Origin of the sequence: Streptomyces odontomachi (assembly GCF_024435355.1) — a bacterium.
Lineage (GTDB): Bacteria > Actinomycetota > Actinomycetes > Streptomycetales > Streptomycetaceae > Streptomyces > Streptomyces odontomachi.
In genome coordinates, this window is record NZ_JAMJWG010000001.1 from 980,416 (window position 1) to 1,036,552 (window position 56,137).

Annotated in this window: 54 protein-coding genes and 1 pseudogene (2 of these 55 running past the window's edge); 28 read left to right on the forward strand and 27 right to left on the reverse strand. The window is 70.2% G+C overall.

What is annotated here, in order from left to right; translation table 11 throughout:
- Positions 1 to 480 carry the 3' portion of an ABC transporter family substrate-binding protein gene (locus tag NQO67_RS04140; RefSeq protein ID WP_255946385.1) on the forward strand. It extends 1,212 nt beyond the left edge of the window, so only the last 480 of its 1,692 coding nucleotides appear in the window; its start codon lies beyond the left edge, outside the window; the stop codon is at positions 478 to 480.
- A gap of 72 nt (positions 481 to 552) precedes the next feature.
- On the opposite strand, the gene NQO67_RS04145 is transcribed toward NQO67_RS04140, so the two are convergent.
- Positions 553 to 1,113, reverse strand: a complete 561-nt coding sequence (locus NQO67_RS04145) for a CchlQ (protein ID WP_255946387.1) — start codon at positions 1,111 to 1,113, stop codon at positions 553 to 555.
- 164 nt (positions 1,114 to 1,277) lie between these two features.
- The gene (locus tag NQO67_RS04150) at positions 1,278 to 2,432 is read right to left on the reverse strand and encodes a glycoside hydrolase family 88 protein (protein ID WP_255946389.1); all 1,155 of its coding nucleotides are present in this window, start codon (positions 2,430 to 2,432) and stop codon (positions 1,278 to 1,280) included.
- Between the two features lie 390 nt (positions 2,433 to 2,822).
- On the opposite strand from NQO67_RS04150, the gene NQO67_RS04155 reads away from it, so the two are divergent.
- From NQO67_RS04155 to NQO67_RS04170, 4 genes are all read left to right on the forward strand, one after another.
- Positions 2,823 to 4,241, forward strand: a complete 1,419-nt coding sequence (locus tag NQO67_RS04155) for an ABC transporter substrate-binding protein (protein ID WP_255946401.1) — start codon at positions 2,823 to 2,825, stop codon at positions 4,239 to 4,241.
- Positions 4,238 to 5,176, forward strand: a complete 939-nt coding sequence (locus tag NQO67_RS04160; RefSeq protein ID WP_255946403.1) for a carbohydrate ABC transporter permease — start codon at positions 4,238 to 4,240, stop codon at positions 5,174 to 5,176. The genes NQO67_RS04155 and NQO67_RS04160 overlap by 4 nt, the downstream gene beginning before the upstream one ends.
- Positions 5,173 to 5,994, forward strand: a complete 822-nt coding sequence (locus NQO67_RS04165; protein WP_255946405.1) for a carbohydrate ABC transporter permease — start codon at positions 5,173 to 5,175, stop codon at positions 5,992 to 5,994. Before NQO67_RS04160 ends, NQO67_RS04165 begins: the two co-directional genes overlap by 4 nt.
- 225 nt (positions 5,995 to 6,219) lie before the next feature.
- Positions 6,220 to 7,638, forward strand: coding sequence for an RICIN domain-containing protein (locus tag NQO67_RS04170; RefSeq protein ID WP_374118897.1), 1,419 nt, complete (start codon positions 6,220 to 6,222; stop codon positions 7,636 to 7,638).
- Positions 7,639 to 7,723: 85 nt separating this feature from the next.
- On the opposite strand, the gene NQO67_RS04175 is transcribed toward NQO67_RS04170, so the two are convergent.
- The gene (locus NQO67_RS04175) at positions 7,724 to 9,202 is read right to left on the reverse strand and encodes a glycoside hydrolase (RefSeq protein WP_255946424.1); all 1,479 of its coding nucleotides are present in this window, start codon (positions 9,200 to 9,202) and stop codon (positions 7,724 to 7,726) included.
- A gap of 244 nt (positions 9,203 to 9,446) precedes the next feature.
- Between NQO67_RS04175 and NQO67_RS04180 the strand changes: the two genes are divergently transcribed.
- Both NQO67_RS04180 and NQO67_RS04185 read left to right on the forward strand, forming a co-directional pair.
- Positions 9,447 to 9,872, forward strand: coding sequence for a PPOX class F420-dependent oxidoreductase (locus NQO67_RS04180; RefSeq protein ID WP_255946426.1), 426 nt, complete (start codon positions 9,447 to 9,449; stop codon positions 9,870 to 9,872).
- 151 nt (positions 9,873 to 10,023) lie between these two features.
- Positions 10,024 to 10,896: a hypothetical protein gene (locus tag NQO67_RS04185; protein ID WP_255946428.1), complete on the forward strand. Its 873-nt coding sequence runs from the start codon at positions 10,024 to 10,026 to the stop codon at positions 10,894 to 10,896.
- 26 nt (positions 10,897 to 10,922) lie between these two features.
- Here NQO67_RS04185 and NQO67_RS04190 read toward each other — a convergent pair whose 3' ends face one another.
- Entirely contained in the window at positions 10,923 to 11,660 is a 738-nt protein-coding gene (locus NQO67_RS04190) for an NPP1 family protein (protein WP_255946430.1), read from the reverse strand.
- 622 nt (positions 11,661 to 12,282) lie between these two features.
- Positions 12,283 to 13,257, reverse strand: coding sequence for an aldo/keto reductase (locus tag NQO67_RS04195; protein WP_255946432.1), 975 nt, complete (start codon positions 13,255 to 13,257; stop codon positions 12,283 to 12,285).
- A gap of 225 nt (positions 13,258 to 13,482) precedes the next feature.
- Between NQO67_RS04195 and NQO67_RS04200 the strand changes: the two genes are divergently transcribed.
- The gene (locus tag NQO67_RS04200; protein WP_255946450.1) at positions 13,483 to 14,235 is read left to right on the forward strand and encodes a DUF72 domain-containing protein; all 753 of its coding nucleotides are present in this window, start codon (positions 13,483 to 13,485) and stop codon (positions 14,233 to 14,235) included.
- A 43-nt stretch (positions 14,236 to 14,278) separates the two neighbouring features.
- Here the strand turns inward: NQO67_RS04200 and NQO67_RS04205 are convergent, their stop codons facing one another.
- On the reverse strand, positions 14,279 to 14,632 hold the full coding sequence (locus NQO67_RS04205) for a YciI family protein (protein ID WP_255946452.1): 354 nt from the start codon (positions 14,630 to 14,632) through the stop codon (positions 14,279 to 14,281).
- Between the two features lie 427 nt (positions 14,633 to 15,059).
- On the opposite strand from NQO67_RS04205, the pseudogene NQO67_RS04210 reads away from it, so the two are divergent.
- The 3 genes and pseudogenes from NQO67_RS04210 to NQO67_RS04220 all read left to right on the forward strand — a co-directional run.
- Positions 15,060 to 15,227, forward strand: a pseudogene (locus NQO67_RS04210) (IS5-like element IS4811 family transposase); the annotation flags it as partial.
- 450 nt (positions 15,228 to 15,677) lie between these two features.
- The gene (locus NQO67_RS04215; RefSeq protein WP_255946454.1) at positions 15,678 to 16,463 is read left to right on the forward strand and encodes a pentapeptide repeat-containing protein; all 786 of its coding nucleotides are present in this window, start codon (positions 15,678 to 15,680) and stop codon (positions 16,461 to 16,463) included.
- A 418-nt stretch (positions 16,464 to 16,881) separates the two neighbouring features.
- A complete protein-coding gene (locus NQO67_RS04220) occupies positions 16,882 to 17,451 on the forward strand; it encodes a GNAT family N-acetyltransferase (RefSeq protein ID WP_255946456.1) in 570 nt (189 codons plus the stop codon).
- 268 nt (positions 17,452 to 17,719) lie between these two features.
- Here the strand turns inward: NQO67_RS04220 and NQO67_RS04225 are convergent, their stop codons facing one another.
- From NQO67_RS04225 to NQO67_RS04245, 5 genes are all read right to left on the reverse strand, one after another.
- Positions 17,720 to 18,421 (reverse strand): hypothetical protein, encoded by a 702-nt coding sequence (locus tag NQO67_RS04225; RefSeq protein WP_255946458.1) that lies wholly within the window; start codon positions 18,419 to 18,421, stop codon positions 17,720 to 17,722.
- Complete coding sequence (locus NQO67_RS04230; RefSeq protein ID WP_255946460.1) at positions 18,418 to 18,765, reverse strand: PadR family transcriptional regulator; 348 nt, start codon at positions 18,763 to 18,765, stop codon at positions 18,418 to 18,420. The genes NQO67_RS04225 and NQO67_RS04230 overlap by 4 nt, the downstream gene beginning before the upstream one ends.
- A 125-nt stretch (positions 18,766 to 18,890) precedes the next feature.
- Entirely contained in the window at positions 18,891 to 20,003 is a 1,113-nt protein-coding gene (locus NQO67_RS04235; protein WP_255946462.1) for a LacI family DNA-binding transcriptional regulator, read from the reverse strand.
- 10 nt (positions 20,004 to 20,013) lie between these two features.
- Positions 20,014 to 20,346: a hypothetical protein gene (locus tag NQO67_RS04240; RefSeq protein WP_255946464.1), complete on the reverse strand. Its 333-nt coding sequence runs from the start codon at positions 20,344 to 20,346 to the stop codon at positions 20,014 to 20,016.
- Positions 20,347 to 20,354: 8 nt separating this feature from the next.
- Entirely contained in the window at positions 20,355 to 21,284 is a 930-nt protein-coding gene (locus NQO67_RS04245) for a DUF6772 family protein (protein WP_255946466.1), read from the reverse strand.
- 182 nt (positions 21,285 to 21,466) lie between these two features.
- Here NQO67_RS04245 and NQO67_RS04250 point away from each other — a divergent pair, with 182 nt between their 5' ends.
- Complete coding sequence (locus NQO67_RS04250) at positions 21,467 to 22,783, forward strand: MFS transporter (RefSeq protein ID WP_255946468.1); 1,317 nt, start codon at positions 21,467 to 21,469, stop codon at positions 22,781 to 22,783.
- A gap of 49 nt (positions 22,784 to 22,832) precedes the next feature.
- Here the strand turns inward: NQO67_RS04250 and NQO67_RS04255 are convergent, their stop codons facing one another.
- Positions 22,833 to 23,366, reverse strand: a complete 534-nt coding sequence (locus tag NQO67_RS04255) for a hypothetical protein (RefSeq protein WP_255946470.1) — start codon at positions 23,364 to 23,366, stop codon at positions 22,833 to 22,835.
- Positions 23,367 to 23,625: 259 nt separating this feature from the next.
- Between NQO67_RS04255 and NQO67_RS04260 the strand changes: the two genes are divergently transcribed.
- The 4 genes from NQO67_RS04260 to NQO67_RS04275 all read left to right on the forward strand — a co-directional run bounded on the left by NQO67_RS04260 (position 23,626) and on the right by NQO67_RS04275 (position 28,426).
- Positions 23,626 to 24,267 carry a (2Fe-2S)-binding protein gene (locus NQO67_RS04260; protein ID WP_255946472.1) on the forward strand — a complete coding sequence of 214 codons (642 nt, stop codon included), beginning with the start codon at positions 23,626 to 23,628 and terminating at the stop codon, positions 24,265 to 24,267.
- On the forward strand, positions 24,267 to 25,244 hold the full coding sequence (locus NQO67_RS04265) for an FAD binding domain-containing protein (RefSeq protein WP_255946474.1): 978 nt from the start codon (positions 24,267 to 24,269) through the stop codon (positions 25,242 to 25,244). The genes NQO67_RS04260 and NQO67_RS04265 overlap by 1 nt, the downstream gene beginning before the upstream one ends.
- Positions 25,241 to 27,466, forward strand: a complete 2,226-nt coding sequence (locus tag NQO67_RS04270) for a xanthine dehydrogenase family protein molybdopterin-binding subunit (protein ID WP_255946476.1) — start codon at positions 25,241 to 25,243, stop codon at positions 27,464 to 27,466. The genes NQO67_RS04265 and NQO67_RS04270 overlap by 4 nt, the downstream gene beginning before the upstream one ends.
- Positions 27,467 to 27,550: 84 nt before the next feature.
- On the forward strand, positions 27,551 to 28,426 hold the full coding sequence (locus tag NQO67_RS04275) for an MOSC domain-containing protein (RefSeq protein WP_255946478.1): 876 nt from the start codon (positions 27,551 to 27,553) through the stop codon (positions 28,424 to 28,426).
- Between the two features lie 13 nt (positions 28,427 to 28,439).
- Here the strand turns inward: NQO67_RS04275 and NQO67_RS04280 are convergent, their stop codons facing one another.
- The 4 genes from NQO67_RS04280 to NQO67_RS04295 form a co-directional block, all read right to left on the reverse strand.
- Entirely contained in the window at positions 28,440 to 29,495 is a 1,056-nt protein-coding gene (locus NQO67_RS04280; protein ID WP_255946480.1) for an ABC transporter permease, read from the reverse strand.
- Positions 29,492 to 30,979 carry a sugar ABC transporter ATP-binding protein gene (locus NQO67_RS04285; RefSeq protein ID WP_255946482.1) on the reverse strand — a complete coding sequence of 496 codons (1,488 nt, stop codon included), beginning with the start codon at positions 30,977 to 30,979 and terminating at the stop codon, positions 29,492 to 29,494. Before NQO67_RS04285 ends, NQO67_RS04280 begins: the two co-directional genes overlap by 4 nt.
- Entirely contained in the window at positions 30,976 to 32,097 is a 1,122-nt protein-coding gene (locus NQO67_RS04290) for a sugar ABC transporter substrate-binding protein (RefSeq protein WP_255946483.1), read from the reverse strand. Before NQO67_RS04290 ends, NQO67_RS04285 begins: the two co-directional genes overlap by 4 nt.
- Positions 32,098 to 32,443: 346 nt before the next feature.
- Complete coding sequence (locus tag NQO67_RS04295) at positions 32,444 to 32,860, reverse strand: group I truncated hemoglobin (RefSeq protein ID WP_255946485.1); 417 nt, start codon at positions 32,858 to 32,860, stop codon at positions 32,444 to 32,446.
- Positions 32,861 to 33,495: 635 nt separating this feature from the next.
- Here NQO67_RS04295 and ilvC point away from each other — a divergent pair.
- Both ilvC and NQO67_RS04305 read left to right on the forward strand, forming a co-directional pair.
- On the forward strand, positions 33,496 to 34,494 hold the full coding sequence (gene ilvC, locus NQO67_RS04300; protein WP_255946487.1) for a ketol-acid reductoisomerase: 999 nt from the start codon (positions 33,496 to 33,498) through the stop codon (positions 34,492 to 34,494).
- Between the two features lie 180 nt (positions 34,495 to 34,674).
- Positions 34,675 to 35,589, forward strand: a complete 915-nt coding sequence (locus tag NQO67_RS04305; protein WP_255946489.1) for a sigma-70 family RNA polymerase sigma factor — start codon at positions 34,675 to 34,677, stop codon at positions 35,587 to 35,589.
- Between the two features lie 29 nt (positions 35,590 to 35,618).
- Here NQO67_RS04305 and NQO67_RS44765 read toward each other — a convergent pair whose 3' ends face one another.
- Together NQO67_RS44765 and NQO67_RS04315 are read right to left on the reverse strand one after the other, a co-directional pair.
- Complete coding sequence (locus tag NQO67_RS44765; RefSeq protein ID WP_445195095.1) at positions 35,619 to 35,864, reverse strand: hypothetical protein; 246 nt, start codon at positions 35,862 to 35,864, stop codon at positions 35,619 to 35,621.
- Positions 35,865 to 36,055: 191 nt separating this feature from the next.
- Complete coding sequence (locus NQO67_RS04315) at positions 36,056 to 37,318, reverse strand: MFS transporter (RefSeq protein WP_255946491.1); 1,263 nt, start codon at positions 37,316 to 37,318, stop codon at positions 36,056 to 36,058.
- 655 nt (positions 37,319 to 37,973) lie between these two features.
- Here NQO67_RS04315 and NQO67_RS04320 point away from each other — a divergent pair.
- The 5 genes from NQO67_RS04320 to NQO67_RS04340 all read left to right on the forward strand — a co-directional run bounded on the left by NQO67_RS04320 (position 37,974) and on the right by NQO67_RS04340 (position 43,664).
- The gene (locus tag NQO67_RS04320; RefSeq protein ID WP_255946493.1) at positions 37,974 to 39,404 is read left to right on the forward strand and encodes an ABC transporter substrate-binding protein; all 1,431 of its coding nucleotides are present in this window, start codon (positions 37,974 to 37,976) and stop codon (positions 39,402 to 39,404) included.
- 81 nt (positions 39,405 to 39,485) lie between these two features.
- On the forward strand, positions 39,486 to 40,445 hold the full coding sequence (locus tag NQO67_RS04325) for a carbohydrate ABC transporter permease (RefSeq protein WP_255946495.1): 960 nt from the start codon (positions 39,486 to 39,488) through the stop codon (positions 40,443 to 40,445).
- Positions 40,445 to 41,338, forward strand: a complete 894-nt coding sequence (locus NQO67_RS04330) for a carbohydrate ABC transporter permease (RefSeq protein WP_255946497.1) — start codon at positions 40,445 to 40,447, stop codon at positions 41,336 to 41,338. Before NQO67_RS04325 ends, NQO67_RS04330 begins: the two co-directional genes overlap by 1 nt.
- Positions 41,338 to 42,516 (forward strand): ABC transporter ATP-binding protein, encoded by a 1,179-nt coding sequence (locus tag NQO67_RS04335; protein ID WP_255946499.1) that lies wholly within the window; start codon positions 41,338 to 41,340, stop codon positions 42,514 to 42,516. Before NQO67_RS04330 ends, NQO67_RS04335 begins: the two co-directional genes overlap by 1 nt.
- The gene (locus tag NQO67_RS04340) at positions 42,513 to 43,664 is read left to right on the forward strand and encodes an ABC transporter ATP-binding protein (RefSeq protein WP_255946501.1); all 1,152 of its coding nucleotides are present in this window, start codon (positions 42,513 to 42,515) and stop codon (positions 43,662 to 43,664) included. Before NQO67_RS04335 ends, NQO67_RS04340 begins: the two co-directional genes overlap by 4 nt.
- Before the next feature lie 118 nt (positions 43,665 to 43,782).
- Here the strand turns inward: NQO67_RS04340 and NQO67_RS04345 are convergent, their stop codons facing one another.
- The 3 genes from NQO67_RS04345 to NQO67_RS04355 all read right to left on the reverse strand — a co-directional run bounded on the left by NQO67_RS04345 (position 43,783) and on the right by NQO67_RS04355 (position 45,204).
- Positions 43,783 to 44,535, reverse strand: a complete 753-nt coding sequence (locus NQO67_RS04345; protein WP_255946503.1) for an SDR family oxidoreductase — start codon at positions 44,533 to 44,535, stop codon at positions 43,783 to 43,785.
- A gap of 118 nt (positions 44,536 to 44,653) precedes the next feature.
- Positions 44,654 to 44,926, reverse strand: coding sequence for a hypothetical protein (locus NQO67_RS04350; protein ID WP_255946505.1), 273 nt, complete (start codon positions 44,924 to 44,926; stop codon positions 44,654 to 44,656).
- The gene (locus NQO67_RS04355; protein ID WP_255946508.1) at positions 44,923 to 45,204 is read right to left on the reverse strand and encodes a hypothetical protein; all 282 of its coding nucleotides are present in this window, start codon (positions 45,202 to 45,204) and stop codon (positions 44,923 to 44,925) included. The genes NQO67_RS04350 and NQO67_RS04355 overlap by 4 nt, the downstream gene beginning before the upstream one ends.
- A gap of 578 nt (positions 45,205 to 45,782) precedes the next feature.
- Here NQO67_RS04355 and NQO67_RS04360 point away from each other — a divergent pair.
- Positions 45,783 to 47,456 (forward strand): APC family permease, encoded by a 1,674-nt coding sequence (locus NQO67_RS04360; RefSeq protein WP_255946511.1) that lies wholly within the window; start codon positions 45,783 to 45,785, stop codon positions 47,454 to 47,456.
- A gap of 108 nt (positions 47,457 to 47,564) precedes the next feature.
- Here the strand turns inward: NQO67_RS04360 and NQO67_RS04365 are convergent, their stop codons facing one another.
- Both NQO67_RS04365 and NQO67_RS04370 read right to left on the reverse strand, forming a co-directional pair.
- Positions 47,565 to 48,143 (reverse strand): GNAT family N-acetyltransferase, encoded by a 579-nt coding sequence (locus tag NQO67_RS04365; RefSeq protein WP_255946513.1) that lies wholly within the window; start codon positions 48,141 to 48,143, stop codon positions 47,565 to 47,567.
- 160 nt (positions 48,144 to 48,303) lie between these two features.
- Positions 48,304 to 49,200, reverse strand: a complete 897-nt coding sequence (locus NQO67_RS04370) for an SAM-dependent methyltransferase (RefSeq protein ID WP_255946515.1) — start codon at positions 49,198 to 49,200, stop codon at positions 48,304 to 48,306.
- Between the two features lie 284 nt (positions 49,201 to 49,484).
- Between NQO67_RS04370 and asnB the strand changes: the two genes are divergently transcribed.
- Complete coding sequence (asnB, locus tag NQO67_RS04375; RefSeq protein WP_255946776.1) at positions 49,485 to 51,320, forward strand: asparagine synthase (glutamine-hydrolyzing); 1,836 nt, start codon at positions 49,485 to 49,487, stop codon at positions 51,318 to 51,320.
- Positions 51,321 to 51,382: 62 nt separating this feature from the next.
- On the opposite strand, the gene NQO67_RS04380 is transcribed toward asnB, so the two are convergent.
- The gene (locus tag NQO67_RS04380; protein ID WP_255946517.1) at positions 51,383 to 51,640 is read right to left on the reverse strand and encodes an HU family DNA-binding protein; all 258 of its coding nucleotides are present in this window, start codon (positions 51,638 to 51,640) and stop codon (positions 51,383 to 51,385) included.
- A gap of 184 nt (positions 51,641 to 51,824) precedes the next feature.
- Positions 51,825 to 52,619 (reverse strand): SGNH/GDSL hydrolase family protein, encoded by a 795-nt coding sequence (locus NQO67_RS04385; protein ID WP_255946519.1) that lies wholly within the window; start codon positions 52,617 to 52,619, stop codon positions 51,825 to 51,827.
- 161 nt (positions 52,620 to 52,780) lie between these two features.
- On the opposite strand from NQO67_RS04385, the gene NQO67_RS04390 reads away from it, so the two are divergent.
- The 3 genes from NQO67_RS04390 to NQO67_RS04400 all read left to right on the forward strand — a co-directional run bounded on the left by NQO67_RS04390 (position 52,781) and on the right by NQO67_RS04400 (position 54,811).
- Positions 52,781 to 53,248: a MerR family transcriptional regulator gene (locus NQO67_RS04390; RefSeq protein ID WP_255946521.1), complete on the forward strand. Its 468-nt coding sequence runs from the start codon at positions 52,781 to 52,783 to the stop codon at positions 53,246 to 53,248.
- 8 nt (positions 53,249 to 53,256) lie between these two features.
- Entirely contained in the window at positions 53,257 to 54,282 is a 1,026-nt protein-coding gene (locus tag NQO67_RS04395) for an aldo/keto reductase (protein WP_255946529.1), read from the forward strand.
- Between the two features lie 193 nt (positions 54,283 to 54,475).
- Positions 54,476 to 54,811, forward strand: coding sequence for a methyltransferase domain-containing protein (locus tag NQO67_RS04400; RefSeq protein ID WP_255946531.1), 336 nt, complete (start codon positions 54,476 to 54,478; stop codon positions 54,809 to 54,811).
- 50 nt (positions 54,812 to 54,861) lie between these two features.
- Here NQO67_RS04400 and NQO67_RS04405 read toward each other — a convergent pair whose 3' ends face one another.
- On the reverse strand, positions 54,862 to 55,782 hold the full coding sequence (locus NQO67_RS04405; protein ID WP_255946533.1) for a carboxymuconolactone decarboxylase family protein: 921 nt from the start codon (positions 55,780 to 55,782) through the stop codon (positions 54,862 to 54,864).
- Positions 55,779 to 56,137 carry the end of an RNA polymerase sigma factor gene (locus tag NQO67_RS04410; RefSeq protein WP_255946535.1) on the reverse strand. Its footprint extends 883 nt past the window's final position, so 359 of the gene's 1,242 nt are visible here — the last part of the coding sequence; its start codon lies beyond the right edge, outside the window; the stop codon is at positions 55,779 to 55,781. Before NQO67_RS04410 ends, NQO67_RS04405 begins: the two co-directional genes overlap by 4 nt.

Sequence of the window (56,137 nt, forward strand, 5' to 3'; positions counted from 1 at the left end):
GACTACGTGCTCACCGCGGGCTCGTCATCGTCGGCCCTGGACCAGGCGCAGATCGTGCAGCAGCAGCTCGGCCAGGCCGGTTTCAAGGTCACCATCCAGAAGGTCCCGGACGCTGACTTCAGCGACAAGTACCTCGACCGCGGCGAATTCGACCTGACCAGCTTCCGCAACGTCGACTACGTCTTCCCCTCGCAGCTGTACTCGACCTTCCGCCAGCCCAGCGCCAAGCAGACCTACCTGAACTTCGGCGCCATCGGCTCGCCCGAGATCGACGACCTGCTGACCCGGGCGGCCGAGTCCACCGACCCGGCCGAGTCCCAGGACCTGTACAACCAGGCCGACGTCAGGATCTGGGCCGAGGTGCACTCCATCGAGCTCTACCAGCGCCCGCAGATCTACGCGGTCCGCTCCGGTCTTGCGAACTTCGGGGCGTCCGGGCTCGGCGACTGGAACTTCCTCACCATGGGCTGGGAGAAGTAGCGCAGCATCGCCTCGGGCGGCGGCTCATGCCTCCGCGAGACCGGCCCCGCACCACCGGGCGGGGCCGGCCGGTCACCCATCCCCTGCGCCGGCCCCGTCCGGTTCGGCCCGGCACAGGGGGCAGCGATCGCTGCCGTCCCAGGCACCCCACCCGAACACCGCGGGCACCAGGTGCCGGCCCTCCAACTCCCGGCGCACGGCGACCCGGAAGTCCCACACGGCACCGATGTACGGGTGGTAGGCGGCGTGGAAGGCGGGCGAGCCCTCCGACGCACCCGTGGCGACGGTGCGCCGCAGCGCACGCAGCCGCTCGAACATCGCCTGCCCGGCACCGGCCACCTCCGTCGTGGCGTCGATGAAGAACCGCTCCCTGACCTCGTAGATCGCAGCATCGGTCAACGCGGCCCGGGTCGCGGCGTCCAGGTCGGGCACCGCGTCCGAACCCTGCGCGAGTTGCCGCAGCCGGGCGTGGCAGAGCCCGGCGGCGCTGATGAACTCGATGTAGACCGCCCGGCGCCGGGCCGTGCCGCTGCGGTCCTCCTCGTGCCGATGGCGCAGTTGGTCGGCGAGCACGGTGCCGGACATGGCGATGAACCCGCCGCTCACGGTCGCGACCAGCGTTCCCCAGTCCACGTCTGCCTCCCCAACGCCACCCGTGCCTCCCCAGGGCGGGCACCGAAGGCGAAAGATAGTGGGCCGGGCGGGGGACCGCATGCCGGGGCCCGGGCACCGGGGCAGCCGGCGCCCGGGCCCCATGGCGTCGGGCGAACCCGGAGACCGCCTCGGGTGACGTGGCGTCAGGACGTCAGCGACGCCAGCTCGGTGCCGGCCAGCAGGAAGCCGCCCACGCCGAAGTCGGCGGTGCTGTCATAGGTGACCGGTTGGCTGGAGTCGGGCCGGTCGCCGACCCCCTGCACGTAGCCGAGGAAGCCGTTCGGGTGGACGGCGGTGGCGACCAGGCCGTTCCAGGCCCGTGCGGCCACCGGCAGATACGTGTCCCGGTCCACCAGCCCGGCCCCGACCGCGTAGGCCGTGCCGTAGGTGAAGAAGGAGGTGCCGCTGGTCTCCGGGCCGGGGAAGTGGGCGGGGTCGGCCAGGTTGACGTTCCAGAAGCCGTCGGAGCGCTGGAGCGGGGCGAGGGCGGTCACCAGGTGCGTCAGCGTCTCGCGGTACTCGGGCACGTGCGCGGCGTCGGCCGGTAGCGCCTTGAGGGTCTTCACGTGTCCAGCGGCGACCCACCCGTTGCCGCGCGACCACACCACCGGCTTGCCGCTCGGCGAGACGATGCCGCCGGGCAGGAACTTGGCGTCCCGATACCACAGGTCCGTGTCCGGGTCGTACAGACCCGGGCCACCCTCGGCGTTCTTCGTGTGGTCGTACAGCGCGTACAGCTTGTTCCAGTAGGCGGTGTCCGTGCGGAGCCGCCCGAAGCGGGCGAACGGCGGCATGCCCATGTGCAGCGCGTCGTCCCACCACCAGTCGTCGTTCTTGTCCGGCTGGTCGGTGATCATGTGACGCAGCGTCGCCTCGGCCGCCGCCAGCTTCTGCTCGTCCGGCTCCACCTCGTAGAGGTCGAGATAGGCCTGCATGGCGGTGAAGTTGTCGGCGTGCCGGGTGGTGGGGCCGCTGATGACGGCGTAGTCGTGCTGCTCGGCCCAGGAGCGTGCGTAGTCGAGGTACCGGTCGTCCTCGGAGAGCCGGAAGAGGGCCATCAGACCGCTGAAGAAGGTGGCCCGGGCCCAGGCGTTGTCACCGGGGTCGTCATGGGACCCGATCCACTGGTCGGCCACCCGCCGCAGCACGTCGACGATCTCCGCGCGGGACGGGAGCCGGTCCGACGGGGGCTCCGCGGCACGGGCGGTGGGGGCGCCGGCGAGGCCGCCGAGCGCGGGCACCGCCACGGCCAGCGCCGCCCCTCGGAGCAACAGCTGCCGTCTGTCCAGTCTCTTCATGGGAGCGACCTTCCTACGTGGGGGAGCATCATCATGAAGGTCTGGACCATTCTGGGTCCATGGTGGGGAAGCGATTTATTGCGCGGTGCTGCATTCACGCAGGTGGGTCAAGTTCACATATGAAGATTTTCTCGCGTGCTTGGGACCCCTCCCGCCGTGACCGTCGTCCTGACCCGCGTCTTGACCTGTGTCCCGCGGGCGGCCAGGCTCGCTCCGTCGTGATCCGGCCACCCCGCGTCGGGGACGGTCGAGCGGGTGGCGGAGGGGGGGCGGGCGCAGCCGGCGTCGCAGGCTGCGGCAGGATCACGTGCATCGCGGGCGTCCCACCGAAGGCCGTCGCCGAACGCCCGCGGCTGAAGCAAGGCACCGCACGACAGAAGGGCATGGGCGATGAAACGCGACAGCTTCCCGGGCGGCGGACCACGCCGGCGCACCGGCCTGGCCGCGTCGGCCCTCGCCGCCGCCCTGCTCGCCGCGGGCTGCGTGCCCGGCACCGACGGATCGGGCGCGGGCCCGGGGGGCGGCGCCGGCGCGGGCGAGGCGATACCGGACCCGACCAGGGCGGGCAAGGTCACCCTGACGGTCTGGGACCAGGAGATACGCGGCGGCCAGAACACCGAGATCGAGCGGCTCAACGCCCAGTTCCAGAAGAAGTACCCGAACGTCCGCATCAAGCGGGTCTCGCGCAGCTTCACCGACCTGAAGACCACCCTCAAGCTGGCCCTCTCCGGCAACAACCCGCCGGACGTCATCCAGGCCAACCAGGGCTACCCCGACATGGTGTCCTTCGTGAAGGCCGGCCTGCTCACCCCGCTCGACACCTACGCGGGCATCTACGCCTGGAACACCCGCTACCCGAACACCCTGCTCAACCTCAACCGGGTCTCCGCGGACGGCACGCACTTCGGCACCGGTCGCCTGTACGGGATATCCCAGACGGGCGAGTACATCGGGATCTACTACAACAAGGACGTCCTCGCCAAGGCGAAGGTGGCGCCGCCGAAGACCTGGCAGGACTTCCAGGAGGCACTGCCCCGGCTGAAGCAGCACGGCGTGCTGCCCGTCCAGTTCGGCAACCTCGACAAGTACCCGGCGATCCACCTGTTCGGGGTGCTCCAGAACGAGTCGGGCGGGGCCGCCGCAGCCCGCGACACCATCCTCGGCCGCGGCTCCGGCTTCGACGACGCCCCCACCCGTACCGCGGCCACCACCCTCGCCGACTGGACGAAACGCGGCTACCTGCCGCACGGCGCCAACGGCACCGGCTACGACGACGCGGCCAAGCAGTTCGCCGCCGGCAAGGGCGCCTTCCTCATCACCGGCACCTGGGAACTGGCCACCCTCGAGAAGCCCATGGGCGACGCCCTCGGCATCATGCCCCCGCCGCCCACCACCTCAGGGGGCTCCCCGGTGACCACCGGCGGCCAGGGTCTGGCCTGGTCCATCACCTCCCGCTCCCACCACCAGCAGGTCGCCGCCGCCTACCTGGACTTCCTCACCGACGAGCACGCCGCCGACGTGATGGCCCAGGAGGGCGTGCTGCCCGCGCTGCCCGGCAAGGTCGCCGACCGGCTCCCCAAGGACAGCGCCGACGGCCAGATGGTCGCCGGCTGGAAGGCGCTGAACGCCCACGACGGGTTGGTGCCCTACCTCGACTACACCACCCCCACCTTCTACGACTTCCTCTCCGCCCGGCTCCAGGAGGTCATCGGCGGCAGGACACCGCCCGGCGAGCTGCCCGGCGCCATGCAGCACGAGTACGCCACCTTCATGGCCCAGCAGGCCGGCGGAGAGAAGACGGCACCATGACGCGGCCCGGACACCTCATACGCCGGGTCGCCGGCCGCTACCGCCGGGCTCCGGGGTCGCCCCGCGCGATCGGGTACCTGTACGTGGTGCCGGCCCTCGCCCTCTACGCGGTCTTCCTGCTGTTCCCGTTCGGCCAGACCGTCTGGCTGTCGCTGCTGCACTGGGACGGCCTGAACGTCGCCACGTGGGCGGGCGCCGGGAACTACCGCGCCCTGCTCACCGACCCCACCCTGCGGGCGCCGTTCGGCCATGCGTTGGTGCTGCTGCTGTTCTACGCGGCGCTGCCCGTGGCCATCGGCCTGCTGCTGGCGTCCGCGCTCACCCGCTTCCGGGTGCGCGGCATGACCTTCTTCCGCACCGTGCTGTTCCTGCCGCAGGTGCTCGCCATGGTGGTGGTCGGGGTGGCCTGGCGCGCCATCCTCACCCCCGACGGGCTGCTCAACGACACGCTGCGGCTGGTGGGCCTGGACGGCCTGGCCCGCCCCTGGCTGGGGGACAGCACCTTCGCGTTGCCCGCGGTGGGCGTGGTCGGCACCTGGGTCGAGACCGGGCTGTGCCTGGTGCTCTTCCTCGCCGGGGCGCAGCGCATCCCCCGCGAGCTGTACGAGGCGGCCCGGCTCGACGGCGCGGGGGCGCTCAATGAGTTCCGCGCGGTCACCCTGCCGGGACTGCGCCCGCAGATCGCCGTCGCGCTGACCCTCACGATCGTCGCCGGCCTGCGCAACTTCGACCTGATCTACATCACCACCAGCGGCGGCCCCGGGAACGCCACCTCCGTACCCGCCTACGAGGTGTACCACCGGGCCTTCGAGACCGGTGACGTCGGCTCCGCCGCGGCGCTGGGCGTGGGGCTCACGGCGTTGATCTTCGTGCTGTCCGTCGCGGTGGCGCGTCTCGTCGAAGGGCGAGCGGGGCGAGAGGAGCAGGGTTCGTGACCGGCCGACTGGAACGCGGTGCGACCTACGGCATCCTCGCCGTCTTCACCGTCCTCAGCCTGACCCCCATGGTCGGGATCCTCTCCTCCGCGCTCGCCCCGCGCGGATCCCTGGACACCGGGTTCGCGCTGCCCTCCGGCCTGCACTGGGGCAACTTCGCCGACGCCTGGACGCGCGGTCACTTCGGCTCGTACCTGGGCAACTCGGTGCTGGTGGCGGTCGCGGTGGTGGCGATCAGCGGGGTGCTGTCGGTGCTCGCCGCCTACGCGTTCGGGGTGATGCGCTTCCCCGGCGCCAGCCTGCTGTTCTACCTCTTCGTGCTCGGACTGACCCTGCCCGAAGAGGCCCTGGTGGTGCCGCTCTACTTCGATCTGCGCGCCTGGCACCTGACCGACAGCTACGCGGGCCTCATCCTGCCGCAGGCCGCCCAGTCCCTCGCCTTCGGCGTCTTCTGGATGCGTACCTACTTCCGGCAGGCACCCCGTTCGGTGATCGAGGCCGCCCGCATCGACGGGGCGTCCAGCTGGACCACGCTGTGGCGCGTGCTCGTCCCGATGGGACGGCCTGCGGTGTCCACGATGCTGGTGATGGTCTTCATGTGGACCTGGAACGAGTTCCTCATCGCCCTGGTGATGGTCAGCGACGAGCGGTACCGCACCGTGCCGCTCGGCCTCGCCTTCTTCCAGGGCCAGCACGGCTCGGACACCGCGCTCCTCGCGGCTGCCTCGGTCCTCGTGGCCCTTCCGGTGGTCGTGGTGTACGTGGCGCTGCAACGCAAATTCATCGCGGGGATGCTGGGCGGGGCCGTGAAGGAGTGAGGGCGGGCCCCCGCGCCCCGCGCAGGGTGTCCGTCCACCTCCTCGAACAGCGGGCGGCCGGGCGCCGTTGGGGCCGTTTCGTCCCGTTGACCTCCCCAGGGGCCCCCTCTACCGTGGCCTCGTTCATCATCTCATCCGCTGTTCGACATGCTGAACAGGCGTGCTGGACAGCCCGTTGCGCACGGCACGTTCACCGCCTGTGAAGGAGAGTGTGTGATGACGCGTCTGCGGACCCTGTTAGCCGCGCTGGCGGCCCTGTGTCTCGCCGCGGCCGCACTGGTCGCGGCGACCGTGCCCGCCACCGCGACCCAGGCCGCCGTCACGGTCGTCAACGGCGGCCAGTTCACCGGGACCGACGGGCAGCCGGTGCACGCGCACGGTGGCGGCATGCTGAAGGTGGGGTCCTACTACTACTGGTACGGCGAGCACCGCAACGACGACAACACCTTCCGGTACGTCGACGCCTACCGCTCACAGGACCTGAAGACCTGGGAGTTCCGCGGCCATGTACTGACCCAGTCGTCCGCCGCCGAGCTGGCGAGCGCCAACATCGAGCGCCCGAAGGTCATGTACAACGCCTCCACCGGCAAGTACGTCATGTGGATGCACAAGGAGGGCGCCACCGACTACAGCGAGGCCCGCGCCGCGGTGGCCGTCTCCGACACCCCTGACGGCGCCTACACGTACAAGGGCAGCTTCCGCCCGCTCGACCAGCACATGTCGCGCGACCTCACGGTCTTCGTCGACACCGACGGCACCGGCTACATGGTCTCCGCCGCACGCGAGAACTACGACCTTCAGATCTACCGGCTCAACCCCGACTACACCGGCATCCAGAGCCTGGTCGCCAATCCGTGGCCCGGCGGCCATCGCGAGGCACCCGCCCTCTTCAAGCGCGGCAGCACCTACTTCATGCTGACCTCGGCGGCCACCGGCTGGGACCCCAACCAGCAGCAGTACGCCACCGCCTCCTCGCTCGCGGGGCCGTGGACCGCGATGAAGAACGTCGGCGACTCCACCGCCTACAACTCCCAGACCGCGTTCGTGCTCCCCGTCCAGGGCAGCTCCGGCACCTCCTACCTCTACCTCGGCGACCGCTGGGGCAACTCCTTCGGGCAGAACGTGAACGCCTCGCGGTACGTCTGGCTGCCGCTGGCCTTCCCCAGCTCCACCAGCATGACGATGGACTGGTACCCGCAGCTCGCCATCGACACCGCGGCCGGCACCGTGGCCGGGCAGGGCGGCCCGTTCGAGACGCTGACCGCCCGGCACAGCGGCAAGTGCGCCGACGTCACCTCGCAGTCCATGCTGGAGGGTGCCGTGCTCAAGCAGTACGGCTGCAACGGCGGAGGGAACCAGAAGTTCTGGTTCCGGGACACCGGTGACGGCTACGTCCAGCTGATGGCCCGGCACAGCTCCCTGTGCCTGGCCGAGATGGCCACCGACGTCGAGCAGCGGGCCTGCACCGACGACGCCACAGAGCGGTGGAAGGTCACCCAGACCGGCGACGGATACGTGACGATCAGCGCCCGCGCCACCGGCGAATGCCTGGACGTGTCCGACGCCTCCACCGCCGACTCCGCGGTGATCATCACGTATGCCTGCAACGGCGGGTCCAACCAGCAGTGGAAGCGCAGCGGCTGACACCGCGACGTACCGGCAAACCGAGGGTGCGCCAGCAAGCGCTTACCGCACCCTCGGTGCTTTCACCTGACCGGCAGCCGACCCGTCAGGGCGTCACGTTGTCGATCTCCAACGTCTGGATCTGCCCGGCCGCGAACGGCACGCTCAGCTTCTTCCCGGACACGGAGACGTCCGTGCGGGCGGCGTACTGGTCGCCGCCCTGGGTGTGCGTGGACCACCGGCGCACCAGCCCCGACGAGCCGCCCGAAGCCTGCGCGAAGGCGGACAGGTCGAACGTCAGCGTCTGGGCCTGGTCGGGGCTGATGGCGACGATCACCAGACGGCGCGCCGCGGCGTCGTAGGCGGCGATGGTGTTGCCCGCGTTCGTCGTGACGATCTGCATGCCCGGTCGGATGTGCCGGGTGAACTGCGCGTACGCGTAGTACTTCGTCGTCACGGCGCCCGGCTGGAGGGTGCTCGGGTCATAGGCGATCATCGCCCAGTCCGGACTCGGGTCCATCACCTGCCAGTAGACGTACGCCGTCGGACACAGCCAGCGGAAGTCCAGGAAGAGGTTGGTGGCCATGGTCAGGCCGGTGGCGTCCTTCTGCCCGGTCTCCGAGTTCCACAGCTTCTTGCCCGCTGCGGCGACATCGTCGCGCAGCAGGTCCCGGCGCCCGCCCGAGCCCTGGTAACCGTGCACGTTGACCCGGGCAACGGTGGCCCGGGCCGCGCTGCCGAACGAGGCCCAGGTGCTGCGCGCCAGGTCGTAGCTGGTCTCGTCGGACGCGGCGACGGCGGTACCGGACAGTCCGAGCCGATCCAGCTCCGAACGGACCTCGCCGAGCACGGTGGCCTGCACGGACGCGTCGAAGTGGCACCCTTCCTGGGTGCCGGTGGCGGTCCACCACGAGGACGACGGCTCGTTGAACGGCTCCACCGAGGCGAACGGCACGCCCCAGGAGTCCTGGGCGCGGCGGGCCACGGTCGCCAGATAGGTGGCGAAGGTCCGGTAGTACGCCGACGCGAGGTTGTTGCCGCCGTCCGACGCGCCGGACGGGTTGTGGTTCTGGAGCATCCACCACATCGGCGAGTTGGAGAACAACTCCGCCTGCGCGCCGCGCTGGTGCGCCCGCAGCAGGGCGCCGCGCTGCTTGGCGTCCACGCTCCAGTCCCAGGCGGCGGAGCCGGGATCGGCATTGCCGCCGTCCAGCCAGAAGCCCTCGATCTGCTTGTACCGGGGGATGTTCGGCGAGGCCGCCATCGAGGCGCCGCCGACCGTGTTCCAGCTGCATCCGCCCAGGTTGTAGCGGGCGATGGAGAGGCCGAGGCCGGGCAGCGTACGGCCGTCGTAGCCGACGTCCTCAAGGGTGAAGAACGCGTCGGCGAAGTCGTCGCGGTCCCCGAACACGTTCGCCCACCAGGCCAGCGAGGTGCCCCAGCCCTCCCACGGGCCGTAGGTCGTACCGGGATCGACCTGCACGGCCACGTCGGTCGCACCGGAGCCGGCCGCCTGCGCCACGCCCGTGCCCGTGGCGCCGAGCAACGCCCCACCGGCCGCCGTGAGCAGTGTCCTGCGTCTCACGCGGATCTCCTCTCGTCTCGATCCGCCCCGCAGCAGCGTCGGGCCAACGGAGACGGTTGTCGAGAGGTGTGACAGCGCTTTCTATCTGTGTGCGGGTTCCGGACCGATCTCGCCCGGAGCGACACGCCCGGACGCCTGGTTGCGGCGTGCCCCGGCGCGAGGCAGCGTGTCTCCCACGGCGGCCCGACGGTCGCGTTCGCGGGGTCGAAAGCGGCCCTCGCCAGTCGTGCAGAGAGGCGGACACGTGCCCACCGAGGCTTTCGAGGAACTGCTTGCCGGCAGTACACGGGGCGTCCTGACGACCATCAAGTCCAACGGCCGACCCCAGCTGTCCAACGTCCTCTACACCTACGACAGGCAGACGCGGCTCGTCCGGGTGTCCACCACGGCAGGCCGCGCCAAGACAGCCAACCTCCGCCGGGACCCCCGCGCGGGTCTCTACGTCACGTCCACCGACTTCTGGACGTATGTCGTCGCCGAGGGCACCGCGGAGCTGACCCCGGTCGCGGCCGACCCGCACGACGCCACCGTGGCGGAGCTGGTCGAGGTCTACCGGGCGCTGTCCGGCGAGCACTCCGACTGGGACGACTACCGGCGGGCCATGGTCCGCGACCGCCGCCTGGTCATCCGGCTCCGGGTCGACCGCCTCATCGGAGCCGGCGGAAGCTGACCGGGGCGCCACGGAGCGAGCCCCACACCGGCCCGGCGCATGCCCCGGTGCTCCGACGCCCCTCCGATTCCACCTTCGAACAGTTTTTCCTGCCCCGGGACATTAGGCTCATGTCGCATCCCGGTAGGTGACCTGACGAGGTGACAGCGACATGAGCCCGTTCCGTCCCGGCATCCGCACCCGTCGTACGGCCACGGCGCTGCTCGGCGCGGTGGCGCTGACCGTGCTGGGCGCCACCGCGGCCCTCGCCGACCCGCAGGGATGGGTGCCGGCCGGCACGTCCCGGGTCGACTCGCTGAGCGGCGGCGAGGGCCTGGCCTCGTTCGACGACGGCTCCCTGGTCTACCGCGGCCTCGGCACGATCCCGCTGACGTTGCGCCTTGCGGGCTGGAACCACGTCGGAGACCCGGACACCGCGCGCGGCGACGTCTTCGACGCCTACCAGGGCGGCGACGACGCGACGTCGAAGATGTTCGCGGTCACCACCCCGGACGGACGGCGCTACCAGTACGCACACCCGCTCGATGCGGGCGAGAAGCTGAACAACTCCTTCGCCGCCGTCTCGCCGGACGCCCAGTGGCTGGTCTCCGGCGAGTGGGGCGACCAGAGCCGCCTCCAGGTCTTCCCGGCACCCCTGCTCAACCCCAGCACCCCGGCCACCGGCGGCACCCTGCCCCAGGCTGGCCAGATCACCCTGGACCACCCGGTGCGGGACATCCAGGGCTGCGACTTCGTCACCGCCCGGCAACTGGTGTGCGCGTCCGACGACGCCGCCACGGACCTGTGGCCCGACGCGCGTCCCCTGCTCCGCGTCGACCTGCCGCACGCGCTGGACGGCTCGCAGGTCACCGGGCATGTGACCGACCTCGGGCCGCTGCCGCAGCAGAGCGTGTGCACGGGCACGTTCGAGACCGAAGGGGTGGACTACGACCCGCAGGCGGGGATCCTGCGGGCCCAGGTGATCTCGCCCGGTGCCTGCAAGATCAACACCACGGTCTACGCCTACCGGCAGTCAGGAAGCTGACCACGGCCCGACGATGCCCAACCGCGTCAGGCGTTGGGGTCGAACGGAATGCCGGCGGGCATGGAGTTGGCGAGGGCGGAGGCGAACCGGCCGTCCGTGATCTTGATGGTGGCGTCGCCGAAGTCGGCGTTCATCAGGGTGTCGCGCAGCCCGGCCGGATAGCCCGCCCATCCGACGAGGCGGGGGTAGAACCAGCCGCCGGTGGCGTTCTCCGGCGGTTCGTCGTTGCTGGTCGCGAAGCGGAAGCAGTGGGTGGAGACACCGTCCTTGTGGTACACGACCTTGGGGTGGGTCCCGTCGAACCGCACGGACGAACTCGCCGCCACCTGGTAGCCGGAGTGCTGCGACACCGAGACGTACTTGACCTCGTTGCCGGAGATCCACACCACGACGTGTTCCCAGTCGTGGGTGTGGCCGATGGGCAGCCCGGAAACGGCCTGATCCTTCTCGAAATAGCTGGCGTAGACGATGGCGCACCAGCCGTTGTTGCACTTCTCCCGCGAGTAGGTGTTGGCGCTCGCCAGCTGGGCGGGGTCGTGGCAGTGCCCGTTCACGTCGCCGCCGAGCGGCAGACCCGGGTTGAGGGTGCCGTCCGGGGCGATGGCGGCGGTCGTGTAGCACCCGTCGCCGTCGTAGTCGTAGGCGGGGGAGAAGGACTGCTCCAGACCGTCGGCGTTCTGGGGGAGGGCCTGGAGGACGTCGGCGTCCGCATCCGTCGCGAGCGCCACGACCAGGGCCACGGCGCCGAGGGTGGACGTCAGCACGGACCGGCGGAAGCGCCCCGCACGTCTCGGACGGGACGCCGTACTCCCGGAATTCTTCGTCGACGATTTCGAATCGCGCACACCGGCTCCTCAGCGACACCTGCGGCGCACGGGCCCTGCGGCGGGCCGTGACGCCGGACCAATGATTCTCCGCGCACGAAGACACATGCCGCGCCGGGGCGTTGAGAGGGGTGGGCAGAGACACGGGTCCGGCGCCGCAACGGATTTCGGATGGTGATGCGGCATCAAATTAGCCCGCGGTCGTGGCGGCCGGCAAGACGGCGGGCGACGCTTCGGTACTGCGTTTTTCCGGGGGGCGACCCCCGGGCCCCCAGCCGGGAAAGCGGGCCGGCTGGGTGACCGGCGCGGACATCGCGCGGCGAACCCGAGTAATACCTGGAAAACAATTCCGGAAATTCCGGAATCGGCCGCGACGGAAAGTCGGGCGGTCACCGGCGAAAGCCGTGTCGCGCCCGCCGAGAAGTGCGATGCGGGCCAAGGATTGCAGAATTACGGAACGTTATTGAGAAAACCGGCAGGGGCGACCCGTGATGCGCGCCGTGCACCGCGGAGCACGCGGTGCACGGCCGGACAGGGGCCGCCCCGGGACCAGGCGGTCAGGTCACTGGAAGCCGACGGGGGCGTGCGGCACGTAGGGCGCCTCCAGGTAGGCGGCCTCGTCGTCATCGAGCTCGAGGTCCACCGCGGCCACCGCGTCGTCCAACTGCCCCGCCTTGGAGACGCCCACGATGGGCGCGGTGACCACGGGGTTGCGCAGCAGCCAGGCCAACGCCACCTGCGCCGGGGCGACACCGCGCCGCCCGGCGAGCTCGAGCACCCGCTCGGCCACGACCTGGTCCTGCTCCCCGTACAGCGTCCTGCCGAACTCGTCCGTCTCGGCGCGTGCGGTGGACGCGTCCCAGGGCCGGGTCAGCCGGCCGCGCGCCAGCGGGCTCCACGGGATGACGCCGATGCCCTGGTCCGCGCAGAGCGGCAGCATCTCGCGCTCCTCCTCGCGGTGCAGGAGGTTGTAGTGGTTCTGCATCGACACGAAACGCGTCCAACCGTGCAGGTCGGCCGTGTAGAGCGCCTTGGAGAACTGCCAGGCGTACATCGAGGACGCGCCGATGTAGCGCACCTTGCCCGCCTTCACCAGGTCGTGGAGTGCCTCCAGGGTCTCCTCGATCGGCGTCTCGTAGTCCCACCGGTGGGTCTGGTACAGGTCGACGTGGTCGACCTGGAGCCGCCGCAGGCTGTTGTCGATCTCGGTGAAGATCGCCTTGCGGGACAGCCCGGCGCCGTTCGGGCCCGGTCGCATGCGGCTGTACACCTTGGTGGCCAGCACCACCTCGTCCCGGGGGACGCCGAGGTCCCGCAGCACCCGGCCGACGAGCTCTTCGCTGGAGCCGTCCGAGTAGGTGTTGGCGGTGTCGAAGAAGTTCGCTCCGGCGTCCAGCGCCTTGGTGATGACGGTCCGGGTGTCGTCGTAGTCCAGGGTCCACTCGTGCTTGCCCCGTCCCGGCTCGCCGAAGCTCATGCAGCCGATACTCAGGACGGAGACCTGCAGGCCGGTCGAGCCCAGTCGGGTGTAGCGCATACGGATGCTCCTCGGGTCGACGGGGGACGGTGCCGGGCCGACGGGGCGGGGCCGCGTCCGGCGGGACGTGGCACGCACCCGTGCCGCCCGGGACCCACGGCGCACCGGTTGATGCGCCGCCACGATGGTAGCGAAGATCCAAAACGGTGATCATGTCCACGCCGCGGCGGGCTCGCCGCGGCGCCGACGCCTCCCCGCCCCACGGGGTGTGCTTGGCTGGCGGGCGTGACCCTGCACGTCGGCACCTCGGGATGGCAGTACAAGGACTGGCGAGGCGTGCTGTACCCGGACGGCACGCCCCAGCGGCTCTGGCTGGAGGAGTACGCCGCGGCCTTCGCCACCGTCGAACTCAACAACGCCTTCTACCGGCTGCCCGACCGTGACACGTTCACCGCCTGGCGGGACCGCACGCCCCAGGGCTTCGTCATGGCCGTCAAGGCCAGCCGGTACCTGACCCACATCAAGCGGCTGCGTGACCCCGAGGAGCCGGTGCACCGGTTGATGAGCCACGCCGAGGGACTGGGGGAGCGGCTCGGGCCCGTCCTGCTCCAGCTCCCGCCGAACCTGCCTGCGGACACCGCCCTGCTCGACGCCTGCCTGCGGTGTTTTCCGTCCGCCGTACGAGTGGCCGTCGAGCCCCGGCACCCGTCCTGGGACGACCCCCGCGTCCGTGGTGTCCTGGAGGACCGTGGTGCCGCGCTGTGCTGGGCGGATGCCGGATCGCGGCCCGCCACACCGCTGTGGCGCACCACGGACTGGGGCTATCTGCGGTTGCACGCCGGACGCGCCCGGCCCTGGCCGCGCTACGGCCGCCAGGCGCTCACCACCTGGGCCCGGCGCCTCGCCGAGACCTGGCCCGACCGGTGCGACGTGTACGTCTACTTCAACAACGACCCGGGCGGCGCCGCCGTCCAGGACGCGGTCGTCTTCGCCCGTGCCGCCCGGGCCCGCGGGCGCACGGTGACCCGGGTCCCCTGACGGACCCGGTACGACCGTGCGAGCCGCGGAGCGGACCGTGCGTTCAACCGTCCGCCTTCAGCACGTCGGCGAGGCCGGGATGTACCCGTCCAGGGGTGATCGTCGTGATGGTGTACGCCGCGACGCCATGGATGACGAACGGATCCTGAGCGGTGATCTGCTCGATGGTGGGGCGATCGACCCCGTGCGCGACGATGGCACCGCCGATCGAGGTGGGCACGGTCTGGCCGGAGACCAGGAACGTCCCGCCCCGGTGGTGCTCTTCCAGGTAGCCGACGTGGTCCTTGATGAACGGCTCTGCGTCCTGCTCCGAGGCCGTGTAGCGGAGCGACAGCAGGTACAGCATGGTGGCTTCCTCGACGTCGTGGGTGATCGTCGCACCAGGATGCCCGGTCATGCGCGGGATTGGGGCGCCGGCAGGCGTCGGCAGCTGAGCCCGGCCTTCCAAGATCACCGGCAGAGCCAAGCTGAGCGCGTGTTTCTGATCCCCGGTTCTGAGGAGCCTGGCGTCCTACGCGGGAGTGGTGTCCGAGGACGCCGGGCGGGCTGGGGAGAGCGTCGGGGCTGTGGTGAACGGCTGAGGCCGGGTGCCCGTCCCAGGGCGGAGTTCTGCTCGTCGGCGTGTCGTTCCAGGCAGTGGTGGAAAGCACGTCGGCTACGCAGGCTCATGGCCGCTGCCCGGCACGGCGCCGGGGAGGCCGGGTGCCCGGAGTGCGGGGTTCGGTGGGTGGCCGGTGCCGGCCGTCGCATGGATGCACTGTTCTGCTCGGCACGGTGCAAGGCGAGGGCCTGGAGGCATCGGAAGGAACCGTTCTCGAAGCGGTCGCAGTTACCGCTGGGCGAACGTATCCGGAGACGCGAGGGACTGCGAACGCCTCGTCCAGCACTCCGAAACCCTGATCACCTGGGCCGCCATCACCCTCATGAGCAGACGCCTCGCCCGGAAAGGTGCCACTCCCAGTTGGTCGAGGAAGTCAGCCCCATCCACTCCACCCGGCCTCATTGGCCGGCGGCGCGTCGGGGCCGAGCAGCGGGACGATCCGACGGACGTTTCTCCCTCGAACACCAGCCGCAATATGGCCGTATATCAGAACCATCACGCATTCGATGATTTCACCTGAGGCAGGCCAAGGGACTGCTGGAGTGCTGCCATGACCAGGCAGAGCTCCGGGAGCCGGGCACGTACCGTCGAGTTACGCCGAATTGCCGCTCGGGTCCGCCGGCACCGCCTATCGGGCCCGTCACCAGCCAGCGCGGCTGACACTGCGCCGGGCCCGGCACCGGCGACGCCGCCACTGGACCCCGCGCCCGAGTCGGCCCCGCAACCCCGACCTGATCCCCGCGCCCTCTCCCAGGACAGCGGCCCGGAACCAGCGAGCAGCGACCCAGCACCGAGCGCCGGCTCGGCGCTGGGTCGCTGGTGGGTGCGGCTGGAGCGTGCAATGGCTCTGCTGGTGAGTTTGTCCACGCTGACCGTGGCCGGAGGCACCCTGGTGACGGTGCGACAGGTCGAAGGCGAGCAGCAGCTCACGCGCGACGGGCAGGTGACCGACCGGTACACCGCAGCAGTGGCCAACCTCGGCAACAACAACGAAGAAGTCCGGCTCGGTGGCCTGTATGCGCTTCAGCGCATCGCCCAAGACTCACCGCGAGACGCCCCTACTGTCGTGCAGGTCATCTCCGCGTACGTCCGCGGCCATGCACCTGCGCCAAAGAAGGGCACCAAGGGCCCAACCCATCCGAGGAACGACGTTGCCGCCGCCCTGAGCATCCTCGTCGCACCGCTGGCGAAGGACACCCCGGTGGACCTGCACGGCGCGAACCTGTACGACGCGGACCTACACGGCGCGGACCTGCAAGGCGCGGACCTGCACGAGGCGAACCTGCAGAACGCGTACCTGCTGGACGCGGATCTGCGCGACGCGTTCCTGGTCAGAGCGGACCTGCACGACGCGATCCTGAAAGACGCGGACCTGCACAAGGCGAACCTGTACGACGCGGACCTACACGGCATTGACCTGATCGGCGTTGACCTGCACGACGCGGACCTGACATACGCGGACCTGCACGACACGAACCTGGAAGGAGCAGACCTGCACGAGGCGTACCTGGAAAGCGCGAACCTCACAGGCGCGAACCTGACAGGCGCGAACCTGAAAGGCGTGCATGATCTGTCCCGTGCAACCGGCCAAAGCCCCGCGAACGCTACCGCTCCTACGGCTCCGTAGCCGGCGGCGAGACGGGCCGTCCTGGCTGATCCTCGTGCGCTGGCAGTAAGGATTCTCAGACCCGGACGCCTCCCTGGCGTCGACCTGCCGGGCGCGGTGTGACCGTTCGCAACCCAGCCGGCACCGCCAAGGCACCTGGACGAGCTCCCTCATGGACCGAACCGTTCTCGGCGCCGTCTCCGCATCTCGGATCACGCCTTCGACGGGCCGCTGTGATCCCATACTGGGCGGGGGCGGGTCTGCGACCGGTTGAGGGAGATCCTCGGCTGAGCGACCCTGCCGGCCGGTCGGACGGCTTTCGCGTCCTTCGCCCATGCAGCGGCGGACGGTACGGGGACGGTGGATAATGCCGACGTGATCCCTCGACTCCGTAGCCGCCGCCGTTCGCACGCCGCCGCACCCGTTGAGGACCACCGCCGTGAGCTACGTCATTCGTGAGTACACGCCCGCCGACGAGACGTCCTGGCTACGCTGCCGGGTGCTCTCCTTCCTGGGCACGGCCTACTTCGACGATGTGCACAAGGCGAAGCCGGACGTCGTCGCGCCGGGCTTCGAGCTGGTGGCCGTGGGGGAGGACGGGCTGGTCGTCGGGATCATGGACGTCACCGCCCAGGGAGAGCTGGCGACCATCGACACGGTCGCCGTCCATCCCGACCACCAGCGCAAGGGGATCGGCCGTGCCCTGTTGAGCGAGGCGCGGACCCGCGTCCGCGCCCTGCCGGTGGTCACGCTGGACGCCTGGACCAGGGACGACCCGGACACCCTGTGGTGGTACCGGGCGATGGGCTTCGCCGAGAGCGCGCACTACCTCCATGTCTACGCCGACCGCTACGCCGATGAGTCGGAGCCGGACCGGGCCATAGGCGAACGCAGGCCGGGGCTGCGACCGGTCGCGGTCTTCCTCCACGGCGACCTGCGGGACGAACAGGCGATGCGGCAGCAGTTCACGCGCGTGCACGTCTGCCGTCGCTTCTGCATGGCGCCGTGAGCCGTCCCGCCCTGGGACTATTTCCGCCCCGACCCGTGATCGGCGGGTGGTTGACCCGTTCCGTACGCGAGTACGTGCACGACGTCGTTGCGAGATGCGCACTCCAGGGCCCGGCGGCTCAGCCGGTACATCCAGAAGTGGTGCAATCCGTATACCAGCGGGCCTGACAGCGCCAGCGCCAGTTCCGCCTGCCATGGCATGGTCCCGGTCGGCAGTGCCGTGGCGAAGGGCGACGCCACGGCGGCCACTCCGGTGGCACGCACTCGCCTCACCACTCCCAACCCCCGTGATCGCGCTGGTCATGCAGGATCGCCCGGCGAGTGGGCCAGGCACGGATCGTGACGCGGAGTGCGTGAGCGAGGTGGCGGCGGCGTGGCTCAGCGGCGAGGTCCCAGAGTTCGCTGCGCCACTCTTCCGCGTAGCGGGGGCGGTCCGGCGCAGGGAGCACACGTGCTGCGGAGTCGATGAGCCACTGCGCCGGCAGGCTCACGCGCCGCCGACCCGACAGGGCCGCGGCGGCCTCGTCCGGCCGGTGCAGGGCCGTCGTGAACCTGCCCAGCAGGGCGGTGGCCTCGTCGCAGCCTTGGGCAACGCGCCGGGCGTGAGCGCTGCCGCGGGGGTCGGTGCGGTCGAGTTGTCGCGCGAGTTCGTGGGAGGACCCGGACGACCACTCGAGCCCCTGGGACAGGTAGGTGGTGCGCGCCTCGACGGAACGGGGCGTGCCGAGCGCGGCCGGCAGCCGGGCCGCACGGATGTGGAGGTTGGCGAGTATGTCGGCCACGTCGAGTGCCAGATCGACATCGCTGCTGGTGGCGCCGTGGCGCTGAAAGGCGAGGCCGTGGGCGAGCCGCCTGGCGCGGGCGTCCGTGCGACCGAGCTTGCGGACGAGATCACGGGCCAGGCCGCGGGCGTGACCGTAGGGGAGTTCACCGGCAAGGCCCTGATCGCCGGTGAAGGGAGCCGGACTCATGTGCTGGCGCCTCCGGACAGGCCGGGACGCAGCGCGCCGAGCGCACTTCTGTTCGCCGTGGCGCGGGCCAGCGCTTCCCTGGCGGATACGGCGCCGTCCGGGCTGAGCCGGTAGTAGCGCCGCCGGGGGCGGCCCTGCTCACGCGGGTCCGCATCCTCCCAGTGCGAGATCAACCAGCCGATGGACTCCAGGCGAGCCAGGATCGGATGGATCGTGCCGCTGGCGAGTTGGGCTCTGGCGCAGACTTCCAACCCGTACAACTCTTCTGTGGGCTGCTCCAGGAATGCGCGCAGCACTAACTGGGTCGGCAGCGTCATCCGTGGAGCGGAGGGCTCGTGAGGCATGGTGCAACTCTACCTAGCCCTAGGTAGAGTTGCACCATGGTGGACGGGTGCCACAATTGCGATGTCTGTACGGATTGCCGTGCGGCGCCCGCCCTTGACGAGGCGTGAGGCGGGCGCACCGGACGTCAGGTCCGCCGCGTGTCCGGCCTGCGGGTCGACTCCCGTGCCATGAGGATCGGCGGCAGCCGCACGCTGCGGCGCGGGGCGCTCGGATCCGCGATCCGGGTGAGGAGGAAGTCGACGGCGGTCGTGCCGACGTCGTCCGCTGGCAGGCGGACCGTGGTGAGCGACGGCTCCAGGTAGGCGGCGAAGGGATGGTCGCCGTAGCCGAGCAGCATGACGTCGTCCGGCACGGTGAGCCCGCAGGCGTGCAGGGCCTTCAGGATGCCCAGGGCCACGTAGTCGTTGCCGGCGACCACCAGGTCGGGGTGGTGGTCCGGGGTGATGAGGCCGGCGGCCATCTGGTGGGCGTCGTCGGGGCTCCAGGGCAGGCTCGCGCCGTGCGTGCGGCGGGTGGGGACCTTGATGACCAGACCGTCCCGCCGGTCGATACCGGCGCTCGCCAGGCCGCGGTGGAAACCGTCGATCCGCGCCGTGACGGTGCTGATCTCCAGGTCTTCCTCGAACAGCCAGGCCCGCCGCACCCCCGCACCTGCCGCGCTGCGCACCGCCTCCGCGATGCCCTGCTCGGCGTCGATGCCGACGAAGTCGAAACCGAGTGCCGGAATGTCCCGGCTGAGCAGCACCACGGGGACGTTCGCCTTCGCCAGCCGCTCCCAGGCGTCGCTGCGGCCCTGGATCGGGATGCCGAGCACACCGTCCACGCCGAACCGCAACAGTTGCTGGACGGCCTCTTCCTCGCTCTGCTCGGACTCCTCGGTGACCAGCAGCAGTACCGAGTAGCCGGCGCTGCGACACTGCCGCTCCACCGCCGGGATCAGCGCGGCGTAGAACGGATTGGACGGGTTGGTGATCACCAGTCCGATGACCATCGTCCGGCCCGACACCAGCAGCCTGGCGTGGCTGTTCGGCTGGTATCCGAGGCGCTGGGCCTCGGCCAGCACGGCCTCGCGGGTGGCCGCGCTGACCTGGCTCTTGCCGGCCAGCGCCCGGGACACCGTGTTCACCGAGAGACCGAGCCCGGCGGCGATGTCGCGCAGGGTCACCCGCTGGGACCGCTGGGGACGCATCATCGCTGTGTCGGTGCTCCGTTCGGGCAGGGCGCGCTCGTCGTGCACGGGCGCACGCTCAGCTCTTGCCCACGAGGTAGATCCGCAGTTTAGCGACCGGATTCTCACCGGTGACGCGGCAACGCAGCCGTAGCCACTGCCCGAAGCCCGACACCGGCCAACTCCGCACGCCCTCGGTGGACACCGCGTGCACCGACTCGTCGAGGTCGCACCAGTGCAGGCCGTCCGGGGAGATCTCGGTGGCGAAGGTGAGGAGCGTGCCCTCGGCGATGTCCAGGGCGTGCACGAAGAACCGCGCCTCGGCCGCCCAGGGAATCTCGTACGGCTCGGTGCAGAAGTCGGCGGTCGCCGTCCTGTTGCGCTCCAGCACCGCCGTCATGGTCGATCGCATCGCGTGGACTACCAATCTACGGAGATGAGAACGGAATCGAGGAAGAGGAAGTTCCTGACGTCGGCGTGGGTGCGTACCGAGAAGTAGAAGTTCAGGAGGTTGTCGAGCGTCTGGTAGCGGTCCGGGTACACCGGGACCGGCACCTGGCGCAGGTCCATGACCGCGTCGTTGAGCTGGAGTTCCACATTGGCGCGCAGCCGGGTGTCGATGCGCCAGCGCAGATAGTGCCAGTTGATCTTGGTCGGCACCTCGTTGACGCAGAGTTCCGTCGGGTCGCCCAGGTAACGCCAGTCGTCGGGGTCGGGCGCGGTGAAGTCCGCCGCGTACGGCAGGGCGAACTTCCCCTGGACATGGTCGCGGGGCGTCGGTTCCGGCACGACGGGATACTTCCAGCGCCGGGTCAGCTCGTTGTTCAGGTCGGTGTTCTCGTACCGCATCACCGTGTGGTAGCGGATGCCCTGGTCGGAGCAGATGTCCGTGGCCACCGTGAAGGCGCCGAACTCGGCCTCGGCCGGGTGGCGGTTGCCGTCCCAGGCGACCGAACCGGGCTGCGCGGGACCCACGTTGGCCTCCGCCTTGAAGGCGAGGTACGCCTCGATCTGCACCTCCCCGCGGCCGGCCATCGTCAGCCGCCGGATGGCGGTGGCCGTGTGTCCCCGGTAGGCGCGGCTGGCCAGTTTCAGGGCGTAGTTGCCGCTCAGCGTGCCGTGCGTGCCCACGTCGAAGAACGAGCACGAGGACAGCTGGGGCGGGCGGAAGTCCCGCATGTGCGCGTCGACGGTGTCCAGGTTGCCCTGGCCGTCGTAGTTGCCGAGGAGTTCGGTCCACCCGTGGGTCGTGGAGTCGAAACGGTCGAAGGCGAGGATGCGCGGCAGGGGGTTGAACTTCGACAGCTCCACGTCGTGGACGGTGAGCGGGGGGCGGACGCCGTGGGTCATGGAGCGCTCCGATCGGTCGGGCGGGCAGACACGTCGATCTCTGGGACACCAGGACCATGAACGTTCACGGTTTTCGATACCGTAACTCTCTCTTGACGCTCCTCACAAGGACTTCTAATCTCCCCGGGCAACATGAACGTTCATCCAAGAGGTTCCGGTAGCTCTCTCGTGTGAGGTCGAGGATGACGCTTCGCATCAGCCGGCCGACGGTCGCTTCCACCGTGGGCACCGCCCTGGAGTGGTACGACTTCTCGCTCTACGGCACCGCCGCCGCCCTGGTGCTGCCGAAGGTCTTCTTCCCGGACGCCGACCCGCTCTCGGCGACGCTGTCGTCGCTCGGCACGTTCGCTGTGGGCTTCTTCGCGCGCCCCGTCGGCGGGGTGATCATCGGCGTGCTCGGCGACCGGGTGGGCCGCCGCATGATGCTGTTCTGCACCCTGGTCCTGATGGCCGTCTCCTCCACCCTGATCGGAGTGCTGCCCGACTACGCGACGGCCGGCGCGGCGGCGCCCGCCGCCCTGGTCGTGCTGCGGGTCCTGCAAGGCCTCGGCGCGGGCGGCGAGTACGCCGGCGCGATGCTGATGTCCGCCGAGCATGCCGAGACGCGTGCCCGAGGGGTCAACGCCAGCGCTCCCACCCTCGGCAACGCGGTCGGCTCCCTCGCCGCCACCGGCGTGTTCTTCCTGACCTCGGCCGTGATGTCGGAGCACAGCTTCCGCAGCTACGGGTGGCGCATCCCGTTCCTGCTCAGCTGTCTGGTCGGGGTCGCCGGATTCATCATCCGGCTGAAGGTCACCGACAGCCCGGAGTTCCGCGCGGCCCGCAGCAAGGGCCACACCGGCTTCCCGTTGCGGAGCCTCTTCACCTCGTCAGGAGACCGGATCGCACCGGCCATGCTCATCAGCATCGCGCCCAACGTGATCAGCTACCTGCCGTCCGTGTACGCGCTCAGCCATCTCGCGGACGACGTCGGCACGGCCGCCTGGGTGGGGCTCACCGGCATCGTCATCGCCAACGCCCTGAAAGTCGTGACGGTGCCCACCGCGGGCTGGCTGTGCGACCGGTTCGGCAGGCGGCCGGTGATGATCACGGGTGCGGTGTCCGCCGCGGTGCTGTTCTATCCGTTCTTCGTGATGCTGGACACCGGGACGCCCGTGATCATCTGGGCCGCCCTCGTGCTGATCTTCACGCTCTGCAACGACCTCACGCTCGCCTCGCAGGCGACCATGCTGTCGGAGATGTTCGACGCCACGCACCGCTACACCGGTGTCACCTTCACCCGTGAGATCACCGGTGCGATCATCGGCGGCACCATCCCGTTCGTCGCCACCCGGCTCCATGCGTGGTCACACGGCGGACAGTGGAGCGTCGTCGGCTACTCCGCGGTGCTCTGCCTGCTCTCCGCGGTCGGCGCCCTCTTCGTCAAGGAACCGCCCCACCTGAGGAAGACCGACGGCGGCCGGCCAGCGGTCGGGGACACGGCGGCCGCAAAGTCCTGAGCCCGGGATGGTCTCCGGACCGGGCACGGCGGTCGTCCAGCCCGGGAAGTCAGCCAAGGCCCGGCTGGGTGACGGTGAGGTCGACGGCGCCGTGCGTCGCGTGTCGCACCCACTCGGCGAACCGTTGCCCGTACTCGTCCTCGGCCGGCCCCGTGATCTCCTCGGCGTGCTCGGGGGCGGTGAGCCCGAAGGTCCCCGCCAGCCAGGTCAGGTACTCCTCGCGCCCGGGGCAGTGGTCGTCCGGGTCCGCCGGCTCGACCGCGAGCAACCGGAACAGCTCGCGCAGACCGCGCGCGGCGACGTGGAGCTCACCCTCGTCCCCGAAGCAGACGACGGGCAGTGTCGCCAGGTCGGCGCGGTCGTCGCAGCGCCACAGCCCGTAGTACGAACCGGAGCTGGCGGCGTAGGCGAAGTAGATCACCTGTTCCAGGTACGCCTCGTCCGCCATGCCGCAGAACCAGTCGCGTTCGTCGTCGTTGTAGTCGAACAGCTCGAAACCCGGGGCGAAGCACTGCCCCGCGAGCCGATCCTCCAGTTCCTTCAGGGAGTTGAGTTCGGAAAGGGGTGAGTAGACGTCGCTCATGGGGTCTCCGCCGGAAGCAGTGGTTCGGTCCGGGTGAACCATAGGTGCGGCCGCTGACAACCCTGCGAACAGTGCGGGTGCCCGTCGCCGAGGGGGCGTGCGCCGGCGCACCACGGCTGAAAGCCGTCTTGAGCCGGCGCGGCCGTTTCCCCAGACTGGCTGATTACCGTGGCACGCCTCGCTCGCTCCGAGGACCCCACCCCTCAGCCCACACCCCGGACGTCACGGTGGGGACGGCTGCCCTGTGCGGGGAGAACCCATGCGCCGAAAGCACCAGCCGGCACCCGACGATCCGCCCGTCACCTCCGGTGTCTCCCGGCGCGGGTTCCTCGGGCGCACCAGCGCTGTCGTGGCCACCGCGACCGCCACCGTGGTACCCGGAGCGCCGGAGGCCGAGGCTGCCGCGCCGGGCGCCGCCGACGTCCCCGGCGAACACCTCGTCACGGTCCGCCTCACCGTCAACGGCGAGCCGCGCCGCCTGCGCGTGGACCCCCGGTGGACCCTGCTGGACGTGCTGCGGGAACGGCTGGGGCTGACCGGCACCAAGAAGGGCTGCGACCGCGGCCAGTGCGGTGCCTGCACCGTGCACGTCGACGGCCGCCGCGTGGTGTCCTGCCTGACCCTGGTGGCCACCCTCGACGAGCACCATGTCACCACCATCGAGGGACTCGGTGCCGACGACGAACTCCACCCGATGCAGCAGGCGTTCCTCGACCGCGACGGCTTCCAGTGCGGGTTCTGCACCCCCGGCCAGATCATGTCCGCCGTCTGCCTGGCCGGCGAGGGACACGACGGCTCCGACGACGAGATCCGCGAGTACATGTCCGGCAACCTCTGCCGGTGCAGCGCCTACCCGAACATCGTCGACGCCGTCAAGGACGCCGGGCGGGTGAGGCACTGATGCGCCCCTACGAGTTCGCCGCGCCCCGCAGCCTGCGGGAGGCCCTGGACCGGGCCGGCGACGGCAGCGCCTACCTGGCGGGCGGTACCACCCTGGTGGACCTGATGAAGCTGGAGGTACTGACCCCCAGCCGGGTGCTGGACATCAACCGCCTGCCGTTGCACGGCATCACCCTCGACGACCAGGGCCTGCACATCGGCGCCCTGGAGCGCATGAGCGACGTCACCGAGCACCCGCTCGTGCGCGAGCGCTACCCCGTCATCAGCCGGGCCCTGGACCTGAGCGCCTCGCAGCAGCTGCGGAACATGGCCAGCATGGGCGGCAACCTGCTCCAGCGCACCCGGTGCGGCTACTTCCGCGACGTCTCCACCCCCTGCAACAGACGTGAACCGGGCAGCGGCTGCGCCGCGTTGGACGGCGTCAACCGCCACCACGCCATCCTCGGCACCAGTGACTCCTGCGCCGCCACCCACCCCAGTGACGTCGCCGTCGCCCTCGTCGCCCTGGACACCGTGCTGCATCTGCACGGACCCGAGGGCGCCCGCACCGTGCCGCTCGACACCTTCTACCGCCTGCCCGGCGACACCCCGCACATCGAAAACCGGCTACGGCCGAACGAGCTCGTCACCGGCTTCACCGTCCCGCCGCTGGGCTGGGCCACCCGCTCTACCTACCTCAAGATCCGCGACCGGCAGTCGTACGACTTCGCCCTCGCCTCCGCCGCCGTCGCCCTCCACCTGCGCGGCGGCCACATCGTCGCGGCACGGGTCGCCGCGGGCGGCGTCGGCACCCGCCCCTGGCGACTCACCGGCGTCGAAGCGGCCCTGGCGGACCGGCCCGCCACACCGGCGACGTACCAGTCGGCCACCGCCCACGCCGCCGACGGCGCCCGCACCCTCAGCGGCAACGCCTTCAAACCCGAACTGCTCCGCCGCACCCTGGTGCGCGCCCTGACCAGCCTCGGAGACGCCCGATGACCTCATCCTCCACGGGCTCACCGGTGGGCCGTGACATCGAACGGGTCGACGGCCGCCAGAAGGTGACGGGACGCGCCCGCTACGCCGCCGACCAGCACGTCGAACACCTCGCGTACGCCGCTCTGGTGCTCAGCACGGTCGGCAAGGGCCGCATCCGCACCATGGACACCGACGCCGCCGCCAAGGCCCCCGGCGTGCTCGCCGTCCACACCCCCTTCGCGCCGCTCAAGCTGTACGCGGGAGGCGGGTTCGGCGAGTCCTTCGCACCGTTGCAGGACGACACGGTGCGCTACCGCGGCCAGATCATCGGCATGGTCGTGGCCGACACCTTCGAACGGGCCCGTGACGCCGCGCAGCTCATCCGCGCCGACTACGACACGGAACCGGTGCGCGCCTCGCTGCCCGCCGGGCTGCCCGGCACCCCACCGCCCGGGAGAGGCCCGGCCGGCGCCTCGACGACCCGTACCACGGTGCTCGCCGACGGCGTCGACTCCATCGAGGACGCGCTCGACGCCGGCGAGATCACCGTGCAGACCACCGTCACCCAGCCCGTCCAGCACCACGCGGCCATGGAACCGCACGCCACCACCGCCGTCTGGCACGACGACCACGTCACCGTCTACTGCGGCACCCAGGCCCCCGGGATCTACGCCTCCGGCATCGCCGGCCAACTGGGCGTCGAACCCGACCGGGTCCGCGTCGTCAGCCCCTTCACCGGCGGCGGGTTCGGCGGCAAGTCCATCCCCTGGGGCGACGCCGCCCTCACCGCGGCCGCGGCACGCGCGCTCGGTCGCCCGGTCAAGCTGGTGCTCGCCAGGGAACAGGTCTTCACGCTGGCCGGACACCGCTCCAGCCTCACCCAGACCGTCCGCCTCGCCGCGTCGCGCGACGGTGTGCTCAGCGCCGTCAGCCACACCTCGGCGGCGTCCTATTCGGCCAGCGGCGGCTGGGTGCTCACCCCGGCCTCGGGCACGTCGGGCGTGTTCTACGCCACGCCCAACCTCCACGTCGACGAGCGTGTCGTCACCCTCGACGTGCCGGCCGCCACCGCCATGCGGGCCCCGGGTGAGGCACCCGGTTCCTTCGCGCTGGAGACGGCCATGGACGAACTCGCCGTCAAGACCGGCATCGACCCGGTGGAACTGCGGCTGCGCAACCACGCCACGACGCTCCCCGGCACCCAGACCCCCTGGTCGAGCAAGTACCTGAAGGACTGCTACCGCATCGGCGCCGAACGCTTCGGCTGGCACCGGCGCGCGGCCACCCCGCGCAGCCGCACGGACGGCGAGTGGCTGGTCGGCACCGGCATGGCCACCGCCGTCTACCCCGCGGGCCGCATGCCGGCCACCGTCCGCATCCTCTTCCGCGACGACGGCACCGCCACCGTCGCCTCCGGCGCCGCCGACATCGGCACCGGAGCCTGGACGGTGCTCGCCATCGTGGCCGCCGACGCCCTCGGCCTGCCGCTCGCCCGGATCGAACCCCGGCTCGGAGACTCGTCCCTGCCGCCGGGCGCCCCCGCCTTCGGCTCCATGACCACGGGGAGCACCGCCCCGGCCGTCCAGGCGGCCGCAGCCGACGCGATCGACGCCCTGCGCAAGCTCGCCGCCGACACTCCGGCGTCCCCCTTCCACGGCCAGGACCCCGCCGACCTGCGCTACCACGCGGGCCGGATCGAGGGCGACGGCGGTTCGGCGACGTTCGTGGAGCTGCTGGCCGCCGCCGGTACGCACTCCGTCGGAGCCACCTCGTCCGCGGCACGCGGCGACGAGGGCAAGAAGTACGCCTTCCACAGCTTCGGGGCGCACTTCTGCGAGGTGCGCGTCAACCGGTACACCGGCGAGCCCCGGGTCAGCCGGTTCACCACCGTCGTCGACGTCGGACGGGTCGTCAACGCCCGGACGACCCGCAGCCAGCTCATCGGCGGTGTGATCTTCGGGATCGGCCACGCCCTCCTCGAAGCCGATCCCCTGGAGGAGCACACCGGCCGTCTCGCCGCCGCCAACCTCGGCGAGTACCTGGTTCCCGCGCACGCCGACATACCCCCCATCGACGTCCACTGGCTCGATCACCCCGACACCGTCTACAGCGCCTTCGGCGCCCGCGGCCTCGGTGAACTCGGCACCGTGGGCTCCGCCGCCGCCGTCGCCAACGCCGTGTACAACGCCACCGGCCTGCGGGTACGAGACCTGCCCATCACCCTCGACAAGCTGCTCGGCTGACACCCCCCGGTCGGCCCGCGGACCGTCGCCGCCACCCATCAGGACGGACGTCCTAATCTGGCCGTCTGCTGAAGGAGGCGGCACATGGCCGAGGTCGGAGCGCTGATCTGCTATCCCGTCAAGGGGTGCGCGGGCACGTCGCTGGATGACGCGGTGCTGACGCCGGCGGGTCTCGCACACGACCGCACCTTCATGGTGACCAGCGAGGTCGGCGTCTACCGCACCCAGCGCCGCCACCCCCGCCTCGCCCTGATCCGGCCCACCATCAGCGCCGACGGCAGCCGGCTCACGCTCGACGCCGCCGACCCGGCGGGTGCGTACGGCACGGTGCGCCTCGACGTCACCACGTCCGCGCCGCGCCGCGACGTCGACCTCTTCGGCGCCGCCTTCCAGGGGATCGACCAGGGCGACGAAGCCGCCGCCTGGCTCGCGGAGTTCCTCGGCACCCCCAGCCGTCTGGTCCGCGTGCCGCCGGAGCACGACCGGGTCGCCGACGGCTGGGTCGCCGGCCCGTCGGGCTACGCCGACAGCAGCGCCGTGCACCTGCTGTCCCGCGCGAGCCTGGCCCTGCTCAACCGACGGTCGGCCGAGCGCGGCGCCCCGCCCCTGCCGGTGAACCGCTTCCGCCCGAACATCGTCGTCGACCACGGCCCCGACGGCGACGACTGGGCGGCCGCAGCGCACGCCGAGGACCGCGCACACCGCATCGGCATCGGCGGCACCGAACTGGGCTATGCCAAGCCCGCGGTGCGCTGCGCCGTCACCCTGGTCGACCAGGCGACCGGGGCGCGACGGGGGCCTGAACCGCTGCGTACGCTCGCGAGCTACCGGCGGGCGGCGAGCGGAGGCGTGGTGTTCGGGGCGAAGTTCTCCGTCGTGCGACCGGGGAGGCTGTCCGTCGGCGACGAGGTGGTCGTGCACGAGTGGGGTGCGGCCGAGCCGGTCCGGCTGCCCGGCTGAGCGGAGCGTCTGGCTAGCCGCGTTCGGTGCGGCGCACCCGCACCGTGTCGACCGCGATGGCCACGAGGATCATCGCCCCGCCGATCATCTGTACGTCGTAGGCGGAGAGGTTGACCAGCTGCAACCCGACCTGGATCACGCTGAGCAGCACGGCACCGCCCAGCATGCCGGTGACGCGCCCGCGCCCGCCGGTCAGGGACACCCCGCCGATGACCGGCGCCGCCACCGCGTACAGCAGCAGGCTGCTGCCCGTGGTGACGTTGACCGCGCCCAGGTACGTGGACGACAGGAAACCGGCGAGCCCGCCGAGCGTGCCGGCGGCCGCGAACGCGCTCAGCCGCACCCGGTTCACCGCGATGCCGGCCACCAGCGCCGCACCCGGGCTGCCCCCGGTCGCGTAGAGGTTGCGTCCCCAGACGGTCCGGGTGAGCACCACGGCGGCTACCGCGTACGCGGCGATCAGGGCCAGCGGCATCACCGGCCAGTCGCCGACGGTGGCACTGCCGAGCCAGGTGAAGACGCCGTCGTCGATGACCAGCGTGCGGGCCTTCGTCACGGCGAGCACCGCCCCTTGCAGGAACAGCCCCATGGCCAGGGTGGTGATCAGCGAGTGCATCTTCCACAACGCCACGAACACGCCGTTGACCAGGCCGATCACGGTGCCGGTCGCGATGGTGCACAGGATCGCGAGCAGTCCCGGCATGTGCAGGTGCTGGATGAGCAGCGCACCGACCATGCCACTGAACGCGAGGTTCCCGGTCACCGACAGGTCGATCTCCCCGATCAGCAGCGCGAACGACACCGCCAGCACCAGCAGCCCCAGCGAGGTCGCCTGGATCAGGATGTTCTGGAGGTTCGCCGTGGTCAGGAAGAAGGCGTTCAACGCCCCGGTGACCAGGCTGAAGACCACGATCAACGCCCACACGATGTTGTCGAGCGCGATCGTGAGCGCGTCACGGCGCACCCGGGCAGGCCGCGGTGGACCGTCCTTCGCCGTGTCCGGTGCGGTGGGGTGGTCGGGGGTGGTGGAGTCGGTGCCCCCGCCGGAAGCGGTGTTGGTGTCGGTCATGGCCGGCCTCCCACATGCTGCGCGGTCGCGATGGCGGACACGGTCAGGTCGTCGCCCGTGAGCTCTCCGGTGATGCGCCCGCCAGTGAACAGCACGGCACGGTCGGCGAGGCGTGCGGTCTCGTCGGGGTCGTAGGCGCGCAGCAGGACGGCCATGCCCTCGCCGGTGACCGTGTCGATGAGCCGGTGAATGGCCTCCTTCGCGGCCACGTCGATACCGAGGGTGGGCTCGTCCAACAGCAGGACCCGCGGCCGACGCGTCAGCAGCCGCCCCAGCAGCACCTTCTGCTGGTTGCCGCCGCTGAGGCGGCCCGCCTCCTGCCACGGTCCGGCCTGCGCCACCGCCAGATCGCGGCGGACCTGCTCGCTGCGTTCGGCCATCCGCCCGCTGTCCACCAGCCGGCCCCGGCCGCGTGGCCATCGGCCCAGATGGAGGTTGTCGGCCACCGACAGATGGGCCGCCACCCCCTCCGCGATCCGGTCATGGGTGAGATACGCGAGGCCCGCCTCGCTGCTCGCCCGCGGATGACGGCAACTGACCGGCCGCCCGGCCACCCGTACCTCGCCCCGCACCGCACCCGAGAGGCCGGCCAGCGCCCGCAGCAACTCCTGCGGCCCGAGCCCCGGCAGTCCGACCAGCGCGACGATCTCGCCCTCGCGTACCGTCAGATCGACCGGCCCCACCCCGGCCGCCTCAAGACCCCGGACGCCGAGCAGGTCAGCCCCGCCGCGCCGGCGCGCACGGTGGAACTCCCGCACCGCGGTCCCGGTCACCGCAGCCGACAGCTCGGCGGCGCTCAGCCCGGCGGCGTTGGTCCCGTGGGCGACGGTGCGGCCGTCCCGCAGCACCGTGTACTCGGTGCACAGCTGGCGCACCTCGTCGTTGTGGTGCGAGATGTAGACGAAGGTGCGGCCGGCATCGGCGAGTCGGCGCACCCAGTGCATCAGGTCGCGGCGCTCGGCGATGGTCAGGCCGGTGGTCGGCTCGTCCAGGATGACCAGCCGCCCCTCGCCCGCCAGCGCCTTGACGATGGCGAGCCGCCGCCGCTGGCTCAACGTCAGCCGGCCTGCGGCACCCCGCGGGTCCAGCGGCAGGTTGTGCTCGGCGAGCAGCTCGGCTGCGCCCTCGTGCGCCGCGCGCCAGTCCACCAGGCCACGACGCCGCGGCAGGCCGCCCAGCAGCAGGTTCTCGGTGACGCTCAGATCCGGCAGCACCTCGCTGTGCTGGTCCAGCAGCCGGATTCCGAGCCGGCGGCGCTGCGCGGGGGAGGCGTGGCTGAGGTCCTGACCGTCCAGGACGATCCGACCCTGCTCCGGGCGCACCAGGCCGGCCACCGTACGGGCCAGCGTGGACTTGCCCGCACCGTTCTTGCCCAGCAGGCCGTGGATCGCGCCACGGCCGATGGACACCTGGGCACCGTCCAGCGCGCGGGACGTGCCGAACGTCTTCGTGACGTCCGTCGCCAGCAGCAGCGGAGCGGTCACGACTGGGTTTCCTTCATGTGCCACTGGTCGGTGACGACATTGGCCCAGTGCCGTGGGTCCGGGGAGTTCTCCTTGGTGACGTAGTACGGCGGCACGGTCAGCAGCGGCCCCGATGGGCCCTTCGTGATGACGGCCTTCTCCCAGAAGTACTTCTTGTTCTCGTAGCGCCCCAGCGGCACGTCCTTGCCCTTGACCGCGTACTTCTCGAGCAGCTCCATGCAGATCTGGACATAGGCGATGGGATCCTGCGCGATGTCCGCGTCGAGTTCGCCCTGCCGGATCCATTCGTGCGCATTGGGCGATCCGTCGATGCTGGTCACGATGATGTGCTCGGCGTGGCCCACCGGATGCAGCCGGTGCTGCGAGTGCATCGCCTTGCGCGCGTCGGGCAGGAAGATGTCGGTCGGCAGATGGATGGCATCCAGGTCGGGGTACTCCCGCAAGGTGCTGTTCACCACCGACAGTGCCTGCGCGTGGTCGTTGTTCTGCGGCCGGGACACCACCTTCACCTTGGGGTACGTGGCCTTCAGGGTCTGCTCGAACCCCTCCTTGCGCTGCCGCAGCGCCACCGCGGTCAGGCTCCCGTAGGCGTTGAGCACCGTGCCGCGGGCGGTGCCGTGCCGCTCCTTGAGCAGGGCGGCGGTCTTGTGCGCGGCCATCACGCCCGCCTGGCGATTGTCGAACGTCACCGAGATCGCCACGTCACCGCCGGTCAGTGGCGTGTCCACCATGCCGACCGGGATGTTCCGGCGCTTGGCCTTGGTGGTCAGCGGCACCAGCACTTCGGAGTCGAGCGCGTCGGAGATCAGGTAACGCGGCTGCTGCATCAGGAGGCTGTTCCAGTCGCCCACCTGCGCCGAGGAGTCCCCGTTGGCGTTCTTGCCGACGAAATCGAGCTCCCGCCGGTCGGATTCGCGCTTGACCGCCTCCTGTAGGACGACGAAGAAGAAGAACGACAGGTACCCCGTCTCCCACGCGACCGTCTTGCGCGCGGCCCCGGCACCACCCTGGTTCGTCGAACAGCCCTCCAGCGCAGGCACCGCCGCGGCCATCCCGGCCAACGAGAGCGCCCCGCCCCGCAACACCGTCCGCCGTGACACCCCCGGCGTCGGGCTCACCGGCGTCCCCTGGACCGTCCCGCTGGGCGAGTCCTGCGTACACCTCTCGGACGAACCCTGACCCGACCTCATGGACGACGACATGACAGCCCCCTCCTCCCGCATCACCCGATTCCCACGCACGTTCTCATCACATCAATCATGGTATTTAACACAGCACCGATGTGATTGAGAAGACGTCGGACGTCCGGGGCGGAAGTGGGGGCGACGGGCGGTGTGGATGCTGCCGCAGGCGCACACGGGAAATTACTGGGCAAGGGCGCGAAGATGACATCTGATCAAACGGCACTCCACGCCGCGTCCAGACGGCATCCACATAACATGACTCGTGTTAAGTCAGCAGCTCCTACGATGCCGGGGGAGTGGGCTCCGGAGCGGTGACGATGTCGTCGGCCAGCGGAGCCAGAGCTTCCGCGATGGTGCCGATGGTGCCCTCGTCGACCCCGGCCTCGCCCAGTGATGCGGCCAGATGCTCCACGACCCGGTCGAACGCGGCCCTGGTGATGCCGAGATGAGCGTGGGCGCGGTGCATGCTCCGTCCCGGGTAGGGCCGTGTGGAGCCGAGTGCCTGGCCGATGAACAGCCGCTGGTGGTTCTTCAGGCGCCGGATGCCCACGTCCGTGAAGTACGGCGCGAGGTCGGGGTCGGCGAGGACGCGATCGTAGAAGAGGTCCACGACGGCTCCGACGGCTTCGTCACCGCCGATCCGGTCGAAGAGCGTGGACGCTGACTGGGCGGGTGCCGCCTGTGAGGGTTCGGTCATGCCGCCCAGACTTGCGGCGCCGGCTTGCGCGGTCGTAAGCCGGGCGTTTCCCCGCCGTCAACGTCTCCACCGCCCGCGCGGTGACGCACCGTGAGGACACGGCCACGAACCTGTTACGTCGCTGACGCACGCCCGTTTCCCCCGGCTGGCACGCTCGACCCCTTTCGGCCCGCCACGGTCGACTTCGCCGGCCCGGGCGCCCCTATTTCATAACAAGTAATACCGTATGGAGTAATTCACATGCCTGATGCTGTCGCCTCATGACCGCCGATGCGCGTCACCGAGGCGTTGCGGCCGCCACCCGCTGGGCCGAGGGCTCGCAGCCCAACTCCTTCGCGTGAGGCAACGCGCATTGAATGCGCATAACGCCGACAAGTGCCATCGGTAGCGTCCGCAGCGCTGACGGTGACCGGAGTCGACGATGGTTTTCCGGTCGAATTTTCGGCCGACTTATCGGGACCCTTGTGCGTGAACCCGCGGCCGGCCTGCCTTTCCGATCGTTGTGGAACCATGGTTTTCCTCCCTCATGAAGGTGCGGCGCCCCGTCCATCCCGGATCTGGCGCCGATACCGCCCGTGGGAGTTTCTTCGCGCTGTTGACCGAATTGCGCACCGTAACCGAAAGGCGTTTCCCTCATGGCCGAGCTGTTCTACGACGACGACGCCGACCTGTCCATCATCCAGGGCCGCAAGGTCGCGGTCATCGGCTACGGAAGCCAGGGTCACGCGCACGCGCTGTCGCTGCGCGACTCGGGCGTCGATGTCCGCGTCGGCCTGCACGAGGGTTCGAAGTCCAAGGCGAAGGCCGAGGAGCAGGGCCTGCGCGTGGTCACCCCGGCCGAGGCCGCCGCCGAAGCCGACGTGATCATGATCCTTATCCCGGACCCCGTCCAGGGCCAGGTGTACGAGGAGTCCATCGCCCCGAACCTGACGGACGGCGACGCCCTGTTCTTCGCGCACGGCTTCAACATCCGCTTCGGCTTCGTCAGGCCCTCGGCCGGCGTCGACGTCTGCATGGTCGCCCCGAAGGGCCCGGGTCACCTGGTGCGCCGGCAGTACGAGGAGGGTCGCGGCGTGCCCTGCATCGCGGCCGTCGAGCAGGACGCCACCGGGGGAGCCTTCCCGTTGGCGCTGTCGTACGCCAAGGCGATCGGTGGCACCCGCGCCGGTGTCATCAAGACCACCTTCACCGAGGAGACCGAGACCGACCTCTTCGGCGAGCAGGCCGTACTGGCCGGCGGTACGACCGCACTGGTCAAGGCAGGCTTCGAGACCCTCGTCGAGGCCGGCTACCAGCGGGAGATCGCGTACTTCGAGTGCCTGCACGAGCTGAAGCTGATCGTCGACCTCATGTACGAGGGCGGCCTGGAGAAGATGCGCTGGTCGATCTCCGAGACCGCCGAGTGGGGCGACTACGTCTCCGGCCCGCGGATCATCAACGACGGCACCAAGGCCGAGATGAGGAAGGTCCTCGCCGAGATCCAGGACGGCTCCTTCGCCCGGAACTGGATGGACGAGTACCACGGCGGCCTGAAGAAGTACAACGAGTACAGGACGCAGGACGCCGAGCACCCGCTGGAGACCACCGGCAAGCAGCTGCGCAAGCTGATGAGCTGGGTCGACGAGGAGGCGTAGGCCCGACCGCCCCGTAGCCCCTGAGCCGCCCCTCTCCCGGACCTCGCCACCCCCTCTTCGCCGGCGGTGGCGAGGTCCGGGCACCGCCCGGGCCGGTACCCGGCGCCCGACACAGACCCCTGGCCCCACCCCGCAGCTCCACGTGCCCGGCCAAACCGGAGGAACGGAGACCTCAAATTCATGCCTGTCGAGCCGCCCCCCGCAACAAGAAGTCTTGAAGAGGCTGTTTCCGTCTTTCTGCGATACCGGTCCCGCCTCTTCGGCATCGCCTACCGCGTGCTCGGAAGCACCGTCGAGGCCGAAGACGTCATTCAGGAAGTGTGGCTGCGTTGGCAGAAGACCGACCGCGCCACGGTGGTCAGCCCGGTGGCGTTCCTCTCGAGTACGACGACCCGCTTGGCCATCAACGTCGCCCAATCCGCGCGCGTGCGCCGGGAAACCTACATCGGCCCCTGGTTACCCGAGCCCGTCGACACGAGCGTGGACCCAGAAGTGGGCGCGCAACGCACGGAAGACCTCGAATTGGCCCTGCTGCTGGTGTTGGAGAAACTCAGCCCCGCTGAGCGCGCTGCGTATGTCCTGCGCAACGCGTTCGACTACACCTATCCGGAGATCGCCGAGATCCTTCAGCTCAGCACCGTCAATGTACGGCAGATCGTGAGCCGTGCACGCAGGCATCTGGCCGCCGAGCAGCGGGAAAGCGTGGACATCGCGGAACACCGACGCCTCCTGCACACCTTCGTCTCCGCGGCTCGGACGGGCGACGTGGCCTCCTTGGAAGCCCTTCTCACGCCCGATGCCGTCAGCCTGTCCGACGGAAACGGTATCCGGGGCGCCGCACGCATACCCGTCGTGGGTCGGGCACGCGTGGCCAACCTGGCGACCGCCTATCGCCGCTTCTGGAGTGACGTGGACATCAGGACCGTCGAGGCCAACGGCCGTGCGGGAGTGATGATCCATCGAGCGGGCAGGCCGGCCACGTTCCTGACGACAGCGGCCTCGCCGGAAGGCATCTACCGAGTGATGTGGCTGTTGAATCCGAGCAAGATCGCCGCATTCCTCCAGTCACGTTCCCGCCTCGCGGCACTTCCCTAGGGCCGCGATCGGGCCGGGGCTCGCGGCGTTCACGGCCGGACCGGTTCGGGCGTCCCCGTTCGCCGATGTGCCGCGGCCAGTACGGGGTGGTCGGTGTGTCCGGTCGCGCCGCCCGTGTACATCAGGCCGTGCTCCCGTACCTGGTTGATCGGCGCACCGATACGCAGTCGTTCGACCAGGTCGGGGTTGGCGAGGAACGGACGGCCGAGTGAGATCAGGTCGGCTCCCGCGGCGAGAAGCCGCTCGCCTTCGTGCCGTCCACCGTCGGCCGGCAACGGCTTCCCCCACCCGCGAGGACCGGGTTCGCCCTCAGCGTGCCCGGCCAGGTCCTGCGGATCGCCTGGAAGAGCGGCTGGTCCGGGTCGGCGAAGGCCACGTGCAGATAGCCGAGTCCGACATCCGCCAGGGCGGTGACGAGCGCCGGGTAGATCTCCTCCGTGTCGCCCTCGTCCGGCAGCCGTCCGGCTCACGCGTCGTCGCCGCGCCGACCGGTCGCCGAGACCGCCTGGCCAGCGGCGGCCTGCGCGGGCGACGCGGTGCCCCCGGCAGGCGCGGTGAGCGCGGTGACCACCATCACGGCGAGGCCGAGCGTCACGACCGCGGCACCCACGTACAGCGGTGCGGTGTACCCCAGACCGGTGCTGATCGCGAGTCCGCCGAGCCAGGCGCCCAGGGCGTTGCCGACGTTGGAGGCCGAGACGTTGGCGCTGGCGGCGAGCGGTGCGCCGCCGGCGACGTCCGTGACGCGGGTGATCAGGCCGGGGACGCTCGCGAACCCGAAGACGCCCATCAGGAAGACCAGCACCACCGACGCGAGCCGTCCTTCGGCGAGCAGCCCGAACGCCGCGAGCGTGACGGCGAGTCCCGCCAAGGACGCGATCAGCGTGCGGTCCCGGTCGCGGTCGGCCGCCCTGCCCCCGACGACGTTGCCGATCACCAGACCGGTGCCGTAGACGACGAGCAGCCAGGCGATGTCGCCGGTGGCGAAGCCGGTGACCGCGGTGAAGGTGTAGGCGACATAGCTGAACGCCCCGAACATGCCGCCGTAGCCGAGGGCCGTGGCGGCGAGGGTGAGCCAGACCTGCCGGGAACGGAAGGCGCGTAGCTGGGGGCGCAGGCCGGCCGCCCGCTGGTCCTCGTCCACCGCGCCCGCGCGGGCCGGGACCCATACGGCGATGGCGGCCACGGCCAGTACGCCGATCCCGGTGATCACCCAGAACGTGGCGCGCCAGCCCCAGTGTGCGCCGACCAGGGCGCCGAACGGCACGCCCAGCACATTGGCGACCGTCAGCCCGGCGAACATCACGGCCACCGCGCGTGAGGCCCGCTCCGGCGGCACCATACGGCGGGCGACGAGCGAGCCGATGCCGAAGAAGGAGCCGTGGCACAGGGCGGCGACGACGCGACCGAGCAGGGCCGTGGCGTAGCCGGGCGCGACGGCGGAGAGCAGGTTGCCGAGGACGAACAACGCCACCAACCCGAGGAGGACCACCTTGCGGTCGAGCCGAGTGGTGGCCGCGGTCAGCAGGATCGCACCGACCGCCACGCTCAGGGCGTATCCGGAAACGAGCCAGCCCGCCGCCGCCTCGGAGACCTCCAGGTCATGGCTCACCTGCGGCAACAGCCCTGCGATCACGAACTCGGTCAGCCCGATCCCGAAGCTGCCCAGCGCCAGTGCGACCAACCCGGCAGGTGTCCGCCGTGTCTCCCCGCCCCGCCGAATGTTCACGCAAACATGATGGTCTTCGGTGGTCGCGCCCGACAAGGCCCCTGGAGGCTCCGAACCGGGCAACCTCCCTTCCCTCCGGTGGGGTACGCACCATCATCACGGACCTGATGACCCGTGGCGGCGAGCCTCCTGCCCGTGTCAACAACGCGTGTGAAGTAGCCGCCCCAGGACGTTAGAAAGGGCGGCACCGGCCCCGCCGACGGTCCTCCTCGGCGGCCGAATCCCGGCCAGCGGCGCTGACGCCGACCTGACGCTTATGGCCCCCGCCGGCCCCGAGCGGGCGCATCGCGGGGACGCGGGAGCGGGTGCCGGAGTTCCCCGACCCCTCGCCCAACTGGCCACCGTGACCTGCGTTTTCCCGGATGCGCCAGACAACGGATGTGCATCGCGACGCTGCTCGGGGCGGCCCCGGGACGGTCGTTCCGCTCTCCGTGCCGGGCAGGGGAACGAGCCCTTGCGTCCTACCGGTTGCCAATGTCACACAGCCCGTGTAATTCTCACACCATTCATGTGAAGATGATCACCTGGCCCGCTTTCCTCGGCCGGAACCCTCCCCCTGGGGGCACCTCCCACGCCGTTGAGGCAGTGGGGGAGCCTGAAGGGCCTCGGAGGTACCCCCAGCCCGGCCCCCCGACGGCAGTCATCGGAGGATGGCATGACTGAACGTGAGACAGCTGACATCCGGGGCGCACTCGCCCGACGTGACCTACTCAGAGCGCTCGGCCTCGGTGGCGCGGCGGTTGCCTCCGCTCCGCTGCTCTCGGCCTGCGGCGTGGGCGGTTCCACCAAGAAGTCCGGCAACGGCGCCGGCGATGTGAAGGGGTCCTTCAGCTGGAAGAAGGCCAAGGGCACCACCATCAAGATCCTTCAGACCCCGCACCCCTACCAGAAGGCCTTCCAGCCGCTGTTCAAGGAGTTCACCGAGCTCACCGGCATCAAGGTGGTCCCGGAACTCGTCGCCGAGGCGGACTACTTCACCAAGCTCAACACCGAACTGGCCGGCGGCAGCGGCACTCATGACGTCTTCATGACCGGTGCCTACTTCATCTGGCAGTACGGCCCGCCCGGTTGGATGGAGGACCTCGCCCCCTGGCTGAAGAACTCGGCGGCCACCCAGGCGGACTACGACTTCGAGGACATCTACCCCGGGCTGCGTTCCGCGACCCGCTGGGACTTCAAGAACGGCAGCCCGCTGGGCACCGGGGGCCAGTACGCCATCCCCTGGGGGTTCGAGACCAACGTCCTGACCTACAACAGCAGCCTGTTCAAGAAGCGGGGCATCAAGCCGGCCGAGACCTTCGACGACCTGATCCAGCTCGCCGCCGACCTCACCGACCGCAAGGCCAACCGGTACGGCATAGCCTTCCGCGGCTCGAAGTCCTGGGCCACCATCCACCCCGGATTCATGACCCAGTTCGCCCGCGAGGGCTGCCACGACTACACCGTGCAGGGCGGCAAGCTGGTCCCGGCGATGAACTCGGCCAAGGCCGTGGACTTCACCGGCAAGTGGGTCGAGATGGCGAAGAAGTCCGGGCCCACGTCCTGGACGACCTACGACTACCCCAACTGCACCCAGGACCTCGGCGACGGCATCGCGGCCATGGTCTACGACGCGGACAGCGCCACCTACCCCAAGAACCGGCGCGGCGCCAGCGAGATGGCGGGACACCTCGGCTGGCACACCGGTCCGGCCGGCCCCGACGGCAACTACGCGACCAACCTGTGGACCTGGTCCCTGGCGATGAACGCGGCGTCGAAGAAGAAGCTGGCCGCCTGGCTGTTCATCCAGTGGGCCACCGGCAAGGACGCGATGAGCAAGGCCGCCCACAGCGCCGACTTCCCCGACCCGGTCCGCAAGTCGGTCTTCGACGGCACCTTCAAGCAGACCCTGGACACCTTCCCGGGCTACCTGGAGACTTTCGAGAAGGTCATCGACTCCACGAAGATCCAGTTCACGCCGCAGAAGTCGTTCTTCGAGACGACCGAGGAGTGGGCGGTCGCCCTCCAGGACATCTACGCCGGGCACGACCCCACGTCCCGGCTCAACGCACTGGCCAAGACCGTCGACGCGAAGATCAACGCATAGCGTCGGCCCGAAGCAACGTGTAGCACCGTCCCGGGCGCACCAACCCAGCGCCCGGGCCAACGAAGCCAAGGAGACGCGCCGATGACCACGACCGCCCCCGGTCGGACGTCACCCGGGCGGTCAAGACCGCCGGAAACCGGGCAGGCGGCACCCGTACCGATCCCCAGGTGGCGCCGCCGGCTGCGGCCCTACCTGCTGTCCGTGCCCGCGCTCGCGGTCGTCGTCGGCATCCTCTACCCCTTCGTCCTGGGCGTGTACTACGCGTTCCTGGACTACGCCGCCGACACCCCCAACCCGGTCTTCGTCGGCCTGCGCAACTTCCGCAGCGTGCTGGGCGACCCGGATCTGTGGCACAGCGTGCAGGTCACCCTGGAGTACGCGGGACTGGCGACCGCCGTGGAGACCGTGCTGGGGGTGGGCGTGGCGCTGCTGCTCAACCGCTCCAGCCTGGTGGGGCGGATCTTCGAGAAGGTGCTGATCCTGCCGCTGATGATCGCGCCGGTGATCGCCGCCACCACGTGGAAGCTGATGTTCAGCCCCTCGTTCGGGATCCTCAACCACGTCCTGGGGCTCGGACACGACTTCAACTGGCTCAGCGAGGACAACGCGCTGTTCTCGGCGGTGCTGGTCGACGTCTGGATCTACACGCCGTTCGTGGCCGTGCTGGTGCTGGCCGGGGTCCGCTCGCTGCCCAGGGAACCCTTCGAGGCGTCCGACGTCGACGGCGCCAGCTGGTTCTACATGTTCCGGCGGCTGATGCTCCCGATGATGTGGCCGTACATCCTGGTCGCGGTGATCTTCCGGCTGATGGACTGCCTGAAGATCTTCGACGTCATCTACGTGCTCACCACCGGCGGACCCGGCAACGCCACCACCACCTTGCAGGTCAACGCGTACGAGGACTCGATCACCCACTTCGACTACTCGCGGGGCAGCACCTATATGTTCCTGCTCTGGATCATCGTCTTCATCACCGCACGCTTCCTGGTGAGCGTGCTGGGAAGGGCCCAGCGGCGCGCCGCCGGGGCGGAGGAGAGCTGATGGCCACCCACCCACCCACTCCTGAGGCAGCGGGGAAGCCCTCGAGGCGGCGGGGGAGGGTCACCCCCGGCGGCGTCATGGCCGATCTGCTGATCGTCTTCTGGTTCGCCTTCTCCCTCTTCCCCATCGTCTGGATGCTGCTGCTCTCGCTGAAGAGCAACACGGAGCAGACGTCCACCTACTTCTCGTTCTCTCCCACCCTGGAGAACTACTCCACCGTCCTCAGCTCCAAGGGCACCACCCTGACCAGCGTCGACTTCAAGGGTGCGCTGCTCAACAGCGTGCTCGCGTCCGGCGGTGCGGTCCTGGTGTCGCTGGTGATCGGGATCCCGGCCGCCTACGCCGCCGGACGGTGGAAGTTCCGCGGATCCGACGACCTGATGTTCCAGATGCTCTCGTTCCGCTTCGCGCCGGAGCTGATGGTGATCGTCCCGCTGTTCGTCATCTACCACCAGCTGGACCTCTTCGACACCCGGGTCGGCATGGTCTGGGTGCTGCAACTGGTGACGATGCCGCTGGTGGTGTGGATCCTGCGGTCCTACTTCCAGGACCTCTCGCCGGAACTCGAACAAGCCGCGCTACTCGACGGATACACCCGCAGGCGCGCCTTCCTGATGGTGGCCCTGCCGCTGGTGCGGCCCGGCATCGCCGCGTCGGCGCTGCTGGCGTTCATCTTCGCCTGGAACAACTACGTCTTCCCGCTGATCCTCACCGACAGCGGCGCCACCACCGCCACCGTCGCGGTCACCAAGTTCCTCGGCGGGGGCGGGCAGGCCTACTACAACCTCACGGCGGCCGCGGCCCTGATCGCCGCACTGCCGCCGCTCATCCTCGCCCTGACCATCCAGCGCTACCTGGTACGCGGGCTGTCCTTCGGAGCGGTGAAAGCCTGATGGCAACGGTCGAACTGGAGAAGGTCCGCAAGACCTACGGCAAGACCCTCGCCCTGGACGAGCTCTCCCTGCACCTGGCCGACGGCGAGTTCTTCGTGCTGCTCGGCCCGTCGGGCGCGGGCAAGACCACCACCCTCAAGAGCGTGGCCGGGCTCCAGGAGGTCGACGCCGGCCGGATCCTGATCGGCGGCACCGACATGACGCAGGTGGAGCCGTACGAGCGCAACGTCGCGATGGCGTTCGAGAGCTATGCCCTCTACCCCCAGAAGACGGTCTTCGACAACCTCGCCTCCCCGCTGCGCTCCGGCAGGACCGGCCGGTACACCGCACGGCAACAGAGCGAGCGCATCGAGGCGGTGACCACCACCCTCGGCATCGACACCCTGCTCAAGCGCTTCCCCCGCGAACTCTCCAACGGCCAGCGCCAGCGGGTGGCCCTGGGCCGTGTCCTGGTGCGCCCGGCCGACGTCTACCTGCTCGACGAACCGCTGTCCCACCTCGACGCCAAGCTTCGGGCCGCCATGCGCGCGGAGCTCAAGAGCCTCGGCGAACTCTCCTCCACCACCACCTTCTACGTCACCCACGACTACCAGGAGGCACTGGCCCTCGGCGACCGGATCGGCATCCTGCGCGCGGGGACGCTGGTCCAGGTCGGCACCCCGCAGCAGGTCTGGTCGCAGCCGGTGGACACCTTCGCCGCCAAGGCGCTCGGCCAGCCGGAGATCAACCTGCTCGACGGCGAGGTGGTGGACGGCCGGATCGTCGCCGCAGGCGGATCCGTGACCGTCCCCGCCCCCGAGCCGGGACTGCCGCCGGGCACCCCCGTCCGCCTCGGCCTGCGCCCCCGTGACCTGGAGCTGACCGGCGCGGATCCGACCGGACCGCGGAAGACGCCGGAGGCCGCCGACACCTTGGTCGTGCCCGGCAAGGTCCGGCTGGCGGAGCGGTTGGGACGACTGGTCGAGCTCAGTGTCGACATCGACGGAGCCGAGCTGATCGTGGTCTCCTCCAGCGACCGGGCCCCCGCGGAAGGGGACACCGTCCGGCTGGCCGTCCCGCTCGACCTGGTGCACGTCTTCGCCGGTGGCGAGAGGGGCGAGGAGACCGCCCGACTGGGCTCGGCGGCGCCCCCTCGCACCGACACCGACCGTCCGCAGCCCGCACAGGAGACCCGATGACCACCCAGGCCAAGGCGGCGCCGATCGCCAAGGACCTCGTCCTGGACGCGCTGCGCAAGACCTACAGCGCTCGTGGACGCGAGCCCTTCGAGGCGGTACGAGGCATCGACCTGGCGGTGGAACCGGGCGAACTGGTCGCCATCCTCGGCCCCTCGGGCTGCGGCAAGACCACCACTCTGCGGATGATCGCCGGCCTGGAGACGGTCACCTCGGGCGACATCCGCATCGGCGGCCGGTCGATGCCGCACCTGCCGCCGGGAAAGCGGAACATCGGCGTGGCGTTCGAGAGCTACGCCCTCTACCCGCCGCTGACCGTGCGGGAGAACATCGCCTACGGTCTGCGGGCCCGCGGTGTGAAGGACGCCTCTCGGCAGGTGGACGCGCTGGCCGAGCGGCTGCGGATGACCGAGCTGCTGCCGCTGCGTCCGGCCGGTCTGTCCAGCGGGCAGAAGCAGCGGGTGGCACTGGCCCGCGCCCTCATCCGCAACCCGCCGGTGCTCCTGCTCGACGAGCCGCTGTCCCACCTCGACGCCTCCCACCGCCAGCAGGTCCGCCGTGAACTGCGCCTGCTGCAACGCGAGTTCGGCTACACCACGATCGTGGTCACGCACGACCAGCTGGAGGCGTTGAGCATGGCGGACCGCATCGCGGTCATGGACGCAGGCGTCATCCAGCAGTTCGGCACCCCGGACGAGATCTTCGACGACCCGTGCAACCAGTTCGTGGCGGACTTCGTGGGCGAGCCCAAGATCAACCTGATCCAGGGCATCGTGGAGCGCCGGGAGGACCAGGTGTTCGTCCGTATCGGCGACGCGTCCGCGGTGCGCACCGCGGCCCGCGAACCCGAGCACGGCCGCACCGTCGTGGTCGGTCTCAGACCGCAGGACTGCCGCTTCGACGCCGCGGACGGGACGTCGGTGGTGGCGGGCGAGGTCGTGGTCCACGAGGACCTGCTGGAGTTCGGCCTGGCCACGGTGGCGGTGGGCACGGGACCGGGAGCATCTGCTGTGCCCGCACAGCAGGACGGGAGGGTGGTCGCCCAGACCCCGGCGAACCTGACGCCGCGCCGGGGCGAGACGGTGCGGTTCTGGGCTCCGCCGGAGCGGGTCTACCTCTTCGACGCCACGACCGGGGAGCGCCTGCGCTGAACCGCCGGGGGCGGCGCCCCGGTCGGTGCCGGAGCGCCGCACTGACCGGACGTCACCTCGGAGGAGCACGGCAGGGGTGAGGAGTACGGCAGGGGTGGCGGGTGGTGCACCCGATCGCTCACCGGCCCGTCGTCGTCTTCGCCCTCAGCCAGTCGGCGTAGCGCGTGGGGGCGATGCGGGCGCCCTGGGGTGCGACGAGGACGTCGCCGTGTGCGGCGGCGAACATGCCGGCGGTGTCGTCCACGGTCACCGAGCGCGTGTCGCCCTGGGCGGCGAGGGTGATCCTGCCCAGTTCGTCCAGCGGGTAGGTGTCCGGTCCGCCGAGGTTGAGGGTGCCGTTCAGGGGCGCTCCGGCCGCGACGTCGCTCACCGTCGCGGCGACGTCGGCCGCCGCGACCGGCTGGAGGGGAGTGCGGGGCAGGCGCACGGTGTCGTCGTCGGCGGTCCAGGACAGGGCGGCGTCCATGAACTCCATGAACTGGGTGGCGCGGACGATGGAGTAGGGGACGGGGCCGGCTTTGAGGATGTCTTCCTGGAGGGTCTTGGCGCGGTAGTAGTCGAGCTCGGGCACCTGCTCGACACCGACGATGGACAGGATGACGAAGTGCCCGGTGCCTGCCTGTTCCGCGGCGGCGAGGAGGCGGTCCATCGAGGTCTGGAAGAACGCCAGGGAGGCGTCGTCGAAGGTGGGGGAGTTGGTCAGGTTGACGACCACGTCGGCACCGGCCAGCGCCGCGTCCACGCCCTGGCCGGTGAGGACGTCGACCCCGGTGGACAGCGAGTGGGGCACCGCCTCGTGCCCGGCCGCGTTCAGGTTCCGTACGACCTGGGATCCGATGAGCCCGGTGCCGCCGATGACTGCGAACCGCATGGTGTGCATCCCGCCTCTGCTCTGTCCGATATAGACAGGATGGATCTTATGACTGATCCTCGGCTGAGCCTGAGATGACACTGCGGGGGCGCGGTGATGGTGGCTGCGGCGGCGGTGGCTAGTGCATCCAGACCAGGACCGCGATCCTGATCTGCTGCTCCTGCCGTGCGATCACGTACTCCAGGAGGACGGGCTCACCGCGGACCTCCAGGGAGTACCGCAGCCCGGTGTCGTCCATCGGATCACCCGGAGGCTGCCGGCCGAGGTCGATGGCTCCGCCGACCTCGAGGGCGAGGGCACGCAGGAAGTTCGTCGTCGCCTTCGCCAGGCCCTCAGGCATGGCGAGGACGGTCTGCGCCGGGATCTCCTCGGCCCAGACGGACCAGCTCACTGCACTCCCTCGACGCGGGCGGCCAGGGTGCTGAGCGGAATGAGGGCCCGGCCGGCGGCGGCGTTGGCCCGGCTGCGGTCGGCCTGAGGGGCGGCGTTGAGCATGGCGGTCTTCCACCAGCGGTGCATGACCTCGGGCACCTCGGCGGCCTCGGCGGCGAGCACCTGGCCGTAGAAGCGGGCTCGGTCGCCACCGGTCAGGGCGTCCCCGATGTCGTTGATCGTATGGGGGATGGCTGTGGCGCCGCCGTCTACGGGACCGTCTGGCTGAACAGTCATAGAGGTGTCCTCCCCGGCATGCCGCGTCCGGTCCAGCTTAGAAGACCGGAGCACCGCACGGGGTGTCATCGGCGTGTCCGGGACCGGCGGGGCGACCCATCCGCTGCTGACGGGGTCGGCGGTCGCCACTTCACGGACTGCAACGAAACCGAGACCATCGACCGGTTCTGCGGCACCCCGCAGGACGTCACCCGGTACGCCGTCGACCCGGACCCTGCGCGACGCTTGGGGGCGCGGTCCGAAGACCTGCTCGCGAGCCCGGCCGAGGCGTGTGTGGAAACGGTGTCGGCTGCCCCTGTGCGCGCCCTCGCCGAGGCCGCTCGGCCACCGTCCGACGGCTGCCGTATCGCCGGCCGACTGGCCGTGTGACCAGGCACACTGCCGCTCGCCTGGCCCGTGGGACAAGGCTCGCGCCGAGGTGAGACGAGGACCTCTCCCGGGCTACTTGCGCGGTACGGATAAAAATCTAAGATGCATGGATCACAGATCAAAGGGCAGGTGCCCGTCCCGGTTAGCAGGCAGAGGAGACCCGCGACCTCATGAGGGCGGGGCCTCAGATCATGGACGGGTGTGTGGTGATGGCCACAGTCGCTAGGCCTTCGGAGGGGACTCCGGAGGAACAACCCGCGCTGCGCAGAGACATGGGCCGTATCAGCCTGCTCTTCGCCGGTGTGGGATCGATCATCGGGTCCGGCTGGCTCTTCGGCGCGTTGAACGCGGCGAAGATAGCCGGCCCCGCGTCGATATTCTCGTGGGCGATAGCAACGGTGATGATCCTTCTCATCGGTATGTGCTTCGCCGAACTGGGAACGATGTTTCCGCTTTCGGGCGGTGTGGTGCGCTTTCCGCACCTTTCATTTGGTTCCTTCGCCAGTTACACCATGGGGTGGATCACCTGGATCGCCGCCGCGACGGTGGCGCCGATCGAGGTCGAAGGTGCTCTTCAGTACGCCACGAAATGGGCGCATTTCACCGATTTCCATGAAGCGAACGGCGCGTACACGCTCACTGCTTCCGGCTATGCGATCGCCGTGGTCGGCATGGCGTTCTTCGTGGTGCTGAACTACTACGGCATCCGCTGGTTCGCCCGTGTCAACAACGTCCTCGTCTGGTGGAAGCTGTTCGCGATCGCCCTGGTGATCGTGATGTTCTTCGTGACCGCGTTCCACGGCCACAACATCGGGGCCGCGGAGTACGGAGGCTTCGCCCCCGGCGGTGCCAAGGGCATCTTCACGGCGATATCCACCGCCGGCATCACCTTCTCGTTCCTCGGCTTCCGCCAGGGTGTCGAGCTGGCGGGCGAGACCAGCAACCCGCGGCGCAACGTTCCGTTCGCCGTCATCGGCTCCGTGGTGCTCACCGGTGTGATCTACGTCCTGCTCGAGGTGGCCTTCCTCGGCGCCGTCCCTGAGGGTGACCTCAAGCACTCGCACGGCTGGATCAACCTGACCTTCGCGAACGACTTCGGCCCGCTGGCCGCGATCTCCAGCGCCATCGGCCTCGGCTGGCTGGCCTACCTGCTCTATGTGGACGCGGTCATCTCGCCTGCCGACACCGGTCTGATCTACACCACGGTCACGGCCCGCATCTCCTACGCGATGGCCCGTAACCGCAACGCTCCGGCTCCGCTGGCAAAGACCACGTCCCAGGGTGCGCCGCTGGTCAGCCTGATCCTGGCCTTCGTGCTGGGTCTGATCGTCTTCCTGCCGTTCCCCAGCTGGCAGGAACTGGTCGGGTTCATCACCTCGGCGACCGTGCTGTCGTTCGGCTCGGGACCGCTGGTGCTGGCCGTCATGCGCCGCCAGATCCCGGACTACGAGCGTCCGTACAAGATCCCCGGCGGCGACATCATCCCGTTCCTCGGCCTCTACTCGGCGAACCTGATCGTGTACTGGGCCGGCTGGAACACCAACTACAAGCTGTTCGCCACCATCGGCATCGGCTTCGTCATCCTGGCGATCCTCCAGATCGTGGACAAGGACCGTGCCCCGAAGATGGACTGGAAGTCCGGCGCGAGCTGGGTCCTGCCGTGGCTGGTCGGTCTCGCCCTGATGAGCTGGGCGGGCGACTACGACGGCGGCAAGGGCTGGATCGGCCTCGGCTGGGGCTTCGTGGTCAGCCTGGTGCTGACCGCCATCGTCTACCTGCTGGCGCTGCGGGTGCAGCTGCCGCGCGAGCGGGTCCTCGAGCAGATCGCGGAGGCGAAGGAAGAGGCCCGCATCGAGGATGCGGAACTGAGCGGGGGCCACTGACACCCCTGAGCGGCACGCCGACCCGGAGCGGGCTCCGTCCTCCCCAAGGAGGCGGGGTCCGCTCCGGACCCGTTTCCGAGGCCGCCGCGGTGTTCGCTCCGTCACAGATCAGGCGTGGCCGGAGTGATGTCGCTCACGCGCTCCCCAGATCTGCTCGCCCGGATCGGGAGCCGGTCTGAGGCGCATGCGCACGTAGTCGGCGTTGCCGGGACCGGCCCGGTGGTGTCCGTCCGGCTGCCAGCCGTGCCGGGCGTAGAAGGTCTGAGCGCGGGTGTTGCGCTCCCACGCCTCCAGGACACCCGTGGTCAGGGACGTCTCCCTCAGGAACGTCACGAACGCCGCATGGAGCCGGCTGCCGACACCCCGTCCCCAAAGGCCGGGGCGGACGTGGATCTGGTAGAGCTGACCTGCGGTGGTGGCATCGACGTCGGCTTCGTAGGGCGGGCCCATCGCCACCACGCCCACCACGTCGCCCTCGCGTTCGGCACACACCACGGTCCGGTCGTCGCACTGGACGGCACGCATCCAGCTCTCCCGCCGGCCGGCGCGTGCGTCGAGAGAGGCGAGTTCCACGCTCGGCACGCCACCTGCCTCGTAGTACGCCGTGCGAGCCAGAGTGTGCAGGTCGGTGATGCTCTCCACGTCGTCGGGGCGCGCCGCTCGCAAGAGCGTTTGCGGAGTCGTCATGACCGGATGACGCGCCGGCTTCGGTCGGTGGTTGCCGTGACGGCGCCACCGGCTCCTCGAATGGTGGCTCCACCGCCTTCGAGGAGCCGGAGTACGGTGCTGCCGGGTCGTTTCCGGCTGCGGCGGCGAGGCGCACGACGGGGCCTCCCCGGCCGCGACCTCAGCCCGGCTTGCGCAGCAGGAAGACGTGGTAGCCGAGGTGGTCCTGGATGAACCGGCGCAGGAGCGGCATCAGGGTGTCCAGCTGCGCCGTGGTATCGGGACCGTAGCGGTCCACGATCCGGTCGTGGTGGTCGCGGTAGAGCACGTCCATCAGGTCGCCGGTGACATGGAAGTTCTGGCTGTGGTCGGTCAGGCTCACCAGTTCGAAGCCGGCCCGCGCCGTGCGCTCCAGCAGGATGGCGGGCGTCTCGGGTGGCGGCGAGGTCCACACCGTGCGCCAGACGGCGAGGTGCTCGGGCGTCGGCTCGCCGTGCCTGGTGAACTCGGTGAGGAGCAGCCGCCCGCCGGGACGCAGCACGCGCAGGGCGCCACGGAGCGCGGCCAGACGGTCCGACATGTGCGCGAACGAGTCGATGGCCCAGGCCGCGTCGTAGGACTCGGCGGCGTGCTCCGGACCCAGGTCCATGGCGTTGCCGAGGGCGAAGGTGACCCGGTCGGCGAGGCCTGCCTCCTGGGCGCGTTGTATGCAGGCGGAGACCTGCGAGGCGCTCACGGTGACTCCGGTGACCCTGGCACCGCTGGCGCCGGCCAGCCGAACGGCGGGACCGCCGGTGCCGCAGCCGATGTCGAGCAGGTGGTCGTCAGGGCCGAGCCCGAGGACGTCGATGTAGTGGTCGGTCTGCCGGTCCATGGCGAGGTTGGCCAGATCGGGCAGAGTCGAGGCGGGGGCACGGGTGCCGGGAGGCGTCCACATGCCGACGTGGATGGCGGAATCACCGAGGATCAGCCCGTACAGATCACCGAACTCGTCGTACGAGGCGCCGACTTCCTCGGCGGTGGGGGCGGTCTGCGACGTGTCGTTCTGTGCGGTTACAGGGATTTCGTCCGCTGCCATGGAGCCACGGTAGCGGCGCCCGCCCGGGGCGGGGGCGAGATGCGGCCACCTCGGTCCGCGCGGAATCGGCCGCGGCGAGGAGCCCGAAGGTGCCGACCTTCCTCAGCTCTCCCTGACGCGAACGGAGGCGGCCTCCAAACGTTCCGTAAGCAGGAATTTACCCATGAGAAACATCACGCTCTCGAACACCTACACGACGTGTACGTCCGGCCACGCTCGGAGAGAAAGTTGCCTGACGCACCTATCAGGGGGTGCGACGGCGACGGAAACGTGAGGTGATCCCCATCTGCGGCATCACGGGCTGGGTCTCCTACCAGCGGGACCTGACGGCGCAGCAGGACGTGTTGGACGCCATGACCGAGACCATGGCCTGCCGCGGGCCGGACGCCCGCGGCACCTGGACGGCCCACCACGCGGCGCTCGGGCACCGTCGACTGGCGGTCATCGATCTGCCCGGCGGGGCCCAGCCGATGACCGTGGACACGCCCGACGGGGCGGTGACCATGGTCTATTCGGGCGAGGCGTACAACTTCACCGAGCTGCGTGACGAACTACGCCGCGCGGGCCACCGGTTCACCACCGACTCCGACACCGAGGTGGTGCTGCGCGGCTACCTGGAGTGGGGCGAGGGGCTGACCGACCGGCTGAACGGGATGTACGCCTTCGCCATCTGGGACGACCGGACCGAGAAGCTGGTCATGATCCGGGACCGGATGGGCATCAAGCCGTTCTACTACTACGAGACCGACGACGGTGTGCTGTTCGGCTCGGAGCCGAAGGCCATCCTGGCGCACCCGCTGGTCGAACCGGTGGTCGGCCTGGACGGGCTGCGGGAGGTGTTCTCGTTCGCCAAGTCGCCCGGCAGCGCCGTGTGGCAGGGCATGCGGGAGATAAGGCCCGGGCACCTGGTCGTACTCGACCGGCAGGGCCTGCGCGAGCGGTGCTACTGGAAGCTGGAGGTCACCGGGCACACCGATGACCGGGAGGTGACCGTGCGCCATGTGCGGGAGCTGCTGGACGACATCATCGAGCGTCAGCTGGTCGCGGACGTGCCCCGCTGCACCCTGCTCTCCGGTGGCCTGGACTCGTCGGCGCTGACCGCGATCGCCGCCCTGCAACTGGACGAGAAGGGCGAACGGGTCCGCAGCTTCGCGGTGGACTTCCCCAACCAGGCCGAGAACTTCCAGGCCATCGACGTGTCACCGACGCTGGACACGCCGTACGTGCACGCCGTGGCCAAGCATGTGAACAGCGACCACTCGGACATCGTGCTGGACGGTTCGGCGCTGTCGGACCCGGCGGTGCGCCGGGCGGCGGTCGGTGCCCGGGACCTGCCGATCGGGCTCGGGGACCGGGACAACTCGCTGTACCTGTTGTTCAAGGCGATCCGCGAGCACTCCACGGTGGCCCTGTCGGGCGAGTCGGCTGACGAGGTCTTCGGCGGATACCCGTGGTTCCACGACGAGGAGCAGCGCAGCGCGGACACCTTCCCGTGGCTGGCCGGCCTGGGCCGGGGGATGGGCCCGGGGATGATGCTGCACGAGGACCTGAAGAGCCGTCTTGACCTGGAGACGTACGTCAGGGACAACTACCTGGACGCGCGGCGTTCGGCACCGGTGGGCGACGGCGAGACCGGGCTGGAGCGGCGCATGCGCGAGGTGTGCCACATGCACCTCACCCGTATGGTGCAGTCCCTGCTGGACCGCAAGGACCGCATGAGCATGGCGGTCGGCCTGGAGGTCCGGGTGCCCTTCTGCGACCACCGGCTGGTGCAGTACGTCTTCAACACCCCCTGGTCGTTGAAGACCTTCGACGGGCGGGAGAAGAGCATCCTGCGCGGCGCCACCCGGAACGTGCTGCCGGCCTCGGTCGCCGACCGCAAGAAGAGCGGCTATCCGGGCACCTTCGACCCGGACTACCTGCGGGCGATCCAGGAGCAGACCCGCGAGTTGATCAACGCGCAGAGCCCGGTGCTCGACTTCTACCAGCGTGACCTGCTGCTGGCGGCCACCAAGGCGGAGTCGCAGCACATCACCCAGGCGCAGCGCGCCGTGCTGGAGCGGGCACTGGACCTGGCGGTCTGGTTCGACCTGCACCACCCGGTGCTGCAACTGGACTGACGCCGCCGCCCACCGTGCGCCCCTCCGCCCCCGTGCCGCACGCCACGGGGGCGGGGCGCGGCCTACGGGACGGCGCCCTGGATGTACTCGGTGAGGGCCTTGCCCGGGCGGAAGCCCGCGGTGCCGTCCGTGCTCTGGAAACTGCCGAAGCTGCCCAGCACGACCGTCTCACCGCGCTGGAGCGCCTCGGCGATCACGCCGGGGTGTTCCACGGTTCCGAACATGGCGTCGTACACCCATTCGATCTCGCGTGGTGCGAACCGCCACCCGTTGTCCGCGGCGTTGGTCGTGACCGCGGTGATCAGCTGTGACCTGTCCATGTGACCTCCTGCGCCGGTTCTCGTCCACCACCACGATTGGGGGTGCCGTTGCGTGGTGCACGTCCTGGCGGGCGCACGGGTGGCCGGTCACTCGCTGTCGCGGGCGCCGTGGGGGGCGTGGAAAGAGCCCCTGGTCCTTGCGGGCAGGGGCTCTGGGACGCGCCGTTCCTCACGGTGGGATGGGTCAGCTGTTGGAGTTCAGGACCGGGTAGTAGCCGCTGGCGTGGCCGGTGGCGGTGGGGTGGTAGGTCTCCCAGCTGGGCGAGACGACCAGGGCGTGCAGCCAGTCGTCGCCGGAGCACAGCTCGTGGCCGCTGAAGGTGGTGCGCACATCGCCGAAGGCGAAGCCGTGGGCGGCGGCACGGGCGGCGATGACGGTGTCGAGCGCGTCGGCCGCCTCGTCGATCTTCTGGTGCTTGGTGTCGGAGAGGCCGATGCAGGTGACGCCGAGCTTGTACATGCGCGGGTAGCCGAGGACGACGACCTTCGCGTTGGGCGCGGCGGAGTGAATGGCGTCGTAGGCCGCGTCCAGGCGGCCGGGCAGGGTGTTCTGGGCGTAGCTCTCGGCCTGGTCGACGCGGTTGACGCAGTCGCTGTCGCTGCCGGTGACGCAGGTGGTCATGGTGTCGGCGAAGCCGGCGTCGTTGCCGCCGATGGTGAGGGACACCAGGGTGGTGGCGGAGCTGAGGTGGCCGAGCTGGTTGTTGATGACGTCCGTGGTCACGGCGCCGGAGCAGGCGTCGTCGTTGAACGAGGACGGCGAGTGGGCGTTCTTCCACAGGTAGGGGTACGCGCTCAGGCTGCGGTGGCAGTCGCCGCTCGCGCTGTCGTAGTTGCCCGCGCCGTTACCGGACGAGTACGAGTCGCCCAGCGCGACGTACGCGGCTCCGGCGGCCTGCGCGGGGCTGGTGAGGGTCAGGCTGAGCCCGGCGGCGACGGTCAGTGCGGCGAGGGCGGCCAGCGGCTGTTTGGTTGTCATGAAAGCTCCCGTGGGGGGTGGCAAGTTGCTACCCACAAGTAGCAAGTTGTGGCGCCCAAGGGAAGTGTCCATGTCAAAAATAGGGGTTGCTGTGGGCGCGAACGCGAACCGTCACGGAAGCACTTGCTTCAAGTGCACTTGAAGGTCTTAGCGTGAACGACATGACGGTGATCGACAGCACCCCCGTGAAGTCCCCGCCGCCCGTGGACGTCTGCGTGTCCGCGGGATCGGTGCATCCGCGACCCGATGGCCAGGACCGCTACACGATCAGCGAGGTCGCGGCCCACACCGGGCTCAAGGCGCACACCGTGCGCTGGTACGAGGAGATAGGGCTGATGCCGCCCGTGGCCCGGTCGCAGCACGGGCAACGGCTGTTCAGCAACCGGGACCTGGACTGGCTCGGCTTCGTGACCAAGCTACGGCTGACGGGGATGCCGGTCGCCGACATGGTCGACTTCGCGGAACTGGTCCGCCAGGGCGAAGCCAGCTACGACGAGCGGCGGCAGATCCTGCAACGCACGCGCGGCGAAGTCGTCGCGCGCATGGCGGAGTTGCAGGACACGCTCGACGTACTCGACGCCAAGATCGACTTCTACGCGGGTGCCCACCGGGCGCCGGAAAAGGCCTGAGAACCATCATGAACAACGTCATCGAACCGATCCGCAGCGTCGAGCTGGGCACCGCAGGCCCCCTCGTCGGCGTCCAGGGCTTCGGCGCCATGGGCATCAGCGCCGCCTACGGGCCGACGGACGCCGCGGCGGCACGCGCCACGCTGGACGCCACCGTCGAGGCGGGCGTCACCCTCATCGACACCGCCGACATGTACGGCGTCGGTGCCAACGAGGAGTTCCTCGCGCCGTTCGTCGCCGCACACCGCGACGAGATCACGCTGGCCACCAAGTTCGGCATCGAGTACCGCGCCGACGACCCGAACTACCGGGCCATCCGCAACGACCGCGCCTACATCAGGAAGGCCGTCGAGGCGAGCCTGCGCCGCCTTCAGGTCGAGGTCATCGACCTCTACTACATGCACCGCCGCGACCCGGCGATCCCGCTCTCCGAGTCCGTCGGCGCCATGGCCGAGCTGGTACGGGAAGGCAAGGTCAGGCATCTCGGCCTGAGCGAGGTCACCGGCGCGGAACTGCGTGAAGCGCATGACGTGCATCCGATCGCCGCGGTGCAGACGGAGTGGTCGCTGTTCAGCCGGGACGTGGAGCGCCATGTGGTGGGCGTCGCCGCCGAGCTCGGGGTCGCCTTCGTGCCCTACTCGCCGCTCGGCAGGGGCTTCTTGACGGGCACCTTCACCGACGCCGGCAAGGACCTCTCCAACAGCGACTTCCGCCAGTTGCTACCGCGCTTCACCGGCGACAACGCCGAGGCGAACGCCGCCCTCCTGGCACCCCTGCACAAGATCGCAGCCGACCGCGGTGCCACCACGGCGCAGATCGCCCTGGCCTGGGTACAGCAGCGGGCCCAGGTGCACGGCCTGGCCGTGGTACCGATCCCCGGGACCCGCAAGCGCAGCCGCCTCCTCGAGAACGCTGCGGTCACCCGGATCACCCTGACCACGGAGGAACTGGCGCTCCTGGAGCCGATCGCCAGCCGGGTGGCGGGCGACCGCTACGCCGACATGTCGCTCACCTCCGCGGCCCGGGAGGGCTGACCGCTCCCGTCCGCTCCGGCGTGACCGGCCGAAACGGCTTGGCCAGGAGGCCACGGCTGTTGCGAGGACGAGCGGATGGGAGCCGAGACCGCTTACCACGGCGAGAAGGGCGCGTACTTCGCGGCCCTCGCCACGGAGCACGCCTACAACGCACACACCGACCGACCGGCCATGCTGGGGCCGGCCCGGTGACGTGACCGGACTCCGCGTCCTGGACCCGGGATGCGGAGCCGGGCACTACGCCGCCGAGTCGCTGAAGCTGGGCGCCGCGGAGGTCGTCGGCGTCGAAGGGCGCGAGACCCTGCTGGGCGCCGCGCGGGAGCGCCTCGGAGACGGCGCCACATCAACCATCACCTACCGGCGGATGACGCTGGAGAGGTTCCTCAGCGAACTCCTCGGCGCCGGGTTCGTGCTGGAACGGCTGGTGGAGCCGCGGGCCACCGGGGGAGCCCGGTTGGTCGACCCGCGTCGCTACGACAAGACCCACAGCCAACCCTCCTTCCTGGCCGTGCGGCTGCGCCGCGGCTGAACCGCGGCCGCTGGTCCGCCGTTCCGTACGGCCTGCCGAAGCCCGTACGGTCAGCTCGCGGTCCTCCCCTCCAGCGCGTGGCGGCCGACGTCGAAGCTGCGCAGCGCGGCGCCCACCGCGGCCGCGACCGTGACCTCGAAGATCTGGTCTTCGCAGTGACCGGCGGTGGTGAGCCGAGCCATGTCGGTGTCGGTGATCCGGTACGAGGCGTCGCGGACGGTCGTGGCGTAGGACTGCCAGGGTTCGGGGAGCGGGCCACCCGTCGCCGCGGCGGCGCGCAGCGCCGGATCGGTGGTGGCGGGCGCGTCCAGCACCGCGTGACGCAGGTCGGCCACGACGTCACCGTGCTCCGCGGCCGGTCCGTCGGCGAGCAGGAAGGACGGGAAGCGGTAGCCGAACCGGTGCAGCGCGCGGGTACCGCTGTGCAACTGGCCCTCGCGCAGCAGGAAGCCGAACGCATTGGCCAGCGGGTTGACGATGTTCCACACCAGGTTGACGCGCAGCGCCTCCTGCACCGCGTGCTCGGGCAGGTCGACGATCCCGGCGGTGGCCTCGGTGGCCTCGGTGGCCTCGGTGGCCTCGGTGGCGTTCGCGGGGTCCGGGGTGCGGCTGGTCAGGTCGAGGAACTCCCGGACGGCGCGCAGGTGCGGCCGGGCCGACGCGGGATCGTCCGGGTCGACCTCGCCGTGCCCGGCGATCCGGGTCAGCTCGGCGTGCGCGTCGATGCAGAACGGGCACCGGTGCCGCTGCGCGGCGCACATCGCGAGAAACTCGCGCTCCCCGGCGGTCCAGTACGACGGGCCGCGCATCGCGTCGGCGGTGAGGTCCAGCAGCGGACGGGTGAGGAAGCCGGGCCGGTACAGCAGCATCTTCACGATGTCGGGGCTGTCCCCACGTGACGTCGCAGAGGTGAGTGCCAGGAACACCTTGGCGCGGCGGCGGTGGCCGTGGTCGAGGATGGACAGTCTCATCGGTACTCCGTCGCGTCGAGAGCGTGGCACCGACCGGCGAGGAACCGCCGGTCGGCGGGGTTGGTGGCCAGTTCGTGGGCGCGCCGGTAGGCCGACGCCGCCTCCGCGTGGCGGCCCAGGCGGCGCAGCAGGTCCGCGCGGGTGGCGTGCAGCAGGTGGTAGCGGTCGAGCCCGTCGATCCCGTCGATCAGCGCCAGTCCCTCGTCCGGGGTGGTGGCCATGGCCACGGCGGTGGCGTGGTTCAGCGCCACCACCGGCGACGGGGCCAGCGTGAGCAGGCGGGCGTAGAGTGCGGCGATGCCCCGCCAGTCCGTGCCGTCGGCCGAGACGGCCTGGGCATGCAGCGCCGCGATCG

Coding starts and splice junctions, on each gene's coding strand:
- NQO67_RS04150 (WP_255946389.1), bottom strand. CDS start 2,432: ATGAAGAGACTGGACAGACGGCAGCTGTTGCTCCGAGGGGCGGCGCTG.
- NQO67_RS04155 (WP_255946401.1), top strand. CDS start 2,823: ATGAAACGCGACAGCTTCCCGGGCGGCGGACCACGCCGGCGCACCGGC.
- NQO67_RS04160 (WP_255946403.1), top strand. CDS start 4,238: ATGACGCGGCCCGGACACCTCATACGCCGGGTCGCCGGCCGCTACCGC.
- NQO67_RS04185 (WP_255946428.1), top strand. CDS start 10,024: ATGAGCCCGTTCCGTCCCGGCATCCGCACCCGTCGTACGGCCACGGCG.
- NQO67_RS04195 (WP_255946432.1), bottom strand. CDS start 13,257: ATGCGCTACACCCGACTGGGCTCGACCGGCCTGCAGGTCTCCGTCCTG.
- NQO67_RS04205 (WP_255946452.1), bottom strand. CDS start 14,632: ATGACCGGGCATCCTGGTGCGACGATCACCCACGACGTCGAGGAAGCC.
- NQO67_RS04215 (WP_255946454.1), top strand. CDS start 15,678: ATGGCTCTGCTGGTGAGTTTGTCCACGCTGACCGTGGCCGGAGGCACC.
- NQO67_RS04225 (WP_255946458.1), bottom strand. CDS start 18,421: ATGAGTCCGGCTCCCTTCACCGGCGATCAGGGCCTTGCCGGTGAACTC.
- NQO67_RS04230 (WP_255946460.1), bottom strand. CDS start 18,765: ATGCCTCACGAGCCCTCCGCTCCACGGATGACGCTGCCGACCCAGTTA.
- NQO67_RS04240 (WP_255946464.1), bottom strand. CDS start 20,346: ATGCGATCGACCATGACGGCGGTGCTGGAGCGCAACAGGACGGCGACC.
- NQO67_RS04245 (WP_255946466.1), bottom strand. CDS start 21,284: ATGACCCACGGCGTCCGCCCCCCGCTCACCGTCCACGACGTGGAGCTG.
- NQO67_RS04250 (WP_255946468.1), top strand. CDS start 21,467: ATGACGCTTCGCATCAGCCGGCCGACGGTCGCTTCCACCGTGGGCACC.
- NQO67_RS04255 (WP_255946470.1), bottom strand. CDS start 23,366: ATGAGCGACGTCTACTCACCCCTTTCCGAACTCAACTCCCTGAAGGAA.
- NQO67_RS04260 (WP_255946472.1), top strand. CDS start 23,626: ATGCGCCGAAAGCACCAGCCGGCACCCGACGATCCGCCCGTCACCTCC.
- NQO67_RS04265 (WP_255946474.1), top strand. CDS start 24,267: ATGCGCCCCTACGAGTTCGCCGCGCCCCGCAGCCTGCGGGAGGCCCTG.
- NQO67_RS04270 (WP_255946476.1), top strand. CDS start 25,241: ATGACCTCATCCTCCACGGGCTCACCGGTGGGCCGTGACATCGAACGG.
- NQO67_RS04275 (WP_255946478.1), top strand. CDS start 27,551: ATGGCCGAGGTCGGAGCGCTGATCTGCTATCCCGTCAAGGGGTGCGCG.
- NQO67_RS04280 (WP_255946480.1), bottom strand. CDS start 29,495: ATGACCGACACCAACACCGCTTCCGGCGGGGGCACCGACTCCACCACC.
- NQO67_RS04295 (WP_255946485.1), bottom strand. CDS start 32,860: ATGACCGAACCCTCACAGGCGGCACCCGCCCAGTCAGCGTCCACGCTC.
- ilvC (WP_255946487.1), top strand. CDS start 33,496: ATGGCCGAGCTGTTCTACGACGACGACGCCGACCTGTCCATCATCCAG.
- NQO67_RS04305 (WP_255946489.1), top strand. CDS start 34,675: ATGCCTGTCGAGCCGCCCCCCGCAACAAGAAGTCTTGAAGAGGCTGTT.
- NQO67_RS04320 (WP_255946493.1), top strand. CDS start 37,974: ATGACTGAACGTGAGACAGCTGACATCCGGGGCGCACTCGCCCGACGT.
- NQO67_RS04325 (WP_255946495.1), top strand. CDS start 39,486: ATGACCACGACCGCCCCCGGTCGGACGTCACCCGGGCGGTCAAGACCG.
- NQO67_RS04330 (WP_255946497.1), top strand. CDS start 40,445: ATGGCCACCCACCCACCCACTCCTGAGGCAGCGGGGAAGCCCTCGAGG.
- NQO67_RS04335 (WP_255946499.1), top strand. CDS start 41,338: ATGGCAACGGTCGAACTGGAGAAGGTCCGCAAGACCTACGGCAAGACC.
- NQO67_RS04340 (WP_255946501.1), top strand. CDS start 42,513: ATGACCACCCAGGCCAAGGCGGCGCCGATCGCCAAGGACCTCGTCCTG.
- NQO67_RS04345 (WP_255946503.1), bottom strand. CDS start 44,535: ATGCGGTTCGCAGTCATCGGCGGCACCGGGCTCATCGGATCCCAGGTC.
- NQO67_RS04355 (WP_255946508.1), bottom strand. CDS start 45,204: ATGACTGTTCAGCCAGACGGTCCCGTAGACGGCGGCGCCACAGCCATC.
- NQO67_RS04360 (WP_255946511.1), top strand. CDS start 45,783: ATGGCCACAGTCGCTAGGCCTTCGGAGGGGACTCCGGAGGAACAACCC.
- NQO67_RS04365 (WP_255946513.1), bottom strand. CDS start 48,143: ATGACGACTCCGCAAACGCTCTTGCGAGCGGCGCGCCCCGACGACGTG.
- NQO67_RS04370 (WP_255946515.1), bottom strand. CDS start 49,200: ATGGCAGCGGACGAAATCCCTGTAACCGCACAGAACGACACGTCGCAG.
- NQO67_RS04380 (WP_255946517.1), bottom strand. CDS start 51,640: ATGGACAGGTCACAGCTGATCACCGCGGTCACGACCAACGCCGCGGAC.
- NQO67_RS04385 (WP_255946519.1), bottom strand. CDS start 52,619: ATGACAACCAAACAGCCGCTGGCCGCCCTCGCCGCACTGACCGTCGCC.
- NQO67_RS04390 (WP_255946521.1), top strand. CDS start 52,781: ATGACGGTGATCGACAGCACCCCCGTGAAGTCCCCGCCGCCCGTGGAC.
- NQO67_RS04395 (WP_255946529.1), top strand. CDS start 53,257: ATGAACAACGTCATCGAACCGATCCGCAGCGTCGAGCTGGGCACCGCA.
- NQO67_RS04405 (WP_255946533.1), bottom strand. CDS start 55,782: ATGAGACTGTCCATCCTCGACCACGGCCACCGCCGCCGCGCCAAGGTG.